General features: G+C 69.9%; 48 protein-coding genes and 1 pseudogene (2 of these 49 cut by a window edge). 26 read left to right on the forward strand and 23 right to left on the reverse strand.

Translation table 11 applies throughout. The features are described 5' to 3' along the window. Together J9611_RS02905 and galK are read right to left on the reverse strand one after the other, a co-directional pair. On the reverse strand, positions 1–985 hold the 5' portion of the coding sequence (locus J9611_RS02905; protein WP_211877582.1) for an acetyl-CoA C-acetyltransferase. 254 nt of this gene lie to the left of the window's left edge; 985 of the gene's 1,239 nt are visible here — the first part of the coding sequence; its start codon is at positions 983–985; the stop codon falls past the left edge of the window. Between the two features lie 42 nt (positions 986–1,027). Next, positions 1,028–2,182 carry a galactokinase gene (gene galK / locus J9611_RS02910; protein WP_211877659.1) on the reverse strand — a complete coding sequence of 385 codons (1,155 nt, stop codon included), beginning with the start codon at positions 2,180–2,182 and terminating at the stop codon, positions 1,028–1,030. A 126-nt stretch (positions 2,183–2,308) separates the two neighbouring features. Here galK and J9611_RS02915 point away from each other — a divergent pair, with 126 nt between their 5' ends. From J9611_RS02915 to J9611_RS02930, 4 genes are all read left to right on the forward strand, one after another. Next, on the forward strand, positions 2,309–3,259 hold the full coding sequence (locus J9611_RS02915) for an aldose 1-epimerase family protein (protein WP_211877585.1): 951 nt from the start codon (positions 2,309–2,311) through the stop codon (positions 3,257–3,259). Between the two features lie 101 nt (positions 3,260–3,360). Continuing rightward, complete coding sequence (locus J9611_RS02920) at positions 3,361–4,689, forward strand: AI-2E family transporter (protein ID WP_211877587.1); 1,329 nt, start codon at positions 3,361–3,363, stop codon at positions 4,687–4,689. A 21-nt stretch (positions 4,690–4,710) separates the two neighbouring features. Then, positions 4,711–5,949 carry a threonine ammonia-lyase gene (ilvA, locus tag J9611_RS02925; RefSeq protein ID WP_211877588.1) on the forward strand — a complete coding sequence of 413 codons (1,239 nt, stop codon included), beginning with the start codon at positions 4,711–4,713 and terminating at the stop codon, positions 5,947–5,949. Positions 5,950–5,953: 4 nt separating this feature from the next. Further along, entirely contained in the window at positions 5,954–6,574 is a 621-nt protein-coding gene (locus tag J9611_RS02930; protein ID WP_211877589.1) for a rhomboid family intramembrane serine protease, read from the forward strand. 246 nt (positions 6,575–6,820) lie between these two features. Here J9611_RS02930 and greA read toward each other — a convergent pair whose 3' ends face one another. Together greA and J9611_RS02940 are read right to left on the reverse strand one after the other, a co-directional pair. After that, positions 6,821–7,315: a transcription elongation factor GreA gene (greA, locus tag J9611_RS02935; RefSeq protein ID WP_211877591.1), complete on the reverse strand. Its 495-nt coding sequence runs from the start codon at positions 7,313–7,315 to the stop codon at positions 6,821–6,823. A 191-nt stretch (positions 7,316–7,506) separates the two neighbouring features. Beyond that, complete coding sequence (locus J9611_RS02940) at positions 7,507–7,965, reverse strand: DUF4307 domain-containing protein (protein ID WP_211877592.1); 459 nt, start codon at positions 7,963–7,965, stop codon at positions 7,507–7,509. Positions 7,966–8,050: 85 nt separating this feature from the next. On the opposite strand from J9611_RS02940, the gene mca reads away from it, so the two are divergent. The 3 genes from mca to J9611_RS02955 are packed head-to-tail and all read left to right on the forward strand — an operon-like array spanning position 8,051 to position 11,586. Further along, positions 8,051–8,956, forward strand: coding sequence for a mycothiol conjugate amidase Mca (gene mca / locus J9611_RS02945; protein ID WP_211877593.1), 906 nt, complete (start codon positions 8,051–8,053; stop codon positions 8,954–8,956). Positions 8,957–9,008: 52 nt separating this feature from the next. After that, the gene (locus tag J9611_RS02950; RefSeq protein WP_211877594.1) at positions 9,009–9,344 is read left to right on the forward strand and encodes a hypothetical protein; all 336 of its coding nucleotides are present in this window, start codon (positions 9,009–9,011) and stop codon (positions 9,342–9,344) included. Then, positions 9,322–11,586, forward strand: a complete 2,265-nt coding sequence (locus tag J9611_RS02955; RefSeq protein WP_211877595.1) for a thioredoxin domain-containing protein — start codon at positions 9,322–9,324, stop codon at positions 11,584–11,586. The genes J9611_RS02950 and J9611_RS02955 overlap by 23 nt, the downstream gene beginning before the upstream one ends. A gap of 55 nt (positions 11,587–11,641) precedes the next feature. Here J9611_RS02955 and trhA read toward each other — a convergent pair whose 3' ends face one another. Then, on the reverse strand, positions 11,642–12,283 hold the full coding sequence (gene trhA, locus J9611_RS02960) for a PAQR family membrane homeostasis protein TrhA (RefSeq protein WP_307857003.1): 642 nt from the start codon (positions 12,281–12,283) through the stop codon (positions 11,642–11,644). A gap of 257 nt (positions 12,284–12,540) precedes the next feature. Between trhA and J9611_RS02965 the strand changes: the two genes are divergently transcribed. Both J9611_RS02965 and phoH2 read left to right on the forward strand, forming a co-directional pair. Beyond that, complete coding sequence (locus tag J9611_RS02965; RefSeq protein ID WP_211877661.1) at positions 12,541–13,302, forward strand: isoprenyl transferase; 762 nt, start codon at positions 12,541–12,543, stop codon at positions 13,300–13,302. A gap of 259 nt (positions 13,303–13,561) precedes the next feature. After that, positions 13,562–15,004 carry an RNA 5'-3' helicase PhoH2 gene (phoH2, locus tag J9611_RS02970; protein ID WP_211877598.1) on the forward strand — a complete coding sequence of 481 codons (1,443 nt, stop codon included), beginning with the start codon at positions 13,562–13,564 and terminating at the stop codon, positions 15,002–15,004. A gap of 309 nt (positions 15,005–15,313) precedes the next feature. On the opposite strand, the gene J9611_RS02975 is transcribed toward phoH2, so the two are convergent. Further along, the gene (locus J9611_RS02975; protein ID WP_211877600.1) at positions 15,314–16,099 is read right to left on the reverse strand and encodes a hypothetical protein; all 786 of its coding nucleotides are present in this window, start codon (positions 16,097–16,099) and stop codon (positions 15,314–15,316) included. A 58-nt stretch (positions 16,100–16,157) separates the two neighbouring features. Here J9611_RS02975 and J9611_RS02980 point away from each other — a divergent pair, with 58 nt between their 5' ends. From J9611_RS02980 to J9611_RS02990, 3 genes are all read left to right on the forward strand, one after another. After that, positions 16,158–16,721: a prepilin peptidase gene (locus J9611_RS02980; protein WP_211877601.1), complete on the forward strand. Its 564-nt coding sequence runs from the start codon at positions 16,158–16,160 to the stop codon at positions 16,719–16,721. Between the two features lie 277 nt (positions 16,722–16,998). Beyond that, positions 16,999–17,592, forward strand: coding sequence for an META domain-containing protein (locus J9611_RS02985; RefSeq protein WP_211877602.1), 594 nt, complete (start codon positions 16,999–17,001; stop codon positions 17,590–17,592). Between the two features lie 62 nt (positions 17,593–17,654). Continuing rightward, complete coding sequence (locus tag J9611_RS02990; protein WP_211877603.1) at positions 17,655–18,125, forward strand: NUDIX hydrolase; 471 nt, start codon at positions 17,655–17,657, stop codon at positions 18,123–18,125. An 85-nt stretch (positions 18,126–18,210) separates the two neighbouring features. Here the strand turns inward: J9611_RS02990 and J9611_RS02995 are convergent, their stop codons facing one another. The 5 genes from J9611_RS02995 to J9611_RS03015 form a co-directional block, all read right to left on the reverse strand. Beyond that, positions 18,211–19,911, reverse strand: coding sequence for an MDR family MFS transporter (locus J9611_RS02995; protein ID WP_211877604.1), 1,701 nt, complete (start codon positions 19,909–19,911; stop codon positions 18,211–18,213). Beyond that, positions 19,908–20,576, reverse strand: coding sequence for a TetR/AcrR family transcriptional regulator (locus J9611_RS03000; RefSeq protein ID WP_211877605.1), 669 nt, complete (start codon positions 20,574–20,576; stop codon positions 19,908–19,910). The genes J9611_RS02995 and J9611_RS03000 overlap by 4 nt, the downstream gene beginning before the upstream one ends. A 179-nt stretch (positions 20,577–20,755) precedes the next feature. After that, positions 20,756–22,192: a class II fumarate hydratase gene (locus J9611_RS03005; RefSeq protein WP_211877607.1), complete on the reverse strand. Its 1,437-nt coding sequence runs from the start codon at positions 22,190–22,192 to the stop codon at positions 20,756–20,758. Between the two features lie 73 nt (positions 22,193–22,265). Next, positions 22,266–22,880 (reverse strand): carbonic anhydrase, encoded by a 615-nt coding sequence (locus J9611_RS03010; RefSeq protein ID WP_211877609.1) that lies wholly within the window; start codon positions 22,878–22,880, stop codon positions 22,266–22,268. Between the two features lie 4 nt (positions 22,881–22,884). After that, entirely contained in the window at positions 22,885–23,610 is a 726-nt protein-coding gene (locus J9611_RS03015) for a DUF4245 domain-containing protein (protein ID WP_372447750.1), read from the reverse strand. A gap of 208 nt (positions 23,611–23,818) precedes the next feature. On the opposite strand from J9611_RS03015, the gene glpX reads away from it, so the two are divergent. Beyond that, positions 23,819–24,841, forward strand: a complete 1,023-nt coding sequence (gene glpX, locus J9611_RS03020; RefSeq protein WP_211877663.1) for a class II fructose-bisphosphatase — start codon at positions 23,819–23,821, stop codon at positions 24,839–24,841. Here the strand turns inward: glpX and J9611_RS03025 are convergent. The 6 genes and pseudogenes from J9611_RS03025 to J9611_RS21705 form a co-directional block, all read right to left on the reverse strand. After that, positions 24,838–25,845, reverse strand: a complete 1,008-nt coding sequence (locus J9611_RS03025; protein WP_211877611.1) for an endonuclease domain-containing protein — start codon at positions 25,843–25,845, stop codon at positions 24,838–24,840. The two genes, glpX and J9611_RS03025, sit on opposite strands and share 4 nt — an antisense overlap. A 145-nt stretch (positions 25,846–25,990) precedes the next feature. Then, positions 25,991–26,950 carry a lipid II:glycine glycyltransferase FemX gene (locus tag J9611_RS03030; protein ID WP_211877613.1) on the reverse strand — a complete coding sequence of 320 codons (960 nt, stop codon included), beginning with the start codon at positions 26,948–26,950 and terminating at the stop codon, positions 25,991–25,993. A gap of 3 nt (positions 26,951–26,953) precedes the next feature. Next, positions 26,954–28,249: a mannose-6-phosphate isomerase, class I gene (gene manA, locus J9611_RS03035; protein WP_211877614.1), complete on the reverse strand. Its 1,296-nt coding sequence runs from the start codon at positions 28,247–28,249 to the stop codon at positions 26,954–26,956. A gap of 51 nt (positions 28,250–28,300) precedes the next feature. Further along, positions 28,301–29,935, reverse strand: coding sequence for an LCP family protein (locus J9611_RS03040; protein ID WP_211877615.1), 1,635 nt, complete (start codon positions 29,933–29,935; stop codon positions 28,301–28,303). Between the two features lie 10 nt (positions 29,936–29,945). Then, a complete protein-coding gene (gene purE, locus J9611_RS22455) occupies positions 29,946–30,560 on the reverse strand; it encodes a 5-(carboxyamino)imidazole ribonucleotide mutase (protein WP_211877616.1) in 615 nt (204 codons plus the stop codon). Continuing rightward, a pseudogene (locus J9611_RS21705) lies at positions 30,557–31,706 on the reverse strand (5-(carboxyamino)imidazole ribonucleotide synthase). Before J9611_RS21705 ends, purE begins: the two are co-directional and overlap by 4 nt. Before the next feature lie 539 nt (positions 31,707–32,245). Between J9611_RS21705 and J9611_RS03055 the strand changes: the two are divergent. Then, a complete protein-coding gene (locus J9611_RS03055) occupies positions 32,246–32,809 on the forward strand; it encodes a GtrA family protein (RefSeq protein WP_211877617.1) in 564 nt (187 codons plus the stop codon). Positions 32,810–32,911: 102 nt separating this feature from the next. On the opposite strand, the gene J9611_RS03060 is transcribed toward J9611_RS03055, so the two are convergent. After that, positions 32,912–33,637, reverse strand: a complete 726-nt coding sequence (locus J9611_RS03060) for a TIGR03089 family protein (RefSeq protein ID WP_211877618.1) — start codon at positions 33,635–33,637, stop codon at positions 32,912–32,914. A 352-nt stretch (positions 33,638–33,989) separates the two neighbouring features. On the opposite strand from J9611_RS03060, the gene J9611_RS03065 reads away from it, so the two are divergent. From J9611_RS03065 to J9611_RS03075, 3 genes are read left to right on the forward strand one after another with little or no spacing between them, the layout of a single operon-like run. Further along, entirely contained in the window at positions 33,990–34,523 is a 534-nt protein-coding gene (locus J9611_RS03065; RefSeq protein WP_211877619.1) for a WhiB family transcriptional regulator, read from the forward strand. Continuing rightward, positions 34,523–37,933, forward strand: coding sequence for a glycosyltransferase (locus J9611_RS03070; protein WP_307857004.1), 3,411 nt, complete (start codon positions 34,523–34,525; stop codon positions 37,931–37,933). The genes J9611_RS03065 and J9611_RS03070 overlap by 1 nt, the downstream gene beginning before the upstream one ends. Then, a complete protein-coding gene (locus J9611_RS03075; RefSeq protein ID WP_246527291.1) occupies positions 37,926–39,638 on the forward strand; it encodes a DUF5719 family protein in 1,713 nt (570 codons plus the stop codon). The genes J9611_RS03070 and J9611_RS03075 overlap by 8 nt, the downstream gene beginning before the upstream one ends. Before the next feature lie 6 nt (positions 39,639–39,644). Here J9611_RS03075 and J9611_RS03080 read toward each other — a convergent pair whose 3' ends face one another. Continuing rightward, a complete protein-coding gene (locus J9611_RS03080; RefSeq protein WP_211877622.1) occupies positions 39,645–40,172 on the reverse strand; it encodes a metallopeptidase family protein in 528 nt (175 codons plus the stop codon). A 189-nt stretch (positions 40,173–40,361) separates the two neighbouring features. Here J9611_RS03080 and J9611_RS03085 point away from each other — a divergent pair, with 189 nt between their 5' ends. From J9611_RS03085 to J9611_RS03105, 5 genes are all read left to right on the forward strand, one after another. Then, complete coding sequence (locus tag J9611_RS03085) at positions 40,362–40,751, forward strand: DUF3499 domain-containing protein (protein ID WP_211877623.1); 390 nt, start codon at positions 40,362–40,364, stop codon at positions 40,749–40,751. Positions 40,752–40,835: 84 nt separating this feature from the next. Next, positions 40,836–41,030: a Trm112 family protein gene (locus tag J9611_RS03090; RefSeq protein WP_211877625.1), complete on the forward strand. Its 195-nt coding sequence runs from the start codon at positions 40,836–40,838 to the stop codon at positions 41,028–41,030. A 42-nt stretch (positions 41,031–41,072) separates the two neighbouring features. After that, positions 41,073–42,551: an adenosylhomocysteinase gene (ahcY, locus tag J9611_RS03095; protein WP_211877626.1), complete on the forward strand. Its 1,479-nt coding sequence runs from the start codon at positions 41,073–41,075 to the stop codon at positions 42,549–42,551. Between the two features lie 177 nt (positions 42,552–42,728). Continuing rightward, positions 42,729–43,958 (forward strand): L,D-transpeptidase, encoded by a 1,230-nt coding sequence (locus tag J9611_RS03100; protein WP_211877627.1) that lies wholly within the window; start codon positions 42,729–42,731, stop codon positions 43,956–43,958. Positions 43,959–44,115: 157 nt separating this feature from the next. Next, positions 44,116–45,465, forward strand: a complete 1,350-nt coding sequence (locus J9611_RS03105; protein WP_211877628.1) for a TIGR01906 family membrane protein — start codon at positions 44,116–44,118, stop codon at positions 45,463–45,465. A 236-nt stretch (positions 45,466–45,701) separates the two neighbouring features. On the opposite strand, the gene J9611_RS03110 is transcribed toward J9611_RS03105, so the two are convergent. Next, positions 45,702–47,429, reverse strand: a complete 1,728-nt coding sequence (locus tag J9611_RS03110; RefSeq protein ID WP_211877631.1) for a dolichyl-phosphate-mannose--protein mannosyltransferase — start codon at positions 47,427–47,429, stop codon at positions 45,702–45,704. Positions 47,430–47,475: 46 nt separating this feature from the next. Here J9611_RS03110 and rsmI point away from each other — a divergent pair, with 46 nt between their 5' ends. Together rsmI and J9611_RS03120 are read left to right on the forward strand one after the other, a co-directional pair. Beyond that, positions 47,476–48,393, forward strand: a complete 918-nt coding sequence (gene rsmI, locus J9611_RS03115) for a 16S rRNA (cytidine(1402)-2'-O)-methyltransferase (protein ID WP_211877632.1) — start codon at positions 47,476–47,478, stop codon at positions 48,391–48,393. A gap of 214 nt (positions 48,394–48,607) precedes the next feature. Continuing rightward, positions 48,608–50,107, forward strand: coding sequence for an NAD-dependent succinate-semialdehyde dehydrogenase (locus tag J9611_RS03120; RefSeq protein ID WP_211877633.1), 1,500 nt, complete (start codon positions 48,608–48,610; stop codon positions 50,105–50,107). A gap of 6 nt (positions 50,108–50,113) precedes the next feature. Here the strand turns inward: J9611_RS03120 and J9611_RS03125 are convergent, their stop codons facing one another. Genes J9611_RS03125 through J9611_RS03135 form a run of 3 tightly spaced genes read right to left on the reverse strand, consistent with a single transcriptional unit; the run spans position 50,114 to position 55,291 of the window. Next, on the reverse strand, positions 50,114–52,684 hold the full coding sequence (locus J9611_RS03125) for a transglutaminase TgpA family protein (RefSeq protein ID WP_211877634.1): 2,571 nt from the start codon (positions 52,682–52,684) through the stop codon (positions 50,114–50,116). Next, positions 52,681–54,141 carry a DUF58 domain-containing protein gene (locus tag J9611_RS03130; RefSeq protein WP_211877635.1) on the reverse strand — a complete coding sequence of 487 codons (1,461 nt, stop codon included), beginning with the start codon at positions 54,139–54,141 and terminating at the stop codon, positions 52,681–52,683. The genes J9611_RS03125 and J9611_RS03130 overlap by 4 nt, the downstream gene beginning before the upstream one ends. A 13-nt stretch (positions 54,142–54,154) precedes the next feature. Further along, a complete protein-coding gene (locus tag J9611_RS03135) occupies positions 54,155–55,291 on the reverse strand; it encodes an AAA family ATPase (RefSeq protein WP_211877636.1) in 1,137 nt (378 codons plus the stop codon). 226 nt (positions 55,292–55,517) lie between these two features. Here J9611_RS03135 and J9611_RS03140 point away from each other — a divergent pair, with 226 nt between their 5' ends. Together J9611_RS03140 and J9611_RS03145 are read left to right on the forward strand one after the other, a co-directional pair. Continuing rightward, on the forward strand, positions 55,518–56,405 hold the full coding sequence (locus J9611_RS03140; protein WP_211877637.1) for a TatD family hydrolase: 888 nt from the start codon (positions 55,518–55,520) through the stop codon (positions 56,403–56,405). Positions 56,406–56,710: 305 nt separating this feature from the next. Then, positions 56,711–57,671, forward strand: partial view of a resuscitation-promoting factor gene (locus J9611_RS03145; protein ID WP_211877638.1) — the 5' portion only. 191 nt of this gene lie beyond the right edge of the window; 961 of the gene's 1,152 nt are visible here — the first part of the coding sequence; it begins with the start codon at positions 56,711–56,713; its stop codon lies off the right edge, out of view.

Raw genomic sequence — 57,671 nt, forward strand, 5'->3', positions numbered from 1 at the left:
TGTCCCCGATGCCCAGCCCCGCGTGTTTCAGCGCCTGCCGGGTCGCCTCCACGGGGCCCAGGCCCATCAGTTCCGGGGACAGGGCGCTGGCTCCGGTGGCCACGATCCGTGCCAGCGGCTCCAGCCTCAGTTCACGGGCCCGCGCGTCGCTCATGACGACGACGGCGGCGGCGCCGTCGTTCAGCGGGCAGGCATTGCCGGCTGTCACGGTGCCTTCTGTGCGGAACACCGGCTGCAGGGCAGCGACCGCCTCGATCGTCACCCCGGCCCGCGGGGAATCGTCCCGGTCGACGACGGTGCCGTCCTTCCGCGTGTACGGCGTGATTTCGCGGGCGAAGAACCCGGAGGCGATGGCACCCTCGGCGCGGTTCTGGCTCAGCACGGCCCAGGCGTCCTGCTCCGCACGGCTGATGCCGTAGCTCGTGGCGACGTTTTCCGCAGTCTGGCCCATCGCGGTGTAGATGTCCGGCAGCAGCCCCTCCAGCCGCGGATCGGTCCAGCGCGGGTTGGCCGCGGCCCTGGCCGCGGTGCGCTTCCCGGCCGCGTCGAAGAGCGGATTGTGGGTGCCGGCGTCGGTCTCCCCGGCACCGGCCCAGTCCCGGTAGCGGGACACCGCCTCCACCCCGGCCGCGACGAATGCCTGGCCTTCCCCGGCCTTGACGGCGTGGAAGGCCATCCGGAGGGTCTGCAGGCTCGAGGCGCAGAACCGGTTGATCGTGGCGGCGGGAACGTTGTCCAGCCCGGCCAGGACGCCGACCACCCGGGCCATGTTGGACCCGGCCTCGCCGCTCGGTTCCGCGCAGCCCAGGTACAGGTCGTCCAGGCCCCGGCCGGGGCCCGCCGCCGCGTCGAAGGAGGGAAGCTTGGCGAGTGCGGCCTTCACCATCGCCGCGGCGAGGTCATCGGGCCGCTCGTCCTTGAGCGAACCCTTGAACGCCCGTCCGATGGGGCCCCGCGCAGTGGAAACTATGACGGCTTCTGGCATGTGCCCAGCCTACGCTCCGGCTCAGCCGGCAGGGCGGCTCGGCTAGGCCAGCCGGGTGGCTCCGCCCGCGGGGCGCACGCTGAAGATCTCCGGCGCGGCGTAGCTGGCCCGTGCGAAGCCGCGTTCGACGGCGGCGCGGACGGCCGGTTCGGAGCCCGCTGGGGTCAGCGCGATCGCCGAGCCGCCGAAGCCGCACCCGGTCATGCGGGCACCGATCGCGCCGCCGGAGCGGGCGGCGTCCACCGCAAGGTCCAATTCGGCGCAGGAGATCTCGAAATCGTCCCGCATCGAGGCATGGGAGGCATCGAGCAGCGTTCCGATTGCCTGCGGGCCGGCGTTCTCGAGCAGTTCCACCGTCTGCAGCACGCGGTCGTTTTCCGTGACGACGTGGCGGACCCTGCGGAACGTCTCCGGGTCCAGGAGCCCGCTGGCCTCCTCGAGGTCCTCGAACCCGACGTCGCGCAGGGCCTTCACGCCGAGCACCTCGGCGCCGAGTTCGCAGGATTCCCGCCGCGCGGCGTAGCCGCCCTCGGCATGGGAATGCGACACCCTGGTGTCGATCACCAGCAGCACCAGCCCGGCGGCTTCGGCGTCGAACGGCACCAGCCGGACCCCCTGGTCCCGGCAGTCGAGGAAGACGGCGTGCCCGGCCGTGGCCCGCAGCGAGGCGGACTGGTCCATGATGCCGGTCGGGGCGCCGACGAAATCATTCTCCGCGTGCCGGGTGGCCAGTACCATATCCTTAACGTCCATCCCGGCGGCCGTGAGGGCGTTCAGGGCGGTGATCACGGCGCATTCGATGGCATGCGAGGAGGCCAGGCCGGCGCCCCGGGGCACGTCGGAGTCCAGCAGCAGGTCCAGGCCGGGGATGGCGAGGCCGCGCTGCTGCAGCGCCCAGATGACACCCAGCGGATACTTGGTCCAGCCCCGGGCGGCCGCGCGGTCCAGGGAGCCGGCGTCCGCCGTCGTCAATCCCTGGTTGCCGAAGGTGGACAGCATCCTGAGCGTGGAATCCGGCCGGAGCCGGACGGCGACCCGGGCCGTCCTGTCGATGGCGAACGGCAGTACGAAACCCTCGTTGTAGTCTGTGTGCTCCCCGATCAGGTTGACGCGGCCGGGCGCCTGCCAGATGCCGTCGGGGGCCGCGCCGAAAACGCCCTCGAACCGGGACGCAAGTTCCTTGCTGCCGAGGATCATGCGGTGCCTTCCCACTGCTGTGCCTTCTTACTGCTGTGCCGTCCCATGGGGGGGGTGCCTTCCCAGGGACGTGGCGGATACTCCAGTTTATCGGCCGCCCTGTGCCACGGCCTGTACCGTGGTGCCATGGAGCTGAGCGAATCCCCTGGCGGTCCCGATACTCCGGTGCGGCGCTGCGCCTCCGGCAGGCAGTACGAGCTGCGGCGCGGTGACGCCCTCGCCGTCGTCACCGAACTGGCCGCCGGCCTCCGGCTGTACAGCCGGGGCGGCACGCAGCTGACCGAGAGCTACGGCGACGCCGAGATTCCGCCCGGCGCCGCCGGGATCACGCTGGCGCCCTGGGCCAACCGCGTCGAAGACGGGGTCTGGTACCTGGACGGCAGGAAGCAGCAGCTGGACATCACCGAGGTCCCGCGCAACAACGCCAGCCACGGGCTGCTGCGCAACGCCTCCTACGGGCTCGTGGACGAATCCGCGTTTTCCGTGACCCTGGAGGCGGCCATCTTCCCGCAGCACGGCTACCCCTTCCTGCTGCGGCACCGGGTCCGCTACGAACTGGCCGCGGACCTGGGCCTGGCCGTCCGGCAGACCCTCATCAACGACTCCGGCGCACGGGCGCCGTTCGTCCTCGGCTCCCACCCCTATCTCCGGCTGGGCGAGGTGCCCAGCGGGGAGCTGACCGTGACGGTGGGCGCCCGCACCCGGCTCGTGACGGACGGGCGGCTCATCCCGCGCAGCACGGAACCGGTCGGCGGGGACTTCGACCTGCGCGGCGGCCGGCAGGCTGCCGGACTGGAGATCGACTCCGCCTACACGGACCTGGAGTTCGACGGCGGGGTGGCCCGCCACACGCTCCGGGCACCGGACGGGCGGAGCGTGAGCCTCTGGCAGGACGGGAGCTGCGGCTACGTCCACGTCTTCGTGACCACGAAGTTCCCGGGCCGGGCGTTGGCGGTGGCCATCGAGCCCATGACCGGGCCGGCGAATGCCTTCAACAGCGGGGAGGGCCTCCGCTGGCTGGCGCCGGGGGAGCAGTTCAGCATGAACTGGGGCATCAGCGCGTCGCTGGCGGTCTGAGCCAGGAGGCCAGGACCTGCCCGGGGAGGCGGTTTCCCGCGCGCTTCGCAGCCGGTTTCCGCGCGTTTCGCATTCGGGGCCCGCTGGGGAATCATGGGGCTATGACGCCAGCTGAGGACGCCGCCCCACGAACCCGCTTCGATTCCGCCACCCCGGTAACCGCCCGGGGCGGCGATGGGATGCCATCCCGCCGGGCACTGACGGACCGTGAGCTCGACCAGGAGATTCCCTACGGCGTCCGGATCGCGGCGTCATGGGCCTGGCGGATCGGGCTCATCCTCCTCGTGACCGGCGCACTCGTCTGGCTGCTGGGCAAGGTGAGTTTCCTCATCATCCCCGTCATGGTCGCCGCCCTGCTTGCAGGACTCCTGAGCCCCGTGGCGGGGTGGCTGGCCCGGCACCGGGTGCCGAAGGGTCTCGCCGTCGCGATCACTGTCCTTGGTTTCATCGGCGTGATCGCCGGCGCCCTGGCGCTCGTGGGCCGGCAGCTCGTGTCCGGCTTCGGCGAACTCTGGTCCCAGGCGCTCGTCGGGATCCAGCAGATCCAGGACTGGCTGTCCGACGGCCCGCTGCATCTGACGGCGACCCAGATCGACCAGTACGTCAAAGACGCCACCGCGGCGCTGCAGAACAACAGCAGCAGCATCCTGAGCGGGGCGCTGAACTTCGGCAGCACCGCCGGCCATTTCGCCGCCGGGCTCGTCCTGTCGCTCTTCATCCTCATCTTCTTCCTGCTCGAGGGGAACCGGATCTGGGGCTTCCTGGTCCGGCTGCTGCCCCGGAAGGCGAGGCCCGCGACCTACGGGGCCGGCCGCCGGGGATGGTCCTCGATGGTCAGCTACGTGCGGGTCCAGATGTTCGTGGCGTTCGTCGACGCCGTCGGCATCGGGACGGGCGCCGCCATCATCGGCGTGCCGCTGGCGCTCCCGCTGGGGGTGCTGGTGTTCCTTGGCTCCTTCATTCCGATCGTGGGCGCGCTCGTCACGGGCGCCGTCGCCGTGCTGCTGGCCCTCGTGGCCAACGGGCCCGTCAACGCGCTGATCATGCTGGGCATCGTGCTGGCCGTCCAGCAGCTGGAAAGCCACATCCTGCAGCCCCTCGTGATGGGCAAGGCCGTGGCCCTGCATCCGGTGGCGGTCATCCTGTCAGTGGCGGCCGGATCTTACCTCGCGGGAATCCCCGGCGCGCTCTTCTCCGTGCCGATCCTCGCCGTAGCAAATACGTCAATTCGCTACATTGCCGGCAGATCATGGGAACATGATGAAGTGCTGGCAACCGCGATTCCCCAGGGCATCCCTGCAACTGACGAGGCCGGCGCGGGCAACACCATCCAGGACGCCCACCTGCCGGGCGGCACGCCCGGCCGCCACGGCGCGCCCCACAACACCGGTGTTCCGGGCAGCGATGCCGGACGGGACGCCGGAGCCTGACCCGAAGAAGGAGACTAGTTCGTGAATACCCTTGAGAGCCTGCCCGTCACGCTGGACGATGTCCTGGAGGCGCAGAAGCTGCTCGACGGGATTATTACGCGGACGCCGGTCGAGTCCTCGCGGGCCCTCGGCGCCATGGTGGGCGGCGAGGTGTTCCTCAAATGCGAAAACCTCCAGCGCGCCGGCTCCTTCAAGGTCCGCGGCGCCTACGTGCGGATGGCCAAGCTCTCCGCCGAGGAGAAGAAGCGCGGCGTCGTCGCTGCCTCGGCCGGAAACCATGCCCAGGGCGTGGCGGTGGCCGCGAAGAGCCTGGGCATCAAGGCCCGCATCTACATGCCGCTGGGCGTCGCCCTGCCCAAGCTCGCCGCCACCCGCAGCCATGGCGCCGAGGTCGTGCTGCACGGACACAACGTCGACGAGGCCCTCGCGGAGGCAAAGCGCTACGCCGATGAAACCGGCGCGGTGTTCGTCCACCCCTTCGACGACGTCGACATCGTGGCCGGCCAGGGCACCGTCGGACTCGAAATCCTGGAGCAGGTCCCGAACGTTGACACCATCCTGATGGGCGTCGGCGGCGGCGGCCTGCTGGCCGGCGTCGCCGCGGCCGTCAAGGCCCGCGCGAAGGAACTCGGCCGCGAAATCCGCATCATCGGCGTCCAGGCCGAAAACGCGGCCGCCTACCCGCCCTCACTGGCCGCCGACGCCCTGGTCCCGCTCAAGCGCGTCTCCACGATGGCCGACGGCATCGCCGTGGGCCGCCCGGGCCAGCTGCCCTTCAGCATCATCCGCGAACTCGTCGACGACGTCGTCACCGTCAGCGAGGACGCCCTGGCCCGGGCGCTGATCTTCCTGCTGGAGCGCGCCAAGATGGTCGTCGAGCCTGCCGGGGCCGTGGGCGTCGCGGCGCTGATGGAAGGCAAGATCGAAAACCCCGGAACCGTCGCGGTGGTCCTCTCCGGCGGCAACATCGACCCGATGCTGATGCTCAAGGTCATCCAGCGCGGCCTCTCCGCCGCGGGCCGCTACATGACCGTGCGGATGATGCTGGACGACCGCCCCGGCTCGCTGGCCACGATCGCGCGCATCATCGCCGAAAACGACGCCAACGTCACCGGGCTGGACCACACGCGCGTCGGCGGCTCCATCAGCATGGGCGACGTCTCCATCACGGTCAACCTGGAGACCAAGGGCCACGAACACTGCGAGCAGGTCCTCGCGGCGCTCCGGGCCGAGGGCTTCCAGCCGATCGTGGTGCACTGACGCCATGGCACTGGACGCGTTCAGGGGGGAACGGCGCGGCGCAGGCGATACGCCTGCCGCCCGCGCCCGCCGGGGCCTGCTGGTGGTGGGCTCGTTCGTGGTGCTGCTGTACCTGATCGAGATCATCAACACGCTCATGTTCCATTCCCTGAACCGCACGTTCGGCCTGCGCCCGCGCAGCCTGGACGGGATCCTGGACATCCTGACGTTCCCGCTGCTGCACGCCAACCTGGCCCATCTGCTCTCCAACACGCTGCCGCTGATCATCTTCGGATTCCTGGTGTTCCTGTCCGGGCTGCGGGTATTCGTCACCGCGCTGGCCTCCAGCTGGCTGGGCTCCGGTGCCGTGGTGTGGCTGATCGGCCTCAACGTCACCGTGGGCGCGTCCGGGCTCGTCTTCGGGCTCTTCGCGTTCCTGCTGGTGCGCGGCTTCATCAACCGAAACTGGTGGCAGATCCTGCTCTCCGTGGTGCTGTTCATGGCCTACGGCAGCATCCTGTTCGGCGTCCTGCCGAGCGTGGCAAGCTTCGTGTCCTGGCAGGCGCACCTCGGCGGAGCGATCGGCGGCGTCGCGGCGGCGCTCCTCCTGGGCGCCGGCCGGGAGGGCCGGCTGCGCACCCGCTAGAATCCCGGCCCGCCGCAGGTATGAGGCCCGGCTTGGCCGGGCAGGCCGCCGTCCGGGGGGACTTTGGAGCCGATCCGGGCACCTGGGCGGCTAAACGACGGCGTGTCCGCGCCAAAGTGCCCCCGGACCGCGCCCCCGGACCGCGCCGCGGGCCCGCGCGAGGCTGCCGGAAACAACAAACGACGCCGGCCCTCCCGCTGCGGGGGAGGGCCGGCGTCGTGGTAACCGGTGCGCTGAATCCGGGTCTTAGCCGGCGTACGGCTTGGCCGAGATGATCTCGACGGTGATGACCTTGCCGTTGGGGGCGGTGTAGCTGAGCGACTCGCCCTCCTTGTGGCCCACGATGGCTGCGCCAAGGGGGGATTTTTCGCTGAAGACGTCGAGGTCCGAGTCTCCGGCGATTTCACGGGAGCCGAGCAGGAACGTCTCTTCGTCGCCGGCGATCCTGGCCACCACGAGCATGCCGGGCTCGACGATTCCGTCGTCGGCCGGGGATTCGCCCACGTGCGCATCCCGGAGCAGCGCGGTGAGCTGGCGGATGCGGGCTTCGATCTTGCCCTGCTCCTCCTTGGCCGCGTGGTAGCCGCCGTTCTCCTTGAGGTCGCCTTCCTGGCGCGCAGCCTCGATCTTCTGGACGATATCCGCCCGGCCAGGGCCGGAAAGGTGGTCCAGCTCTGCCTTCAGGCGGTCAAAAGCTTCCTGGGTAAGCCAAGCTGCAGTTGCGCTGTTGGTGGTAGACACGGACTTCTCCTTTTTGTGGTCAAACAAGCAAAGACCCCGCCACGGTGGCCACTTTTCAGACTCAGTAACCAGCTCAGCGGGGGAAACGTATTGGTCCATTGTAGTCAATCCTGTGGATAAACCAAAGGTTGCAGCGGCGTGGGTCACCCCGCGTTATTCCGCGTTATCCCGTGTACACCGCACGCCGCGGACTATTGTGCGTTGCCCGGGACCCAGCAGCCGTCGACGACGCCGGTCACGGCCTGTGACTCGGTGCGCACCAGCGCCCGGTGCACTGTGGTCCGGCCGCCGTCCTCGCCGGCGCCGGCGGCGTTGGGCCCCACATCCACCACTTTCCAGCCGACGACGGCAAACTTGGCATCGAGGGCCTTGACCGCGCATTTAGCATCCGTTGCGGGGTCCTTGGTGACCTGGAAGTCGATTTCCGCGAGCGTGGCGTCGGGGGTGCTGTAGCCGATGTCCTTGAAGCTGACCGCGGCGGTGGCGGACGACGTCGAGATCCACGCCATGAATCCGATGCCGGCCGCGAGGGCAGCGATCAGGATGCTGCGTTTGGCAGTGCTGGTTAGCGCACGCTTCTGGCCACCGTAACGATTGGCTAGGCTGGTAGAGGCCGGCTCGGGCGCGGCAGACTGATCCTCGGAACTCACCAACCCAGTTTAGTGTGGATCCGGCGGGGAAATTTCCGCGCTCCCGCCGAACGAAACCTGCAGAAGAAAGAGGAGCCGTCCCAAGATGACAGCGTCCCCCAGCCCGTCAGCGCCGCTCCGGCTGCTGTCTGTCCATGCGCATCCCGACGACGAATCCAGCAAGGGCGCCGCCACGATGGCCCTGTACGCGGCCGCGGGCGTGGACGTCCTGGTGGCGACCTGCACCGATGGCTCGCGCGGGGACATCCAGAACCCGGCGATGGCGGGCCAGCCGCACCCTGCGCGTGACATGGCAGGCGCCCGCCGGCTGGAGATGAACCGGGCGGCCCGGATCCTCGGGGTCCGCCAGCGCTGGCTGGGCTTCGTGGATTCCGGGCTGCCGGAAGGCGATCCCCTGCCGCCCCTGCCGGCCGGCTCCTTCGCGGTGCAACCGCTGGAACGGGCGGCTGCACCGCTGGTCAGGCTGGTCCGCGAGTTCCGGCCGCAGGTGATCGTCAGCTACGACGAGAACGGCGGCTACCCGCATCCGGACCACATCATGGCGCACCGGGTGGCGGTCGAGGCCTTCGAAGCCGCCGGGGATCCCGCCCGGTACCCGGGAACCGGCGGGCCGTGGGAGCCCGCCAAGCTCTACTACGACCGTGCCTTCAGCCCGGACCGCTTCCGCGCCCTCCACCTCGCCCTGACGGAAGCCGGCCTGCAGTCCCCGTATGCCGAACGTCTCGCAGCGTGGCTTGAGGCCGACGCGGAAGGCCACACCCCGCCGGCACCCTCGCACCCCACCACCACCCAGATTGAGTGCGGGGACTTCTTTGAAGCCCGCGACGACGCGCTCCGGGCGCACCGCACCCAGGTGGACCCGGAGGGCTTCTTCTTCGCGGTGTCCGCGGCGATGCAGCGCCGGATCTGGCCGTGGGAAGACTACTTCCTCGCCCAGTCCCGGATCCCCGCCGAGCTGCCCGAAACGGACCTCTTCGCCGGGCTAAGATAGAGGCAGCCCAGTAGACGAAGCCCCGCCGCCAGATCCCACAGAAGGTTCCCCAGTGCATTCCTTGCTCCTCGCCCTGACCACAGCCCCGGCGCCGGCCCCGTCGCCGGCGCTGCGTCCGGGACTTTCCCAGGACCAGGTCACCCCCGGCCTGCTGGGCTTCCTGCTGACCGCCTTCATCGTGGTGCTGACCGCGCTGCTGATCGTGGACATGGTGCGGCGCATCCGCCGGGTGCGCTACCGTGCGCAGGTGGAGGAAGAAGGCGCTGCTGCCGAAGCGGTGACGGACGACGCCGGCCAGGACCCGCCGGCCGCCGGCGCCCCGGGTGCTGCCAACGCCGCCGATTTCCGGCCGGAAACGAACGGTCATGCAGGGCCCGGAAACCGCTGACGGCGGCCCGCCCCGGTCCTTCCCCCAGGCCGCCAACGCCCTGGGCGGAGAACCGTCTGCCTACCTCCGGCAGCACGCGGGCAATCCCGTCCACTGGCGCCCTTTCGGTGACGAGGCCTTCGCCTTCGCCGCCGCCCGGGACGTCCCGGTGTTCCTCTCGATCGGCTACGCGGCCTGCCACTGGTGCCACGTCATGGCCCATGAATCCTTTGAGGACCAGGCCACCGCGGATTTCCTGAACGCGAACTTCGTGGCGATCAAGGTGGACCGCGAAGAGCGCCCCGACGTCGACGCCGTCTACATGGCGGCCACCCAGGCGATCAGCGGCGAAGGCGGCTGGCCGATGTCCGTCTTCCTCCTGCCGGACGGCAGGGCCTTCCACGCCGGCACCTATTATCCGCCCCGGCCGATGCCGGGCCGGCCCTCGTTCCGCCAGGTCCTCGAGGCCGTCCATGACGCCTGGCTGGACCGCCGGGACGGCGTCGAAGAGAACGCCGGGACGCTGGCCCGCGGCCTCGCCGGGTCACAGCTTGGCTCGGCCGTCCGGCTCGACGGGCCGCCGGAGCCCGTGGACGCCGCGCTGCTCCCGGAAGCCGTGCGCGTGCTGGCCCGGACGGAAGACCCGGAGCACGGCGGCTTTGGCGCTGCGCCGAAGTTCCCGCCCTCCGCGGTCCTGGAGTTCCTGATCCGGCATGCCGCCGCGGCTCCAAAGGCTGCGCCTTCGGAAAGCCCGGCGCCGGAATCGTCGGCGGCGGAATCGTCGGCGGCGGAAACCGCGGCGGCGGCCCGGGACATGGCGGCGCGCACGCTCGCCGCGATGTCCCGGTCGGCACTGTTCGACCAGCTCGACGGCGGCTTCGCCCGCTACTCGGTGACGCAGGACTGGTCCGTTCCGCACTTCGAGAAAATGCTCTACGACAATGCCCAGTTGCTCCGCGTCTACGTGCACTGGGTCCGGCTCGGCGGCACGGAGCACTACCCCGCAGCGGAGGCCGCGGAGGTCGCCGCGCGCACGGCCGGCTGGCTCCTGTCCTCGCTGGGGCTTGTGACCCACACAGGGGACGCCGCCGGGGACGCCGCCGGGGAGGGCCACGACGCCGGCGTCGAAGCCCTGGCCTCGTCCCTGGATGCCGACACGGTGCTGGACGGCGTGCACACCGAGGGTGGCACCTATGTCTGGACCCGGGCGGAGCTGACCGGGCTGCTGGGCCCGGAGGACGGGGCGGCCGTGGCGCAGCTGATGAACGTCCACGCCCGCGGGAGCGTCTCGGCGGACGGTTCCCCGCTGCACCCAGGACGGGCGTCCCGCGCTGGGGAGACCGCCTTGTGGCAGCGGGTCCGGCCGCTGCTGCTGGAGGCCCGGAACCGCCGGCCGCAGCCGGCCCGCGATGACAAGGTCGTGGCCGGCTGGAACGGGCTCGCCGTCGCGGCGCTGGCCGAGGCCGGGGCCGTGCTGGACCGCCCGGAGCTGCTCGCCGCGGCCGAACGGATCGCGGCGTACCTGGAGCGCGTGCACTGGAAGCCAGCCTCCGGTGGCGGGGCCGGCACGCTCGTGCGGGTGTCCCACGCCGGGGCATCCCGGGGGATCGGGGGCCTGCTGGAGGACTACGCGTTCTGCGCCGAAGGCCTGCTCGCCCTTTATGGCGCCTCCGGCCGGACGCGCTGGTATCGGCTCGCCGAGGCCATACTGCAGGCCGCCTGCGTGCGGTTCGTGGCCGACGGAGCCCTGAGGGACACCGCCGGGGAGTCCGAGCAGGTCTTCAACGCCCAGGGCCGGCGTGCGGCGCTGGACCCCTTCGACAACGCCACACCCAGCGGCGCGGCGGCCTTCGCGGGCGCGCTGCTGGCCTACTCGGCACTCTCCGGCTCCAGCGGACACCGCGCCCTGGCCGGCAACATCCTGTTCCTGCTGCCGCCGCTGGCCACCCGGGCGCCCCGGGTGGCCGGCTGGCTGCTCGCGACGGCGCAGGCCGCGCTGGCCGGCCCGGTGGAGGCCGCCGTCGTCGGTCCGGACACACCGCAGCGGGCCGCACTGCACCGGGAGCTGCTGCTCTCGCCCAGCCCCGGGCTGGTGGTTGCGCCGGGCGAGGGGGCCGCCGGGCAGACGGTGCCTTTGCTGCGTGGCCGGCAGGCGGCCCCGGACGGCGCGCCGCAGGTTTTCCTCTGCCGCGGCATGGTCTGTGAGCTCCCGGTGGGTTCGGTCGCGGCGGTGCGCGAACGCCTGGCCGCCATGTCCCGCTGACCCTTCGTGCCGGACCCGGGAAGCCCCAGCCCAGCCCGGTTCAGCCCACCTCAGTTCAGCCCAGGACGGCGATGGCAATCGCGATGAAATGGGCGGCAAAGGCGAACACCGTGAACGCATGGAACAGTTCGTGGAAGCCGAAGTGCTCGAAGCTGAAATTCGGCTTCTTCAGGGCATAGAAGACGGCGCCCGCGATATAGAGGGCACCGCCCACGCAGATCAGCACCGCCGACGCGACGCTGGCGGCGAAGAAATCCGGCAGGTAGAACAGCGAGCCGCAGCCCAGGGCGATGTAGATCGGCACATACAGCCAGCGGGGCGCGTGCGTCCACAGCAGCCGGAACAGCACGCCCAGGATGGCCCCCGACCAGATGATCCACAGCAGCACCACCGCCTTGGGCCGGTCCAGCAGGGCCCAGGCCAGCGGCGTGTAGCTGCCGGCGATGACCAGCATGATGTTGGTGTGGTCGAGCCGCTTCAGCACAATCTTCACCCCCGGGGACCAGTTCCCCCGGTGGTAGACGGCACTCACCCCGAAGAGCAGCACCCCCGTGAAGGCATAGACCGCGGAGGCGGCCTTCAGCTCGGGCGTGGGGGCCAGGATCACCAGGGCCAGGCCGGCGGCCAGGGCGAAAGGCGCCGCGACGGTGTGGATCCAGCCGCGCCATTTCGGTTTGATCATCAGGAGTTCGGCAATCCGGACCGCAGCACCGTCCACAGCACCGTTTCCGCGGTCCGTGTGCCGGTCAGCGTGCCGGTCAGTGTGCCGTTCCGGCAGGGGCTCACGGCTGTTGCTTTGCATGCCGCCATACTAACTTGCGCGGCAGTAAGTTACCGGTGAGTAGCCAGTGTCCGGGTGGAAAGGGGCGCAGCCGTGCACGCCGCCCCGCCTTCCGGAAGGTAGCCTAGGATCTGCACTGAGTCGTACTTCAAGGAAGCCAGGTGAATCTCCGGATGGAACTGCCCGGGTTCCTTTATGGCTTCTACGAGGGCAGGATCCAGCGCTCGCTGGACCCCGGACGCATCCCCAGACACATCGGCGTCATGGTGGACGGGAACCGGCGCTGGGCCCGCCAGTTCAACGCCCCCACAAGCCAGGGGCACCAGGCCGGTGCCGACAAAATCCACGAGTTCCTCGGCTGGTGCCAGGAACTCGGCGTCAAGGTCGTCACGCTCTACATGCTCTCCACGGACAACATGAACCGCTCCGGCGAGGAGCTGGACCTGCTGATGGGGATCATTGCCAACACCCTGGACCGGCTGGACGACGACGCCGACATTTCCGTCCATGCCATGGGCGCCCCGGAACTGCTGCCCGACTACCTTGCAGAGCGGCTCAACCACCTGACGGCCCGCACCCCCGTCCGCGAGAAGATCCACGTCAACGTCGCCGTCGGCTATGGCGGCCGCCGCGAGATTGTCGACGCCGTCCGCGAACTGCTGCACGACGCCGTCGCCCGCGGGGAGGACATCGGGAAACTGGCCGACGGGCTCACCGTGGACGACATCTCGCGGTTCCTGTACACACGGGGCCAGCCCGATCCGGACCTGGTCATCCGCACCTCGGGGGAGCAGCGGCTTTCCGGGTTCCTCATGTGGCAGAGCGCGTACAGCGAGTTCTACTTCTGTGAGGCCCTCTGGCCAGCGTTCCGCAAGGTGGATTTCCTCCGGGCCCTGCGGGACTACGCCGGACGGCAGCGGCGCTTCGGCACCTGACCTCCGCCCCGCAGGGGCATCCGGCCTCCGTTCATCACGAGTTAACGTGCCGGTAACGAGAATCGCCGGAAAATGACCGCGACAACACCGCGTCGGAGATCTACGTTTGATTCATTGGAAGGCAAACCGCCGGCCAATCGGGGAGGCCAGTACATGGAGCGGATTTTCGCACCGGGTGCATGGGGGCCGCGTCCGGCCTCCGGGCCGAGCCGCCTCACCCATAACAATTCCGGGCATGCGCCCCGGGGCTGGAGTCGATGTGGCTACTTCTGAACAACTTCCCGACGTCGTTTCGGATCAGGGACGGAAAGCTACCTCTCGCGCCAAGCGAGCCATCCCTCAGGCCGGTGCAGCGGATTCTGACGCTGTCGCCGGCCGTGCTGTTTCCGGGGAAGGAACGGCACGCGGGGAAACGGCCCGGAGCTTCGTGATCGACACGTCGGTACTGCTCTCGGACCCGCGCGCGCTGCTGCGCTTCGCCGAGCACGAGGTCATCCTGCCGATCGTCGTCATCACCGAGCTCGAGGGCAAGCGCCACGATCCGGAGCTCGGCTACTTCGCCCGCAAGGCGCTCCGGCTCCTCGACGACCTGCGGGTGGAGCACGGCGGGCTGGACCGGCCCATCCCGCTGGGCCACGACGGCGGCACGCTGGTCGTGGAGCTCAACCACGTTTCCGCCGAGGTGCTCCCGGCGGGCTTCCGCGGCGGGGACAACGACAGCCGGATCCTCGCCGTCGCCAAGAACCTGGCGAACGAGGGCCGGGACGTGACCGTGGTGTCCAAGGACCTGCCGATGCGCGTGAAGGCCTCGGCCATGGGTCTGCTGGCCGACGAATACCGCAACGAGCTCGTCAAGGATTCGGGCTGGACCGGCGTCGCCGAAGTCGATGCGAGCGAAGAGGAGGTTTCCGCCCTGTACGGGCACGAGCCGGTCTTCATCCCGCAGGCGGCGGAGATGCCGACCAACACCGGACTGGTCCTGTTGTCCGGCCGCGGCTCGGCCCTGGGCCGGGTGGGGGCGGACAAGCAGGTGCGCCTGGTGAAGGGGGACCGGGACGTCTTCGGGCTGCACGGGCGCTCGGCCGAACAGCGGCTTGCGCTCGACCTGCTGATGGATCCGGCCGTGGGCATCGTCTCCCTCGGCGGCCGGGCCGGCACCGGCAAGTCCGCGCTGGCCCTGTGCGCAGGCCTCGAGGCCGTCCTGGAGCGCCGGGAGCACCGGAAGGTGATCGTGTTCCGTCCGCTCTACGCCGTGGGCGGCCAGGAGCTGGGCTACCTGCCGGGGTCCGAGGCGGAGAAGATGAACCCGTGGGCGCAGGCCGTCTTTGACACCCTCGGTGCGCTCGTCAGCCAGGAAGTGGTGGAGGAGGTGATGGACCGCGGCATGCTGGAAGTCATGCCGCTGACCCACATCCGCGGCCGTTCGCTGCATGACGCGTTCGTGATCGTGGACGAGGCACAGTCGCTCGAGAAGAACGTGCTGCTGACCGTGATGAGCCGGATCGGGCAGAACTCCAAGATCGTGCTGACCCACGACGTCGCCCAGCGCGACAACCTGCGGGTGGGCCGGCACGACGGCATTGCCGCCGTCGTCGAGACGCTCAAGGGACACCCGCTCTTCGGCCACATCACGCTCACCCGCTCGGAGCGCTCGCCGATCGCGGCTTTGGTGACGGAGCTGCTGGAGGGGGCGGAGGTCTAAGGTCCCGGTCTGAGGCCGTGGTCGGGTTTGCCGGGCCACGGCCCTTCGCCGTCGCTTGGACACGCCGCATGGAACCCGCTTCGGTCGCTGGGCGACCTCCGGGGTCCCATGCGCCGCGATGCGCTCCTTTGCGAAGAACCGCGACCCGGCGTGTGGGGGTCTTCAGGCTCCGCGATTACGAGTGGCGCATGCCACTTCCGTGCCCGGCTGTTCGGTTCTAAAGGTTTCTTGTTAGAACCGGTGATAATAACAATATTTTGTAAGAACCGAGTAGCCGGGGAGTTAGTCGCCTGCGCCGTCGTCTGCCGGTCACACGCCCGGGGACACGTCCCAGCTGATGTGCCGGCGCACGTCGGTGAGGTTCATGGATTCGGCGAGGAACAGGTCATCGAGCATGTACTCGTCCACGGCCAGGATCCGGAGCCAGTGGCCGTAGCCGGCGGACGCGTCCTCCAGCCAGCGGCTCGCCACGCACACCCCGGTGCCGGCGTCGATCCTCAGCAGGGTGCGTCCCGGGCGGCACAGCGGCGCGCCGGGGTCGCCGGGGCGGTAGCCGGAGTTGGGGATGACGGTGGTTTCCAGGGCCGGCCTGCCCTCATGGTCCACCTCGGCGAGTGGGCCCAGTTCCACGGCGTTGGAGTTCGGGAATTCGAGCGGGACCGGGGCGTTTCCTGCCAGCTCCACCGGGTCCAGGGCGGCGGCGAAACGGCCGTTGCCGAAGCCCGGTTCACCGTAGGCGGCCTCCGGGCGCCGGCGGACCAGGCCGCGGAGCCACGATGTCCTGGTGGACTGGACGTAGAAGCCGTCCCGGGAGTCGTTGATGCCTGTGGTGCTGTGGAGGACCAGTCCGTCCGCCGTCTCCAGCCGCAGCGCTCCGGGGCGCCGCAGCCAGGCCCGGACGAGGTCGGGTCCCGCCGCAGGGCCGGAGGAAGGGTCCGGGGCAGCGGCGGCGGCGGGCCGGTCCAGGTATTCGAACCGCAGCGACTGCCACTTCCAGGGCGAGGAACGGCACAGGTTCCGGAACGCTGAGGCCTGTTCCGCCGGGCCTGCGGGGGTGCGCGGCTCACGCCGGTTCCTGCTGTCCCATGCTGACATATCCACAGTTTACGCGCGGGGAAAGCCGTGGCCGGGGAATGTCCAGTAGCATCCGAGGGTGATCCAACGACTCGGCGAACTCTGGGCAGCCAATGCCGTGGCCTTCTGGCTGGTGCTGGCAGCCTGCGCCTATTTTGCGCTCATGGCCACGCGGCTGACCGTCATCGACATCCGCCACCATCTGCTGCCGAACCGGATCGTCTTCCCGTCCTACGCCGTTGCGGGGGTCCTCCTGCTGGGCGCCGCCGCCAGCGTCGTGGTGGCCGGCGGCCCGGGCCCTGCGGCCGCTTCCGACGTCGGTGCCGGGCTGTTCGGGGTGCCCGGACTGCGCATCCTGGCCGGAGGAGCGGTACTGTGGCTGTTCTACTTCCTCCTGCGGGCCGCCTATCCGCCGGGGATGGGCTTCGGTGACGTGAAGCTCGCCGGCGTGCTGGGGATGTATCTGGGGTTCCTGGGCTGGCCGCACGTCTTCGCCGGAACCTTTGCCGCGTTCCTGTTCGGCGGCCTCTGGAGCGTGGCCCTGCTGGCCGTGCGGCGCGGCACCCTGAAATCGAGCATTCCCTTCGGGCCCTTCATGCTGGCCGGCACCGCCGCCGCCATGATCCTGCTGCCGGTGTCCTGACGCCCCGGTACCCGCCGGGACATGCCCTGCCTTGCCCGCGGCCACTGGACATATGCCCCAAGCGTCCAATTCCTGGGTGCAGGACTGGACATGTCCCCCTGCCGGACTTCGTGGTCCCGGGACATGCCCTGCCTTGCCCGCGGCCGGTTCCCCATGCACACTGGGCTTCGAGGCGCGCCGGGCGCATCAGGGCGAAGTGGCCGCAGCCGGAACACAAGCAGGACGGGGACGCATGAGGGGACGACGGGGACCGCGCCCACCCGGAAGGCGTGGCAAGATGCGCCAGGTTCTGGCGCTTCCCTTGCTGGCGGCGGTCGTTGGCGGCTGCGGCGGGATGCCGGGTGCGCCGGCTCCGGGCCCGCCGGAACCCGTGCCGACTCAAAAAGTGCCATCGGCCATCCCGGGCGGCCCGTCCGGCCCGTCCGCCCCTGACTCGCCGGCGGGCTCCCCGTCCCCGGACGGCTCGGCGCCCCCGACGCCGGTATTGCCGCCCCCCTATTGCGAAGGTGGCCCGCTGGACTGCAGAATCTACCGCTCCATCGGCGGGCGGGACTCCTCGGGCGAGCTCGGCTGGCTGAACAAGCAGCCGCTCGTGGTGTCGAGCGTGTTCGTCAACGGAACGTGGACGATTGGCGTCAAGACCCCGTGCAACCAGCTGGGTGTCGAGGTGGAAGTGCGGGCCGGCCAGCTGATCCCGGGCCGGACTATCGCGACGGCCATGGCCTGCCTCGGCCCCGAAAGTGGCTACGAGGAATGGGCCACGCAGCTGTTCAGGCAACCGGTCACCCTGACACGGGACGGACGCGATCTCGTCCTTCGCAACAGCCACGGGACGGTGGAATTCGAGGACGCCGGCCCAAACCTGCTCTAGCCTCCGCCGCCAGGCGGCCGGCGGGCGCCCGCCGGCCGGACCTGTTTGGCTAGGCTGACGGTATGGCGACCCCCGACTTCATCCTCAAGCTCCGCGAAAAGATCGGCCACGAGACCCTCTGGATCCCGGCGGTGCGGGGGGTGGTGTTCGACGACGACGGCAGGGTGCTGCTCGGCCAACGCGCGGACAACGGGCAGTGGGGGCTCATCAGCGGAATCCTGGAACCCGGCGAAGAGCCCGCACCAGGGCTGCTGCGGGAGATTCTTGAGGAGACCGGCGTCGTGGCGGACACTGAACGGCTCGTGTCGGTTGACGCGGTGGGTCCCACGAGCTATCCGAACGGGGACGTCTGCCATTTCCTGACCCTTGCCTTCAGGTGCCGCCATGTGTCGGGCCAGGCACGGGTCAACGACGACGAATCCCTGGCCGTGGGCTGGTTCCGGCGTGAGCACATACCGGCGCTGATGCCGGGGCACCTGGAAGCCATCCGCCAGGCAGCCGAGCCGCACGCCGTCGTCCGATACCGGCGCTGACGCCGCCGGCTCCACGGCAGGGCGCCGCACCCCCAAAGAATGCGGCGGCCTACACGGCGGAGGAGCGCCCGGCGGGCGCTGGCGGTCAGCCGCGCAGGCGCGTGAGCCCGTCGTCGTTCTTCAGCGCGGCGTCCCCCGCGTCTCCCGGCGCGCTGGCGGCGTGCCCGGCGTGGTGCCGTGCGGCGAGGCGCTCGGCTTCGAGGCGTTCGGCTTCCTCGCCGCCCACGGCTTCGCCCCGGGCCACCATGCCGGCGGTGTCGGAGAGCGGGATCTGTTTCAGGGTCAGCGCCAGGATCAGCGCGATCGCCAGGAACGGCACCACATACCAGAACACCGGGGCCAGCGACTCGGCGTAGGCGGTGACAATCGCGTCCTTGAGCTGGGCCGGCAGCTGGGCAAGCGCCCGCGGATCCAGCGTCCGGGTGGACTGCGCGGCCTCGGCGGCCGACGCCCCGGCGCCGGTGAAGGCATTCCCCAGGGACTCGGACAGGCGGGTCGTGAAGATGGAGCCGAAGACCGCCACGCCCAGCGCTGCTCCGACCTCGCGGAAGTAGTTGTTGGTGCTGGTCGCCGTGCCGATCTGGTCTGCCGGCACCGAGTTCTGGACCACCAGGACGATCACCTGCATGATCAGGCCGAGCCCGGAGCCGAAAAAGAACAGCTGCAGGCAGATGACCCAGATCGGCGTGGCCGCGGTGAGGGTGGTCAGCCACAGCATGGCGGCCACCGTCAGGGCGGACCCCAGGATCGGGAACATCCTGTACCTGCCGGTCTTGGAGATCCGGATCCCGGAGTAGATGGCCGTGCCCATCAGGCCCACCATCATGGGCAGCATCAGCAGCCCGGACTCGGCGGCCGACGTGCCGGAGGACATCTGCAGGAAGGTCGGCACGAAGGCGATGGCGGCAAACATGCCCAGGCCCAGGGTGAAGCCGATCGCCGTGGAGTTCACGAAGATCCGGTTCTTGAACAGGCTCAGCGGAATGATGGGGTCCTCGGCCCTGCGCTCCACGAGCACGAAGGCGGCGGCGGCCAGCACCATCCCGGCGCCGAAGGCCCAGGTCAGCGGCGAATCCCAGCCTTCGTCCTTCTTGCCGCCGAAGTCGGTGAAGAAGATCAGGCACGCGGTGGCCGCGGACAGCAGCAGCACCCCGAGGATGTCGATGCGCTTCGCCGCCTTCTTGTTCGGCAGCGTGAGGGTGAACCAGGCGGTCAGGAACGCGGCGATGCCGATGGGGATGTTGATGTAGAAGGCCCATTCCCACGTCAGGTGGTCCACGAAGAACCCGCCCAGCAGCGGCCCGGCGACGGCGGAGAGGCCGAAGATGGCGCCCAGCGGCCCCATGTACTTGCCGCGGTCCTTGGCCGGGACAATGTCCGCGATGATGGCCTGGGACAGGATCATCAGGCCGCCGCCGCCCAGGCCCTGGATGGCGCGGAAGGTGACGAAGCCCCAGAAATCGGTGGCGAACGCGCAGCCGACCGAAGCGAGCGTGAACAGTGCGATGGCCACGAGGAACAGGTTCCGGCGGCCCAGCACGTCGCCGAATTTGCCGTAGATGGGCATCACGATGGTGGTGGCCAGCAGGTACGCCGTGGTGATCCAGGCCTGGTGCTCCACGCCGCCGAGCTTGCCGACGATGGTGGGCATGGCGGTGGACACGATGGTCTGGTCCAGGCTGGAGAGAAGCATCCCCGCGATCAGGGCGGAGAAGATGATCCAGATGCGTTTCTGGGTCAGCAGCAGCGGTGCGGCTGCTGCCGGCGGACTGACGGCGGTGCTCATTGGGGTCCTTCGGGGGAGGGCGGGAGGGAAGGGGTGAAAGGCTGGGAAAAAAGGGTGCGGGCCGCGGCGATGTTCTCCAGCAGCAGGTCCCGGTACGGGCGGGTGTTGCCTGCGGAGAAATAGGCCATGCTGGACTTGCGGGCGATCCCGCCGACCAGCGCCACGGCCATCCGGACCACCGGATGGTCCGGGGGGACGCCTTCCCGGGCCGCCAGCAGGCGGGAAAAGTCGGCCTCGCGTTCCTCGGACACGCCGATGACCCTGAGCATGAGCTGCGGTTCCTTCTGGATGACCCGGATCAGCTGGCGGGTTTCCTCCTCGGAGGAGCTCATCCTCTCGGACATCCGCAGCATCAGGGTCACGAGGTCCTGGAAGAGCGTGGCGGAGATTTCTCCGGGCGGGGAAGCGGCGCCGCGGAGGAAGTCCTCGACGACGTCGGCCGGGAACGCGTCGTCGGCGTGGCCGATGATGGCGTCTTCCTTGGACGGGAAGTAGTTGAAGAAGGTCCGCCGGGAAATCCCGGCCCGTTCGCAGACCTCTTCCACGGTATAGCCGTTGAGTCCCCGCTCGGCGGTCAGGGACCGGGCGACGGCGGTGATCGCCGTCCGCGTGGCGGCGCGCTTCCGCCCGCGGAGACCACCCTCAATAATTGCACTGTTGCTCACAGAGTGAAGTTTTGCACTATTTGTAGCTGAGTGCAATATTTAGCGCGAACGGACACTTCAGCACCCAACCCGAGCGCGAACGGACACTTCAGCCCGTGCCGGCCCCGAACTGCCTTAACGCCAGCGGCCGCCCGCCTTCACGGGGAAGGTGGGCGGCCGCCGTCGTACGTCGGGGGAGACTACGCCTTGTGCGGGGGACGGGTCATGGACATGACGTCCAGGGCGGTGTCCAGCTGCTCTTCGGTCAGTTCGCCGCGCTCGAGGAAGCCCATGGCCACGACGGTCTCGCGGATGGTCAGGCCCTCGGCCACGGCCTTCTTGGCGATCTTGGCGGCGTTCTCGTAGCCGATGAACTTGTTCAGCGGCGTGACGATGGACGGCGAGGCCTCGGCGAGGAAGCGTGCGCGCTCGACGTTGGCGGTGATGCCGTCGATCATCTTGTCCGCCATGACGCGGCTGGTGTTGGCCAGCAGGCGCACGGACTCGAGCAGGTTGGCGGCCATCACGGGGATGCCGACGTTCAGCTCGAACGCGCCGTTGGTGCCGGACCAGGCGATGGCGGTGTCGTTGCCGATGACCTGGGCGCAGACCATGATGGAGGCTTCGCAGATGACCGGGTTGACCTTGCCGGGCATGATCGAGGAACCGGGCTGCAGGTCCGGGATCGAGATCTCGCCGAGGCCGGTGTTGGGGCCGGAGCCCATCCAGCGCAGGTCGTTGTTGATCTTCATGAAGGAGATCGCGATGTTGCGCAGCTGGCTGGAGGCCTCGATCAGGCCGTCACGGTTGGCCTGGGCCTCGAAGTGGTCGCGGGCCTCGGTCAGCGGCAGGCCGGTGTCGGCCGCGAGCAGCTCGATCACGCGTTCCGGGAAGCCGGCCGGGGTGTTGATGCCGGTGCCCACGGCGGTGCCGCCGAGCGGAACCTCGGCAACGCGGGGGAGGGAGGCGTTGATGCGCTCGATGCCGTAGCGGACCTGCGCGGCGTAGCCGCCGAACTCCTGGCCCAGGGTCACGGGGGTGGCATCCATGAGGTGCGTGCGGCCGGACTTCACGACGTCCTTGAACTCGACGGCCTTGCGGCTGAGCGAATCGGCCAGGTAGCCGAGGGCCGGAATCAGGTCATTGATCAGCGCGGACGTGGCGGCGACGTGGACCGAGGTCGGGAAGACGTCGTTGGAGGACTGCGAGGCGTTGACGTGGTCGTTCGGGTGGACCACCTTGTCGCTGCCGGCGGCCTTGAGGGCGCGGGAGGCCAGCTCGGCGAGGACCTCGTTGGTGTTCATGTTCGAGGACGTGCCGGAGCCGGTCTGGAAGACATCGATGGGGAAGTCGCCGTCGTACTTGCCGGCGGCAACCTCATCGGCGGCGGCGGCAATCGCCTGGGCGATCTCGTCGTCGAGCACTCCCAGTTCCGCGTTGGCCTGGGCGGCGGCCTTCTTGACGCGCGCGAGGGCCTCGATGTGGGCGCGTTCCAGGGTCTTGCCGGAGATCGGGAAGTTTTCCACCGCACGCTGCGTCTGGGCGCGGTACAGGGCGTTCACGGGGACGCGTACTTCGCCCATCGTGTCGTGTTCAATGCGGAATTCGTCGGCGTTCAACGTTTCTATGGAAGTCATGGGGCTAGCATATTGGCGGGAGGCGCGTCACCGAAAACCGTGAACGCCCCGCTGCGGCCTCCCTGCCGGGGCCCTAGAGCTCGCCGATGCCGGAAACGACGTCGGCCCGGCCGTCAGCGAGGCTGTAGGCGAGCCCGATCACCGCGGCCCGGCCGCTCCCGACGGCGTCCGAGATCACCCGCGAACTGTCCACGAGCCGCTGCGAGGTCTGCTTGACGTTTTCGACCACCATGTCGTTGATGTCGTCCTGATTGTTACGCAGCGAGGTCAGCACGGACGGGGTGATCCGTTCGACCAGGCTGCGCATGAAGCCGACCGGCATCTGCCCGGTTTCGACCGCTGTCTTGGTGGCGGTGACGGCGCCGCAGCTGTCATGGCCCAGCACCACGATCAGCGGAACGCCCAGCACGCTGACGCTGTATTCGAGCGAGCCGAGCACGGCGTCGTCGATCACCTGGCCGGCCGTGCGGACAACGAACGCGTCCCCCAGGCCCAGGTCGAAGATGATTTCGGCGGCGAGCCGGGAATCGGAGCAGCCGAAGATCACGGCGAAGGGGTGCTGGTTCTCCACGAGCGAGGACCGGCGGGAGGCGTCCTGGTTGGGGTGGGAGGAGGCGCCGGCAACGAAACGCTCGTTGCCTTCGCGCAGGCGGCGCCAGGCAAGGGCGGGAGTCAGGTAAGTGGCCACGGCCTTACTTTACGGTGCCGGGGCGGTGGAGGGTGAAACTGTTTCCTGCGGCAGGTTTCCCGGGTGACGCGGCGGGCGCGGGCGCCGCGTCAAGTGACTTCACGACGGCGGCGGCGAGCACGGTGAACTCGTCCAGCTGCGCCGTCCCGGTCAGGATGACGGTGCTGCCGCCGTGGACGAGCACCATGGACTTCTCGCCCTTGCCGGTGTCGCGGAGTTCCCACTCCAGGCCGCCTGCGGTCCTGGTTCCGGTCACGGCTGCGTTCTTCGTCTGCTGCAGCAGCCAGGTGGGATTGGACTGCCGCGTCTGCACGAGCCCGATGAAGGACTCCCTGGGCGTGAGGTAGCCGACCTCCCAGGTGGGGACTCCGCTGCCCGATCCGGACTCCCAGCGGGCGTAGTTCGGCCGGAATGTGTCCCCGGTCTCCGGCGCCGCCGGTGTGAATCCCGCCACATCCGCGGCATGCTGCGCCACGGCGCCGACGTTGATGTCCGGCCGGTAGCCGCCGGTCTTCGGTGCCGGGTTCAGGAGGACGACGGGCAGGAACACGGCGATGCTCACGGCCAGCGCAACGATCATGCCGATCACCGAGGCGTTGGCGCGTTTCGCCGCCGCGGCGCGGAGGACGGGCTTGACGGGCGCCTGCGGAGCCGCGCCGGAGCCCTCCGGTGCGGCTCCGCCGGACGGGGGGGCTGGGGCGGCGGGGGACGTGTCCTGCAATTCACTCACCCTTCTATAGTCGCCCATCCGGAGCCGATCTCACATTCGGCATGGACGGCCGGCCCGGAAGGTGTGCTGCTTCACGGACGAGTCATTCAATGACCTGTGATGCTGCCCCGACTATGATCAGTATCAGACGAATCACCGCCACGGATTGATACTGCCGTGCGGGTTCAACGATCCACTCGAAGAAGAGGTTCACGTGACACCAGCGACCATGCCCCAGCAGTACTCCACGCTTTCCCCGTCGCTCGCCGTCGGGATCGACGAGCCTGACCGTAACCTTGCCCTGGAACTGGTCCGCGTCACGGAAGCGGCAGCCATTGCCGGCGGCCACTGGGTCGGCTTCGGGGACAAGAACAAGGCCGACGGCGCCGCCGTCGACGCCATGCGCTCCTTCCTCCAGACCGTGCACTTCAACGGCGTCGTGGTCATCGGTGAGGGCGAGAAGGACGAAGCGCCGATGCTCTTCAACGGCGAGCGTGTCGGCGACGGCACGGGCCCCGAGTGCGACGTCGCCGTCGACCCGATCGACGGAACCCGCCTGACAGCCCTCGGCATCAACAACGCCCTGGCCGTCCTGGCAGTTGCCGAGCGCGGCACCATGTTCGACCCCTCCGCCGTGTTCTACATGGAGAAGCTCGTGACCGGCCCGGAAGCGGCCGACATGGTCGACCTGCGCCTGCCGGTCAAGCAGAACCTGCACCTCATCGCCAAGGCCAAGGGCGTCAAGGTCAACCAGCTCAACGTCATGATCCTGGACCGCGACCGCCACCGCCCGCTCGTGGAGGAAATCCGCGAAGCCGGTGCCCGCACCAAGTTCATCATGGACGGCGACGTCGCCGGCGCCATCGCGGCAGCGCGCGCCGGCACCGGAGTGGACGCCCTCATGGGTATCGGCGGAACCCCGGAAGGCATCGTCGCGGCCTGCGCCATCAAGTCCCTCGGCGGCGTCATCCAGGGCCGGCTGTGGCCCACGAGCGATGAGGAGAAGCAGAAGGCGATCGACGCCGGCCACGACCTGGACCGTGTGCTGTCCACCAACGACCTCGTCTCCAGCGACAACTGCTACTTCGCCGCCACCGGCATCACCGACGGCGACCTGCTCAAGGGCGTGCGCTACTCGAAGGACAAGGTCCTCACGCAGTCCATCGTGATGCGCTCCAAGTCCGGCACCATCCGCTTCGTGGACGGCGAGCACCAGGCCAGCAAGTGGGAAGGCTACGCCCGCAAGAGCTAGCACCCTTCCGCGCTCCGCTCAGCGCGAACGTACACGTGGGGCCCCGGATCCAGCCGATCCGGGGCCCCACGTGTACGTTCGGCCGGGTTCTGCCGGCCGAGCGCGGCCCGGACCTTCTCGACGACGAACGGCCGGTCGCCGTCGAGGTCTTCCTTGGAGACCCTGATTTCCCTCCAGCCGAGGCTTTCGGTCACCGCCTGGCGCCGGATGTCGAGCCGGTACTGCCGGGGATCCCCGTGGTGTGCACCGTCGTACTGCAGGGCAATCAGGTGTTCCGGATAGGCCGCATCGGGCCAGACGGCGGGCTGGCCCCAACCGTTGCGGACGACATGGTTCAGCACCGGCTCGCCCAGGCCGGCCCGGCACAGGATCAGGCGCATGCGGGTTTCCTGCGGCGAGTCGGAACCGACCCGGATGTCCTGCAGCGCCACCCGGGCGGTCCGGAGTCCTCGCATCCCCGGATGCGCGGCGACCATCCGCTGAAGGTCTGCGACGGTGGCCAGGGCAACGCGGGGCACCGGGAAATCCGGTCCGTGTTCGACGACGATCGAGTCCCCGGCCGCGACCAGTTCATCCGGCGTCAGCAGGGCCGCAAGGTCCAGCCAGGTCCGGGCCGGGGAGGTGACGCGCAGGCCGTCGACGACCGTGACCGCCCCGGGCCGGAAGGTCAGGCGGTGGCCGACGACGTTGTGCCGCCGCGGTTTGCTGCTCTCCCGATCCCGCGCCACGTGGATCCGCCAGTCCTCCTGCATCCACGACGGGAGGCCCATGGCCCAGACCCGGCCGCCGGAGTGGTGGGTAATGGTCGAATCGTCGTCGAGCGCGGTGAAGGCCCGCAGGTTCGCGGTGGGCCCGCCGCTGCTCTCCGCGGGGATCCTGATGCCGCGGGAGGGGATGAAGACGTCGGGCCGGCGCGTTCGTTTCCGCGATACGCCGAGGCTGTCGGCAGCGCGGACGGTGAACGACCCGGCCAGGAGTTCAGGCGGCAATGGCAGGCGCGGCATGCTTCAGTGTGCCCGGTCCGGGCCCCGCGGATCCGGTTATCCACAGGCTTGGCTTTCCCGGCTGCGCGAACGGACACTTGAGGCCCTAAATCGTCGGTTTTCCGGGCGCCAAGTGCCCGTTCGCGCGAGGGGGGTAGGAGGCGGCTTACTTCCGGACTTTGCCGAGCAGCGTCCGGGCGGCCTGGGCAGCGCGCCGGGCGAGCTGGTAGGCGCCGTACCGGAGCTTCTTCACGGGCAGGTCCCAGGTCCCGGGGTAGGCGATTTCCCGTCCGCCGAACGATTTCTTGAACGCCGTGAAACCGGCCCATTTGTGCCCGGGCTGATCCGCCGGTGCCACCCCCCACAGGTCCACGTACTTGATGCCCTTCTCCTTGGCATCCGCCATGAGCGTCACGAGGAGCGGAATGCCCGCGCTGAGCTTCCGGTGCGAGTCGTCCAGGGCCGCATGGGCGTAGGTGCGGGTATCGGCCGAGTCATAGGCCAGGGCGGCAGCAATCGGTGCACCCTCCAGTTCGGCGATGAACAGCGTGGCGGCCCCCGCGGGCATCAGGGACCTGGCGACCTGGCTCAGATACTCGTCGCTCTGGGGTTTGAAGCCGTTCCGTGCCGCCGTCAGATGCAGGAAATCCAGCAGCACGCGGATGTCCTCCGGATCCTGCGAGGTCCGGAACGTCACATCCTTCTTGTGGATGTTCCGGTACAGGTTGCGGTTGACCGGCTTCATGTCCGCCAGGACGTCCTTGAAATCCCGGTCCAGGTCCACGATCCAGCTGAGCTCGGGCTGCTGGTTCGCCGGGGCGGGCACCAGGCCGCGGCGGCGCAGCACGGCGCCGGCGTCGGCCGCCCCGAAGCCGGCGCTGACGGGCTCGACCCGGACAAACACCGCCCCGCACCCGCGGGCCAGATCCGCCAGGGCCGCCAGCGCGGCGTCGAACGCGGCCAGGGTTTCGGCCACCGGCCCGTAGGGCGCGTACAGCAGCTTTCCGGCCGGGTTGCTCTCCTCGACGGCGAGGAAGCGCCAGCCGGGCCCGGCCTGTTCGTGGACGGTGCGGCCCAGGGCGCGCTGGAAGTCGGCCCACGCGGGGCCCTGCAGGAAATAGTCCACGGTTCAGGCTTCCAGGGCGGTGGTGACGGCGAAGGCGAGGGCGGTCCCGGCAGCGCCGGCGACGGCGTGCACGTTGACAGGGGCCTCGGCCGCGGGCAGGAAGGCGCTCGCCCCGCGGCCCAGGTGCAGGTCGCCCTTGGGCGAATCGAGGAGGACGGATCCGGCGACCACGAGGATGACGGCGGCTCCGGACTGCGCCAGCGGGACGGGCCCGGCGCCGGGCTCCAGTTCGATCCGCTGCAACTGGAACTCCCGGAACGGGGGGCGGAAGAGTTCCTGGCCCAGCAGTGTGGTCTCGGCGGCCAGCGTCGGCACCCCGACGGCTTCGAAGGCGACGGTCCTGAGCAGCTCCGGCACGTCCACGAACTTCGGGGTCAGGCCGCCCCGGAGCACGTTGTCCGAGGACGCCATGACCTCGATCCCGAGGCCGTTCAGGTAGGCGTGCACATTGCCCGCCGGCAGGTACACGGCCTCGCCGGGGGCCAGCGAGATCCGGTTCAGCAGCAGGGAGATCAGCACGCCCGGGTCGCCGGGGTACCGTCCGTTGAGGTTGGTCACGGTGGACAGCTCCGCCACGTACCGCCCCATGGGCGCGCCGGAGATCAGGGCCGCGGCCACCATGGCGGTGGCGTGGGAGACGTCCTCGCCGCCGGCGATGATGCGCTCGAAGGCGGACCTGAGGGCCGCCGGCTCGTCGGGCCCGGCGAGGTCGTCCAGCAGCCGGACCAGCAGCGGCGGAAGCTCCAGGCCTGCGAGGTCAAAACAGGCGCCCAGGTGCAGGAAGACCGCGCGGGATTCGGCGGCGGGCCGGAAGCCGCACAGCGCCTCGAACGGGGTCAGCGCGAGGATCATCTCCGGCTTGTGGTTGTCGTCCTTGTAGTTGCGCCCGGCGGCGGAGTGTTCGACGCCGGCGGCCTCCTCCCGGGCGAAGCCTTTCCGCGCCTGTTCCAGCGTCGGGTGCACCTGCAGGGACAGCGGCCGCTCGGCGGCGAGGACCTTGACCAGGAACGGCAGGCGGGGACCGAACTCGGCGATGCTCGCGCGGCCCAGATGATGCTCCGGGTCGGCGGCGATCAGCTCATCGAGGGCCAGCCGTCCGCCGTCGCCCGCTCCGCCGTCGCCCGCTCCGCCGAAGTCCCCTGCAGCGGCAGGCGCCAGTGCCACGGAGGGCGAATCCGGGTGTGCTCCGATCCACAGCTCGGCCTCGGGCCCGCCGGACGCGGGCCTGCCCAGCAGCCCGGCGATGGCCGTCGTGGACCCCCAGGCATAGGGCCGGAGGACGTTCTCGAGTTCGTACACGGGCGGGCGTCCTTCTCTTGTCAATGAAGCCTCATCGGCGGGGGCCGATTCCTAGAGCGGCGCGCACTGGCCGTTGGTGGCGACCAGGTCGCGGATCGACTGTTCGTCCCCGTCGCGCTTGAACTGGTTGAGCATTTCCTCGGTGATCGGCTCGCCGTCGGGCGTGGTGGTCACCGGGGTGAAGTCCGACGGCGGCGGCGTCGCGGGCTTGGTGAGCGGGGCGGCCCCTGCCGCGGAGAGCGGTCCGGCCGCGGTGCCCGGCCGGCGGACGGTGTCGTCCGCGGCGCCTGCCGAGGAGGCGGCCGCGAGGAGCTGGTCGACCCGCTGGTGGATCCGGTCGAAGTCCGGGACCGTGGAGAAGGAGGCATCGAAGTCCGGCGGGCCGATCGTCAGCCGGCTCATGTCCTGGCCCTTGGCCTTCATGGCCAGGTCCACGAAACTGCCGAGCTGCCCGGCGGAGATGTTCGAGTCGACCACCTTGGTGCCGGCCTTGGCGATGTCCTCGAACTTGGACAGCAGGGTTGCGGGATCCAGCTGCTTCAGCATCGCCTGCTGGACACACTGCTGCCGCTGGATCCGGGCATAATCATCCACGAACTCCCGCGAACGGCCGTACCAGAGGGCATGGTAGCCATCCAGCTTCTGGTCGCCCGCGGGGATCCAGCCGGTGGGCATGCCGTGGATGCCGTTGGCCTCATCGATCATGTCCCCGCTCAGGGGGACCCAGCCGCCGGCCTTGATGCGGATGCCGCCCATCGCATCGATCAGCCTGGAGAAGCCCTCCATGTCCACGAGCACGTAGGCCTGGACCTTGATGCCCAGCGTTCCGGACACGGCCTCGAGCGTGGCCTGCGCGCCCGGGTCCTCGACGCCGGGGTACAGGTCCTGGTGCTTATTGGTGACTTCGGTGTTGATGGCGTTGATGAGGCATTCGTCGCCGCAGTCATAGCCGTCCGGGTACAGCTTGCGCATCGGCGAGCCCTCGCTGAACTGCGCGTTCTGCAGATTCCGGGGCACCGAGATGATGGCGGTCTTGCCGGTCTTGGCGTCGACACTGATCACGGAGAGGCTGTCCGGACGGCGGCCCGTGCGGTCCGCCCCGGCGTCGCCGCCCATCATCAGGAAGTTGTACCGGCCCTCGGAGGGCTCGATGGCGGGGCCGTTGGAGAAGATGCTGCCGATGGCGTCGCGGCCGACGTTGAGCAGGTAGGCCGCGTAGCCCAGCGAGCCGCTGCTGAGGACCATGGCCAGGACAAGGGCCGCGACGACGGCGGGCCGCACGCGGGGCGCGAGCAGCACCGGCCGGATCAGGCGGAGCGTGTTGATGAACAGCGCGGCCCAGCCGAGGGCCAGCGCCGCGAGGCCGAGGACCAGCAGGAGCGAGGCCAGGGGATGGGTCAGCAGGCTGATCAGCGTGGAGCGGCTGAGCAGCAGGAGCAGGACCGCCGCGATGGCCAGGGCCCAGACCGTGAAGGTGACCCGCAGCGCGGACCTTCCCAGCCGGCGGTTGCCCGCGACCGTCTGGGCGCTGCCCGGGACCAGCAGCGTCATCAGGATCAGGACGAACGCCCGCTTGGCCAGGACCGGGGCGGCAGCGCCCGAGGGGTAACGGACCGGGTCCGTCAGGGCCTGCTTGGGCAGCGGCTGCTGGCTGTCCTGCCGCGAAGGCGCGTAACTGTTGGTCATGTGGTGATCCTTAACGGCTGCCCCGCGTGGCGGCGTTGTCATCGGAGAAAACTTCGCCCACCTTGTGCCGCAGTGCCGCACCCTTGCGCGTGGCGACGTCGTTGAGTTCCCGGGCAAAGTCCAGCAGCTCGGCCCGGAGCCTGGCCGCGAGGTCGTCGGTTCCGGCGGCAAGCACCCGCACTGCCAGCAGCCCGGCGTTCCGCGCGCCGCCGATGGAGACGGTGGCGACGGGCACGCCGGCGGGCATCTGCACGATGGACAGCAGCGAGTCCATGCCGTCGAGGGTCTTCAGCGGCACGGGCACGCCGATCACCGGCAGCGGGGTGACGGAGGCGAGCATGCCCGGAAGGTGGGCGGCCCCGCCCGCGCCGGCGATGATGACGCGCAGGCCGCGCTCGTGGGCGGTCTGCCCGTAGCGGATCATCTCGGTGGGCATCCGGTGGGCGGAGACGACGTCGGCCTCGAACGGGATGCCGAATTCCGCCAGCGCCTCGGCGGCGGCTTCCATGACGGGCCAGTCCGAGTCCGAGCCCATGACGAGGCCCACGATCGGGGCGGCGCTGCCGGAGTCCGGCCCTGCGGACTCCTGTGCTGCGGACTCCCCTGCGGGGGTGCTGGTGCTCATGCGGTCTCCTCGGAGGTTCCTGGTGCGGCGACGGAGGGGGGTGCGTCCGTTCCGGATGATGTCGGCCACGGTGGTGGCGCGCTGCCGGACGGAGTCGACGTCGGCGGCGGCGGCGCCCACAAGGTTGACGTGGCCGATCTTCCGGCCGGGCCGCACGGCCTTGCCGTAGCAGTGGACCTTCGCCGCGGGGTCGCTGGCGAGGGCGGCGGGGTAGGCGGAAAACAGGTCCTGGTTGTCCCCGCCCAGGAAGTTCTTCATCACGACGACGGGGCCGAGGAGGTCCGTGGCGCCGAGGGGCAGGTTCAGGATGGCGCGCAGGTGCTGCTCAAACTGGCTGGTGACCGAGCCGTCCTGGGTCCAGTGTCCGGTGTTGTGCGGGCGCATGGCGAGCTCGTTGATCAGGAAGCCGGCGCCCACGCCCGGAGTCTCGAACAGTTCCACGGCCATGACGCCGGTCACGCCGAGCTCGTTGGCGATCCTGATGGCGGCGTTTTCGGCTGCCGCGGCCACCTCAACGGGGATGTCCAGGGCAGGGGCGATGACTTCGTCGCAGACGCCGTCGACCTGGATGGTGTGCACCACCGGCCACGCCCGGGACTCGCCGTCCGGGGTCCGTGCGACCAGGGCAGAGAGTTCGCGGCTGAACTCCACCTTGGCTTCGGCCAGCAGGGGGGACATGGCGTCGAACCACGCCGAGGCTTCCGCGGCGTCCTGGGCCGAGGCGACGATCCGCACGCCCTTGCCGTCGTAGCCGCCGCGGGGCATCTTCAGGACCACGGGCCAGCCGGTGTCCTCGCCGAAGGCGATCAGCTCCGATACGTCGGCCACCGGGGCCCACCGCGGGTTGGGCAGCTCCAGCCTGTCGATGGCCGCGCGCATCACCAGCTTGTCCTGGGCATTGACCAGGGCATCCGGGCCCGGGTGGACGTTGACGCCGGCCTCGAGCAGGGCGCGGAGGTGCTCCGTGGGGACGTGCTCGTGATCGAAAGTCAGCACATCCAGGCCGCGGGAGAACTCGAGCAGGTGGGCCAGGTCCGTATAGTCGCCGACCGGCGCGTTGGCCACGGCGGAGGCGGCAGAGACGTCGTCAGCCTCGGCAAGGACACGGAGCTCGAAGCCCAGGGCTGTGGCGGCAGGGGCCATCATGCGGGCAAGCTGGCCGCCGCCAACAATACCGATTACAGGAAAAGTCACATGTCCCAGCCTACCGAAAACCTCGCGGTTTCCCGGCTTTTGCCCGGCCCGCCCCCGGAACCGGCGGCCGCCGGAGGGCACCCGGACTGCCCCGGACGGCTGCCGGACCGCCCCGGAGGGCCTCGATTTGCCTCGGACAGCTGCCGGACCGTCCCGGACGGCTGCCGGACCGCCCCGGACGGCCTCGATTTACCGGAGATGGCCGGTATGCCACCCCACTTGGCGGCCATTTGCGTCATCTCGGCGTCTTTGGAGGCCTGCGACGCGGCTTGTGAACCCTTGGCAGGCCGTCCCCCGTGCCCGGACGGCCTCGATTTGCCGGAGATGGCCGGTATGCCACCCCGCTTGGCGGCCATTTGCGTCATCTCGGCGGGGCGGGAGGGCGGGCGCCTCCGGGCGGCTCCCGGGGGCCCCGTGGGCGGCCTCCCGGGAATCGGCGCTAAAATAGTCAATTGGCCCACCGGCCGACAGTTCCAAGGCCACGGAGGGTCATGATTAATACACTTACTGAACGCATGCGCGGACTTGCCTCGCTTTTCTGGCGGGAAGTGGCCAAGTTCGGCGCCGTCGGCGGTATCGCGTTCATCATTGACAACGGGCTCACCTTTTACCTGATGCACGGACCCATGATCGACAGCAACGCCAAGGCCCGCTTTGTCGGGGCCAGCGTCGCCACCATCTTCTCCTGGATCGCGAACCGCTTCTGGACGTTCCGCCACCGCCGGCAGGACAACGTGGTCCGCGAGTTCCTGATGTTCATCCTCATCAACGGGATCGGTATCGGCATCTCGACCGGGCTGACCGCCGCGGCCCAGTACGGCCTTAACATCGCGGACAAGAACGTGCTGTTCCTTGCGGGCGTCTTTGGCATCCTTGTGGCAACGGTGGTGCGGTTCTTCGCCTACCGCTTCCTGGTCTTCAACAAGGAACTCGACGACGAACCGGAGTTCTCCCACGACCACGAGCTCATCGACCGGCATCCGCATACCCAGCCCGGCGTTACGGTCCCGAAGCAGTCCGTCCCGGATCCGGAAGTGCCCGACCTGAAGTCCTAGGCGGCCTGGACAGGGCCCCGCCAGGCCCGCCCGGAAGGCCGGGCCCGCCCGGAAGGCCGGGCCCGCCCGGAAGGCCGGCCCAAGGGGCTGGTCTTCCGGCTTTCAGCGGGGTGACGGCGGCACTGCGTGACCGTGGACGCGTTCGTCGGCGAGCAGTTTTTCGGTCACCTCGACGTCGGGATGCACCAGCACCACCGAACCGCCGCTCTTCCAGGCTCCAAGCGCCTGCGCCAGGACGTCTTCCAGGCCGCGGCCGGCCGGAACCAGCAGCCGCGGGCCGCCGTCGTGGACTGCCGCGAAGCCGTCCAGGAGTTCCCCGTGCGTGTGCACCGCACCTGCGGCGGTCAGCACCGCGCGCCTGGCCGCCTCCGGGTCCACGTGCGGCATGAAGACGTCGCCGTGCGAGCGCACCTCGGCGGCATAGTCCACGACGCCGGAGGGCAGCTCGCCCTGCCACCGCATGGCCAGCGCGGGCAGGGCGACCGCGAGGACGGCGTCGAAGCCGCCCTCCGCCGTGCCGGGGCCGGGGTTTGCGGTGGCCAGCAGTTCCGCCGCGGCGTCGTCGAAGACCACCTCCATCCCGAGCTGCCAGGCGGCCAGAGCCAGGATCACCGACTTCCAATGGGCCGGCAGATCCAGCCGCAGGCGGGTTCCCGGCTCGGCGTCGAGTTCGTCCTGGAGCAGGTTGCTCGTCTTTGCCACCCAGTTGTCCAGCACCCGGCCCGAAAGCTCGACGCGTTCGGCGTCCGGTCCGTACCAGGTGAGCCTGGGGGAGGTGGACTGGCCGGAACGCAGGGTCGTCATCAGTTCAATTGCCGGGATGCTCATCCCTTCATCTTGCCACGGCCCCTCCCGGCATGATGTGTGCCACAGACCCGCCTCGGCGCCTGGGGTCCCGGTGGAGTGCCGCGAGCTAAAATTCCCCGGAAATTCACCGAAAAAACGCCGAAAATGGTCAGCATCCTGATGATTCGGCACCGTCTGTGGCACGGGGCCGAAAAAATCCCGGGCGTGGCGTGCCCCCGCTTTGTGTCGCCGGTGATTATTATCCCCGCCGCGGCTTGACTCCCGGATACTTACACACGTGTAATTAGTTATCGAAGGCCAAGGCGCATCAACCGGACCACAATTCAGTGTCCGGGTCTCAGTCAAAGGCTGCAAAATCAGAGAGGGAACGCCAATGGGGCTAGCAGAGCGTATCCATGAAGAGGCCGTCGTTGCTGGGCAGGCCACGGCGAAATACCGTTCACGCGGCGTGCCGACCGACTGGTATGTGGATCCGGCCGATCCGGACGCAGCAGACCGCTACAACGAACACACCAGGGATTCCCTGCAGGAGGCGGCCACCGCCTTCCTTGCGGCGCACGACGAACTGGTGTCCGGGCCGGACGAGGACAATGACCCGCTCGACCCGCCGCTGGAACTCCACGCCGTCAGCACCGCGCAGCCGGTCTGGATCGGCTTGCCTTCCCACCAGGATTTCGACGACGACGGCGAGCTCGGCTGGCAGACCGACGCGCTCTGCGCCCAGACCGACCCGGAGGCCTTCTTCCCCGAAAAGGGCGGCTCGACCCGCGACGCCAAGAGGGTCTGCGGAGCCTGCAACGTGCGTTCACAGTGCCTCGAATATGCCTTGTCCAACGACGAGCGTTTCGGAATCTGGGGCGGCCTCTCCGAGCGCGAGCGCCGACGGCTGAGGAAGCGAGCGATCTAATTCTTCAGGAAGTACGGGTCACCGCCGTCGTGGTCTCCCACGACGGCGGTGACTTTCTCCCCAGGACCCTTGCAGCGCTGGCGGGCCAGACCCGGCCCGCGGATTCTTTCATCGGGGTCGATACGGGTTCCCGGGACCACTCGGCCGCCCTCCTCCAGCAGGCATTCGGCACCGCCAGCGTCGCTGTCTTCGAGGACGCCAAGTCCGGCATGGGCGGCGCCGTCGAGGCCGGCCTGCGTTCCCTGTCGCCCTGGCCGGCGGACAGCAGCGCGCCCGGTGCGCCGGGTCCGGAATGGATCTGGCTGCTGCACGACGACGCTGCACCGGCGCCCGAGGCCCTCGCCGAGCTTCTCCATGCCGTGGAGCGGGCACCGTCCGTCACCGTGGCCGGCTGCAAGCAGCTGGACTGGCACGCCGGGCGGCGGCTGATCGACGTCGGCCTGTCCACGAGCCGCTGGGCCGAGCGCCTGACGCTGATCGACGCCGACGAACTGGACCAGGGGCAGTACGACGGCCGCAGCGACACCTTCGCCGTCAACTCCGCCGGCATGCTGATCCGCCGCGATGTCTGGGAGGATCTCCGGGGCTTCGACCCGGCACTTCCGGGAAGCGGCGACGACATCGACTTCTGCTGGCGCAACCGGCTGGCCGGGCACCGCGTGGTAGTGGTCCCCAGCGCGAAAATGTTCCATGTTTCCCAGCGCCCCCACGCCCTGGGCAACGCGGCAGCGGCGCGCAAGGCCCAGGTCCATCTGCGGCTCAAACATGCGGCCGGCTGGAAGGTCCCGCTGCACGCTGCCGGCGCGCTCCTGGGGAGCCTGTTCAAACTCGTCCTCAGCATCGCTGTCAAGGATCCGGGCCATGGGTTCTCCCAGCTGCTCGCGACCTTCGCCGCTCTGGGCCGGCCCGCCGCCGTGGTCCGCGGACGGCGCAACGCGGCCCGCACCCGCCGCATCCGGCGTTCCGTTATCCAGGGGCTGCAGACGCCGCGCCGTGAGGTCTGGTCCCACCGGCGCTCCCTGATGGAGGCCCTGGGCGCCGATGACCGAAGCGCGCCGTCCGGGCACGACCCGCTGGCCGAACAGCCCAGTGGAGACTCTGCCGACGACTTCGCCGCCCTGACCACCTCCGAGCGAGGCTGGGCAGGAAGCGGCGCGCTGCTCGCGGTGCTCATCGCCGCGGCAGCCTCCCTCACCGGGCTGCTCAGCCTGTTCCGGGCCGAGGCCGTCTCCGGCGGCGCCCTGATTCCCGTCTCCGCCAGGCTCGCCGACATCTGGAACCATGCCTCCGGCTGGTGGATCGCCCTCGGCGCCGGCCTTCCGGGCCGCGGCGACCCCTTCGGCTACGTCCTCTGGCTCCTGGGCGTGCTCGGCGCCGGCGACGCCAACGGTGCGCTCATCTGGCTCCTGATCCTTGCCATGCCGCTGTCCGCCCTTGGCGCCTGGTTCGCCGCCGGTGCCCTGACGCAGCGGCGCCGGCTCCGGCTGGCCGCCGCCCTCGTCTGGGCCGCCGCGCCGGCCCTGCAGATGGCGCTCAACCAGGGCCGCCTCGGCGCCCTCCTGGCCCACGTGATGATGCCCCTGCTCGTGCTGGCGCTCCTGCGGGCCACCGGCACGGCCGCGGGCCGCGGCCATTATGCCGTTCCGGCCCCGGGGGAGCGGCGCCTCACGCAGGCGCCTGCCGCCAGGCCCGGCATCAACGGGACGCCCTCGTGGACCGCTGCGGCCGCCGCGGGCCTCGTGCTCGCCGTGGTCACCGCCGCCGCCCCCTCGCTGCTGGTGCCCGCAGTGATCGTGGTGGCACTGTGCGGGGTCCTGCTGGGCCGCCGCGGCCGCACCGTCTGGTGGGCGCTGCTGCCGAGCCTTGCCCTGTTCGTGCCGTTCGTTTTCTCCGTCATCGACCGCCCCCGGGCCGTGCTGGCGGACCCGGGAATGCCGCTGGGCTTTGACGCGGCACCGCTCTGGCAGCAGGCGCTGGGCCAGCCACTGAACTTTGCGGCCGACGGCGGCCTCACCGGCCTGGCTGTTTTTGCCGGTTCGGCGGCCGGTTCAGTCACGGCAGTTCCGTGGGCGCTGCTGCTGGCCCTGCTCTGCGGGGTGCCGGTGCTGCTGCTGGCACTTGCCGCCATGTTCCTGCCCGGCCGCCCGGTACCGGGACGGTCATCCCGGGTGGCACGCTGCCTGTGGGGCGCGGCGCTCCTCATGCTGGCCGGAGGCTGGCTCGCCGGCCACGTCGCCACCGGTGCCGGGACCGATGTCCTGGTCACCCCGTTCACCGGACCGGCTGTGTCCGCCGCGGCGTTTGCGTTGCTGGGAGCCGCCCTGATCGGGGCCGAAGGATTGCTCGACTCGGCCGGACGGGCCGCCGGGGCGGCCCTGGCCCGCAAGGTCCTGATCCGCACCACCGCCGCCGCCGCCATGGTCCTCCTGTTTGCCGGCCCGCTGGCAGGCCTGACCGTCTGGGCCGCGCAGAACCTGCTGCAGCCCGCCGCGGCATCGTCCGCCGGCACCGCGGCCTCCGCAGCGGGCACCGGCGGCCTCGGCACGCCCCGGCTCGTCCAGCCGGCCAAGGCCCGCACGCTCCCGGCCACCGCCATCGACCGCGGCGACGGGCCGGAACAGGCCAGGACCCTCGTGATCTCGGCCGGCGGGAACGGCAGCTACCAGGGCTCGGTGATGCGGGGAGCCGGCACCACCCTGGACGCCCTGTCAACGATCGCCGCGGCCCGCAACATCATGGGCGAGCCGGGGCAGGAACGGGTCCGGGACGATGATGCCGCCGCCGGATCCGTCCGCAGCATCGTGGCCATGATCGTCGCGGGACAGGGCGTGGACCCGCGGGCCGACCTCGAGCGGCTCGGCGTCGGTTTCGTGGTCCTGCGGGCCTCGGATACCTCTGCCCAGCTGACGGCCAGCAGTATGGACGCCGTCCCGGGGCTGGTCGCCGTCGGCCGGACCGACGTCGGCTGGCTCTGGCGGATCAGTCCGCTGAACCAGCCGGTGATCCAGGCCTCCGACGTCGCACACCGCGTGCGGATCGTCGACGGCGCCGGGGCCGCCATCGGCCTGCTCCCCTCCGAGGCAATCGGGGCCGCGGCCGACGTGCCGGGCGGCCCCGAGGGCCGGCTGGTGGTCCTCGCCGAGCGCGCCGATCCGGGCTGGAGCGCCTGGCTTGACGGCCGGCGCCTGACCGCCACGACGTCGGGATGGGCGCAGGCGTTCACGCTGCCCGCCGGGGGCGGCAAACTCAGCATCCGCTACGAGGCGCACTGGGCCCTCTGGGCCGGGATGGCGCAGGCCGTCGTGATCGGCCTGACCATCCTGCTCGCCATTCCCATGCCGGCCCGCCGGCCCAACGCGGGCCTGTCCAGGGACGAAGGCTCCCTGCGTAAGGAACACCAACATGCTTGAGGATGAAAACCCGCCACGCCGGACAGAACCGCCACGCCGGACAGAACCGCCACGCCGGACAGACCCGCCACGCCGGACAGAACCGCCACGCCGGACAGAACCGCCACGCCGGACAGGATCGCGGCGGCGCGGGACGGCGGCAGGAATCCTCTCCGCCCTGGTCCTCGTCGCCGCCGGCGGCGGACTGGCCTACGCGGCGTCGCTGTCACCCCAGAACCCTGCGAGCAGGCAGCTCGAGCCGCCCCTGGCGGCCGTTCCCGCCGGCAGCAGCACCGGCGTCTGCCCGGGCCCGGCGCGACTGCTCGAAGGCACCCCCGTGGGCACCGATCCGCAGTTCGGCCCGGAGTCCGCCAGCGCAAAGACCTCGGTGAACGCAATCGTGCTCGGCTCCCGTGCGGGGGTCCTTCCCGGCAGCCGGCTGGCGCCGCTCACGGGCAGCCCCCTGGTGGAGCTCGCCCCGGCGGCCGCAGCCGCCGTTCCCGCCGCGCCCCCCGCCCCCGCGGCGGGGCCGCCGGTGCTGCTGGCGGGCGTGGTGTCCCAGCGCGAGGTCGACGCCGTGAGCGTCCTGCGCGCCGACGCGCAGGAGAACCTGCAGGCGGCAGCCGGCGCCGTGCTGAACTACACCGCCGGCGACGGAGACCTCAGGGGCTCGGCGGCCGCGGCCTGCCAGCAGCCCGCCAACGATCTCTGGCTGGCCGGAGCGAACACGGCCCTGGGCCGCACTGCGGTCCTCAACCTCAGCAATGCCTCCGGCACCCCGGCCACGGTCAGCCTGGATCTCTTCGGCGCCAAGGGCCCGATCCAGGCTCCCGGGAGCCGTGGCCTCCTGGTGGGGCCGGGCAGCACCCGATCCGTTATCCTGGCGGGGCTGGCTCCGGGGCAGGAACGGCTCAGCGTCCGGGTGCGCAGCGCCGGCGGGCCGGTGGCCGCCGTCATCCAGCAAAGCGTGCTCCGCGGGCTCACGCCGGGAGGCATCGATTTCATCGCCCCGGGCACGGCCCCGGCCACCCGCCAGGTGGTCACCGGCGTCGACATCCAGGACCCCGCCGGCCTCGCGGCGCTGACCGCCAAGCCCGGCTTCGCCGATGCCGGACCGGCCCTGCAGCTCACCGTGCCCGGACCGGCCGACGCTGTCGTGCAAATCAAGCTGTACGGCCGCGACGGGCAGAAGGCTCTTCCGGGCGGCGGGGTGGTCACGGCAAAGTCCGGTGCCGTCACGGAAGTCTCGCTGGCCGGCGTGCCGGCCGGCCCGTATACCGTCTCCGCCAGTTCGGATGTCTCCTTCACCGCCGCCGCGCGCGTCACCAGGGGACTCAAATCCGAGGACGCGTCCGACGTCGCGTTCCCGGCCGCCGCCGCCAGGCTCGGCAGCCAGCACGTGATTCCGGTGCCCCGGACGGGGGACCGGTACCTGGTGTTCGGGGCACCGGACGGCAGGGCCAGGATCTCCTATACGCCGGTCACCGCGGACGGGAAGATCCGGACCGGCGCCGCCGCGGACATCGCCGGCGGCACCACCGCATCGATCAAGGTCCCCGCCGAGGTGGAGGGGTCACCGCTCGTGGGCTACCTCGTGTCCGCCGCGGGCGAGGCCGCGTACGGCGCCGTGCTGCTGGAGCAGGACGGCGGGCAGGATATTTCAACCATCGCCGTCGCCCCCGGGGCCACGGGCCAGGAACAGGTCCCGGTCACGCTCGGATATTAGGGCATATCAGTACCGGCGGCGGTAGACCGGATCCAGTGTTTCGGGCGGCACGCCGAGCATCTCGGCCGTGTGCTCCACGACGACGTCGTGCACCAGGTCCTGGAGTTCCTCCCGGCTGCCGCACGCCTGTTCGACGACCCGGCGGTACAGGGTGATGACCGGGCCTTCCGCCGGCGTGGCGGGCGTGTGCGCGCCCATCGGCGCGGGGGTGCGGTCCGCGACAAGCCTCTCCAGGCCCGGGGGGATTTCCTCCACGGCAAAGCGGACGCCATCCAGGGTCTTGCCCCAGATGTCGTGGAGCCGCTGGGCGGAGTCCAGGACCAGGTCGTCGAAGAGATCGGAGCGGGTCCGGTAGCCGGGCAGGGTGGGCAGCATGAGTTCGCCGCGGAGTCCCCGGCCATGCCTGTTCCTGCGGCGTTGACGGAAACTCTTCCCCTTGAGGGCCTGCCCTGGGGCGGAACCGGCGGCGGCGCGTCCGGCATCGGGTTCAGCCAACCGGACCGTGAAACCTGGATCTGGGTGCGATGACTGCATATCTCGACTCTAAACCCGGCGGATGATTTACGCGATACGGTCCGGGCCGCGACCCGCCGTCGAACGCCCGCCGGCAGGGTCACGGCCTGTCCGGGCCGCGGCGGCCGGCGACTGTGTCCCCGTACCGGATCCCCGTACCGGCGTTTCAATGCGCCGTTCCGGCGGGTGGGGGGAGTAGTCTCTGATGTCGTGGGTGCAATTCGTCTCTGTTCAAGGTCAGCCTGCCGCAATTCAGCGGTAGCCACTTTGACGTACGTCTACGCCGACTCCACCGCCGTCCTGGGGCCCCTGGCAACGTACGCCGAGCCGCACTGCTACGACTTGTGCGGGCAGCATGCCGACTCCCTGACCGTCCCCCGCGGCTGGGAGGTGATGCGCCTGGCGATGCCGGCAACCCCGGCCGGTCCCGGTCCCGACGACCTGCTGGCCCTCGCCCACGCCGTCCGTGAGGCGGCCGCCCGTCCCGCAGCCGCGGAGCCGGCCAAGGGGCAGCGCACCCTGCACCCGGCGCTCGAAGCCCCGGCCGTTGCCGAGGGCACCCGCCGGGGGCATCTGCGCATCCTGCGCGAGCCTTCCTGAGCCGCGAACTGGCGGTAGGCTGGGAACTGCAAAATCCGTAAAGCCACCGGCGCCTGTCGCGGCGCCCACCAGGGAGCGTCCACCATGCCCAAGCTCAGCCCCGAACTGTTGTCTGTCCTGCGATGCCCCGTCACCGGATCGCCGCTGGTGCAGGACGGCGATGAACTCGTCACCACCTCCGCCGATGAGTCCGGGCAGAAGCTGCGCTACCGGATCGAGGACGGCATCCCCCTGCTGCTGCCGCGGCACGACGCCGCGCCCCTTCCCGCTTCCGACTAGGCACCCCACCGAGCTACCAGCCGGCTACTACAAAGGAGTCACATGACTTTCGATTACAAGATCGCGGACCTCTCCCTGGCCGAGGCGGGCCGCCATCAGATCCGCCTCGCCGAGCACGAGATGCCGGGACTCATGTCCCTGCGCGAGGAGTTCGGTGCCAGCCAGCCGCTGAAGGGCGCACGCATCGCCGGGTCCCTGCACATGACGGTCCAGACCGCGGTGCTGATTGAAACCCTCACCGCGCTTGGCGCCGAGGTCCGCTGGGCTTCCTGCAACATCTTCTCCACCCAGGACGAGGCCGCGGCGGCCGTCGTCGTCGGCACGGGAACGGTCGAAGACCCCCAGGGTGTGCCCGTGTTCGCCTGGAAGGGCGAGACGCTCGAGGAATACTGGTGGACGGCGCAGCAGATCCTGTCCTGGCCGGGCGCCGACGCCAACCCGGACCTCGGCCCGAACATGATCCTGGACGACGGCGGCGACGCGACCATGCTGGTGCACAAGGGCGTCGAATTCGAGGCCCTCGGCGCCGTCCCGGCCGCCGCTGCGGACGAGTCCGAGGAAGGCCGCATCTTCCTGGACGTGCTGCGCGCGTCCCTGCAGGCCGATCCGCAGAAGTGGACCCGCGTCGGCTCCCGGCTGCTCGGCGTCACCGAGGAAACCACCACGGGCGTGCACCGCCTCTACCAGCTGGCGGAGCAGGGCAGGCTTCTGTTCCCGGCGATCAACGTCAACGACTCGGTCACCAAGAGCAAGTTCGACAACAAGTACGGCATCCGCCACTCCCTGCCGGACGGCATCAACCGCGCCACGGACGTCCTGATGGGCGGCAAGGTCGCCGTCGTCTGCGGCTACGGCGACGTCGGCAAGGGCGCCGCCGAGGCGTTCCGCGGCCAGGGCTCCCGCGTGATCGTCACCGAAATCGACCCCATCTGCGCGCTGCAGGCAGCCATGGACGGCTACCAGGTCGCGAAGCTGGAATCCGTCCTCAGCAAGGGCCACATCTTCATCACCACCACGGGCAACAAGGACGTCATCATGGCCGAGCACATGGCCGGCATGCGGGACAAGGCCATCGTGGGCAACATCGGGCACTTCGACAACGAGATCGACATGGCCGGCCTGGCCCGGATCCCCGGCATCAGGAAGGTCGAGATCAAGCCCCAGGTCCACGAGTGGGTGCTCGACGCCGGGACCGCGGAAGAGCGCTCCATCATCGTGCTGTCCGAGGGCCGCCTGCTGAACCTGGGCAACGCCACCGGCCACCCCTCCTTCGTGATGAGCAACTCCTTCGCCAACCAGACCATCGCGCAGATCGAGCTGTTCACCAAGCGGGACCAGCCCGAGGGCGAGCGCGAGTACCAGAACCAGGTCTACGTGCTGCCGAAGATCCTGGACGAGAAGGTCGCGCGCCTGCACCTTGACGCCCTCGGCGTGGAACTGACCGAGCTGTCCAAGGACCAGGCCGGGTACCTGGACCTGGACGTCGCCGGCCCGTACAAGCCGTCGCACTACCGCTACTAAGAGGTAAGCGCCGCACGCTTCACGACGCGCGGCAGCGCCCTGGAACACCCCAGAGGGGCTCCGGACCACCATGGTCGGGGGCCCCTTCTTTGTAACCCGATCGTGGCGGAACGCGCCCGGGATTCCACGGTAAATCGCCTATGCTGGCAGGATGACGCGTGGAATGACCCTGGACCTGTGACGGCCCGGAAGCCCTGGGGCGCCGGCCGCAAGATCGCCTTCGTAGCGGCGGTCTGCGCCCTTGCCGCCGGCGGCGGCGCCTTCGCGGCGGCGGGCCCGGGACTGACTCGCGCCTCGATCGCTTCGGAAGCCTCTTCGCCGGAACGGACGACGCCGGGCCTTGCCGTCCCCGTCGTCGCGCCGGCGCAGCTCACCGTGTCACCGGCCGACGACGCCAAGCCGGTCAATCCCGCGGCCCCGGTTTCACTGAAAGTGCGCGACGGCCGGATCGAGCGGGTTGCCCTGACGAGCGATGCCGGCGATGCCGTGGACGGGACCCTGGACGCCGGCGGCACCGGCTGGACGGCCTCCGGGGCGCTGAAGTTCAACACGCGCTACAGCTACACCTACACGGTGGTTGACAGTGCCGGACGGAAAACCGCTAGCACCCGGACCTTCAACACCGTGTCCGCGGCGAACGAGGCGGACGCCGCGATCTACCCGCTGGACGGCATGAAGGTCGGCGTCGCACAGCCCCTGCAGATCACCTTCAGCGAACCGGTGCTGAACCGGGACGCCGTCGAGAAGGCCATCCGCATCACCTCAACCTCGGGCCAGGCCGGTGACTTCCACTGGTTCAGCAACAACATGGTCAGATACCGGCCGGAAAGCTTCTGGGCGGCGAACAGCACCATCACCATGGACCTGCAACTGTTCGGGGTTGACCTCGGCAACGGGCAGATCGGAAACTTCAATAAGAAAGTGACCGTCCACATCGGCGACAAGAAGGTGGCGGTTGCCGACGCCGCCGCGCACACCTTCTCCGTCAGCATCAACGACCAGCCGGCCGGCTCCTGGCCCGTCACGATGGGGGATCAGCGCTTCCCCTCCGCCCGGGGATACCTGGTCCTGATGGAAAAGCACCGGTACGACCACTTCGTTGCCGCCAGCATCGGCCTGAAGCCCGGAGACCCGGCCAACTACGGCGAACTGGACGTCGAGTACGCCACCCGCCTGACTCCCAGCGGCGAGTACATCCACCAGGCCCTGGACTCGGCCCTGCCCTACATCGGCAACACGAACGTCTCGCACGGCTGCATCGGCATGACGGCGGACCGGGCCGCCTGGGTCTTCAACAACATGACCAGCGGCGACGTCGTCCAGGTCATCAACACCGAGGGGGACTTCGCCAACTTCGATGACGGCTTCGGGGACTGGAACATCCCGTGGGCCCAGTACGCGAACTGAGCCGGCCCGTGCCGGCTGGATCGGATGCCGGCCGAATTGCCGCGGCCCCGGGGTGGCACCTCGTCCCGTCCGGCGCGCTGGCGGTAGGCTCAGGGTCAGATAAGCAGCGCTGCCCGGCACGCCAGGCAGCGCGGAAACCTACGGAAGCGAAACAGCAGTGACTGACGCAAGTCCCACCCCGCCGTACCGGCAGGATCCGCACCTGGAGCCGGCCGATGACTCCGATGAACCCGCCTTTGACTGGATGAAACCCGCCTCACCGGGCAAGAGTGCCGAAGCGGCGGCCGAGGCCGCGGACCAGGCGGCGCCGGAGAAGGACCTGCCGGCGGAATCCGAGACCGGGACCGCTTCCGCCGCCCCGGACCAGGCGGCGCCGGACGAGGCGGCTCGGGACGAGAACTTGCCGGCGGAATCCGAGACCAGGACGGCTTCCTCCGCCTTGTACCAGCAGGGACGCCGGGCTGACCGTACGGCTGAGGAAGACGCCGTCGGGCTTTCACACAGGGGGCGCGACGCCGTTTTCCATGAGCCGCTGCCGACCTCCGCCCTGCAGGTCCGCCCTCCGCAGGCCGACGTGGAACGCCGGAATGCCGAACGCGAGCTGGCGGCACGAGCCAAGCCCATCACCCCCCGGGTGATGCAGGTCCTGCTCGCCGTCTTCTACCCGGTCATCCTGCTGGTGCTGGCCGTCCGCGCCGTGACCAGCCCGCTGTTCCTCTGGGTTGAATACAACCGTCCAGGCTTCCCGGGCGACGGCTACGGCTTCAGCACGGACGACCGAATGACCTACGGCTCCTACGCGGTCGACTACCTCAGCAACTGGTCCGGTCCGCGCTACCTCGGCGAGCTCGTCAGCCGCAGCGGGGACAAGCTGTTCAAGGACGGCGAAGTCAGCCACATGGCGGACGTCAAGCTCGTCATCCTGTCAACCTTCGGCGCCGGCGCCCTGCTGATCCTGCTGAGCCTGGTTGCCGTGATCTACCTGCGGCGCCGGGGCGCCGGGGGAGTGCGGCGTGGCCTGTTCGCCGGTTCGATCGTCACGCTGGTCATCATCATCGGCCTCGGAGTGCTCGCCACCCTGGGCTGGGAGCAGTTCTTCACCGAATTCCACCGCGTCTTCTTCGCCAACGGCACCTGGACCTTCTCCCTGCAGGACACGCTGATCCGGCTGTTCCCGGGACAGTTCTGGGTGGATGCCGGGATCGTGATCGGGGCCCTGGTCCTGCTCGCATCCCTCGTCACCCTGATCCTCACATGGCCGACCCGCAAGCGCCGCGGCCTGCCCCGGGGCGGCCGCGGCAAGGAAAGCCGTGCGAAGAAGGACAAGGACAGGGACACGGACAAGAACTCGGACAAGGACTCGGACCCGGACAAGGACTCGGACGACGACGGCGTCGTGGCGGACGGGCCTTCGGTCCACGATGCCACGGAGGCTTCAACAAGTGTGGCTTCCGCAGATCCCTCCAGCCACACGGACCCGGCACGGGGACACTCCAGCGCACTCTGAGCTGCCTGCCCCCGTGGTCTTGATGCCCGCCCGGCCTCAACGGCCACCTGCCACGCCTGAGCGGACAGGGGCACGCACCGGCAGCCTGACCCCCGACGAACTCAACGAAAATGCCCACCGGACCAAGGACATGCCCCGCGCCGGGGCCGGCGGATGGACGGTTATGCCCGGTCCCGGGTGCGAGCACTGGACATGTCCTCCCGGGGAGCAGCCCGGCGCACCAGCGACCATGCCCGCTAGATCCAGGACGGCATCCACATCCTGAGCCGCCAGTCCTGGTAGCTGATAATCTCGGCGGTCCAGACCGGGTAGAAGAACGCGGAGAGCAGCACGGCCGAGACGACGAACAGCGTGACCAGGTACAGCCCCGAACGACGGCGCCAGGGCGGGTCCGTCCGGCGTCCCAGGATCAGCCCGAGGCAGTAGGCCAGGGCCAGCACCAGGAACGGCTCGAAGGACACGGCGTAGAAGAAGAACGTGGTGCGCTCGGGGTACATGAACCAGGGCAGGTAGCCTGCCGCGACCCCGGCGAGGACCGCGCCGGCGCGCCAGTCACGGCGGCCCGCCCACCAGAAAAGCAGGATGCCCAGGGCGACGGCCGCGCTCCACCAGATCAGCGGGTTGCCCACCGAGAGGATGGCCGTGGTGCAGTTGGCCGTGTCGCAGCCCGGCGTTCCCTGCCGGGGGGATTCGTAGAAGAAGGAGGTGGGCCGGCCCAGCACCAGCCAGCTCCAGGCGCTCGCCTCGTAGGGGTGCTCCGAGCTGAGCCCCTGGTGGAACTTGTAGGCTTCAAGGTGGTAGTGGGCCAGGGACCTGACGGCGTTGGGCAGCCAGCCCCATTCGGCCGAGGGATTGGCCTCGGCCCAGTGCCGGTAGTAGGCGTCCCTGGAACGGAACCAGCCGGTCCAGGTGGCGGCGTAGACGAGGGCGGCCACGGGGACGATGGCAAGGAAGGCCCCGAGGCCGTCCTTGAGGATGCCGCCGCTGATCCACCCGTGCACGCCGGCAATCCGTCGCGCGCTCAGGTCCCAGAAGACGGTCAGCAGACCGAACGCGGCGAGGAAGAACAGCCCGGACCACTTCGTGCCCACCGCCAGGCCCAGGCAGACGCCGGCCGCGAGGCGCCACCAGCGGATGCCCAGCCACGGTCCGGCGGCCAGCTGGAGCGGGGAAGGGCGGCCCGTGGCGGAGGCGGCCGCCTGGCGGCCGAGCCGTTCCGCGAGCCGGCGCCGGCCGTCGTCGCGGTCCATCAGCAGGGCCCCGAAGGCTGCCAGGAGCCAGAACATCAGGAAGATGTCCAGCAGGGAGGTCCGGGACATCACCAGATGATGGCCGTCCACCGCCAGGAGCACGCCGGCCACGGCCCCGAGGGTCAGCGAGCGGAAGAGTTTCTGGGCGATCAGCGCCAGCAGGAAAATGGACAGCGTCCCGGTCAGGGCGGCCCCGAACCGCCAGCCGAAGGGGTTGTCCGGGCCGAACACCCACATGCCCGCGGCGATCATCCACTTTCCGACCGGCGGGTGCACGACGTATTCGGGGGTGTCCAGCAGCACCCCCGGATTGCCGGCGGTAAAGGAGTCGTTGGCCTTCTCCGGCCAGTTCCGCTCGTAGCCGCTGACCAGGAACGAGTAGGCGTCCTTGACGTAATACGTCTCGTCAAAGACAAGCTTGCGGGGGGTGTCCAGCCGGACGAACCGGAGGACGCCGCCGAGCGCGGCGGTGATGGCGGGAATGAGCCAGAACCACAGCCGGAGCGACGGCGGATAGTCCCGCCAGCTCCGGATGCTGCCGATCAGGCGCTCGTTCAGCGCCCCTGGCGTAAACGCCTCCGAGGGGCGGCCGATCCAGCGGTGCCCCGCCAGGTTGCGTCCTGCGCGGGTTTTGCCGGTACCGGAGTCTGGCGGCGCCGATCCGGCGGAACCGGCCTCGAGCGTCCGCGTGGGGGTCTGCGTCACGTTGCCCATGCTACCTTTTACGGCTGTCCCCTCCGGCCGGCAGTAGGCTGGTCGTGTGGACCATGACCCGAGCACCGCCCCGAACTTTCTTTCCGACGACGCCGGCGCAGTCCCGGCGCCGGCCACCGTTCCGTCCGGCGGGCCCGGCAGGATTGTGCTCGCGGCGACCCCGATCGGCAACGTCGGTGACGCATCGTCCCGGCTCGTCGAGCTGCTCTCGACGGCGGACATCGTCGCCGCGGAGGACACCCGGCGGCTGCACCGGCTGGTCCAGACGCTCGGCATCACCGTGGCCGGCCGGATCATCAGCTACCACGAGCACAACGAGGAAGCCAAGACGGGCGAGCTGCTGGAGGCCGTCCGCTCGGGAAAGACCCTCGTCATGGTCACCGACGCCGGAATGCCGTCCGTCTCGGACCCCGGCTTCCGGCTCGTCGAGGGGGCGGTGGCCGCCGGGCTCACCGTCACCGCCGCCCCCGGGCCTTCCGCCGTGCTGACGGCCCTTGCGCTCTCCGGCCTGCCGACGGACCGCTTCTGCTTCGAGGGCTTCCTGCCCCGCAAGGCGGGCGAACGGGCCTCCCGGCTGGCGGACCTGGACGCCGAGCGGCGCACCATGGTGTTCTTCGAGGCACCCCACCGGCTCGAGCCCATGCTGCGGGCGCTGCGGGAACAATTCGGCGCCGAACGCCGCGCCGCCGTCTGCCGCGAACTGACCAAGACCTATGAAGAGGTCATCCGCGGTACCGTGCTCGAACTGCTCGAGTGGGCGGAGGGCAATGAGGTCCGCGGCGAAATCGCCGTCGTGGTGGGCGGTGCCCCGGAACGGGACCCCGGCAAGCCCGAAGACCATGTGGCGGCCGTCAACGGGCTCATCGCGCAGGGAATCCGGCTGAAGGAGGCCGTTGCCGCGGTCGCCGAGGATGCCAGGGTCAGCAAGCGGGAGCTCTACTCGGCTGTCCTCGCCGCCCGCTGACCGGACGGATGGAGCTTGTGCAGCTGCACAGCGTTAACCGTTGCGCGTAGTGCGGGAAGGCGTAGACACCCCGGAGAATCCGGCGGTACGGTGGCAGTAATCCAGCAGAATCCCGGCCGGGGCCCCTGAGGCCGCTTCGCCGGGATCCGGTTCCATTGGCCCGGTGCTGAACCCCGATCCCTATCCATACGAAACTGCTGACGAGGGAGTCATCGTGACTGTAACTGCCCAGCCCATTGTTACCGCGGAGCGTGAGAGCGCCCTGCTGGCCTCTGTTCCGACCGGCCTGCTGATCAACGGGCAGTGGCGTCCGGCCGCGTCCGGGAAGACGTTCGACGTCGAGGATCCCTCCACCGGCAAGGTCCTGCTGAGCATCGCGGACGCCGGACCCGAGGACGGCGCCGCGGCGCTGGACGCCGCCGCGGCCGCGCAGGATTCCTGGGCCAAGGTTCCGCCGCGGGAGCGCGGGGAGATCCTGCGCCGGGCGTTTGAGCTGGTGACCGAACGGGCGGAGGATTTCGCGCTGCTGATGACCCTGGAGATGGGCAAGCCGCTGGCCGAGGCCCGCGGTGAGGTCAGCTACGGCGCGGAGTTCCTGCGCTGGTTCTCCGAGGAAGCCGTCCGGGCGTTCGGCCGCTACTCGGTCTCCCCGGACGGGAAGACCCGGCTGCTGGTGACGAAGAAGCCGGTGGGCCCCTGCCTGCTGATCACGCCGTGGAACTTCCCGCTGGCGATGGCCACCCGGAAGGTCGCCCCGGCCGTCGCCGCGGGCTGCACCATGGTGCTCAAGTCCGCGAACCTGACCCCGCTGACCTCGCAGCTGTTCGCCGCCGTCATGATGGAGGCCGGCCTGCCCGCCGGCGTCCTGAACCTGATCCCCACGTCCACGGCCGGTGCCACCACGGGCCCGCTGATCAAGGACTCCCGGCTGCGCAAGCTCTCCTTCACCGGGTCCACCGAAGTCGGCCGCCGCCTGCTCTCCGACGCCTCCGAAACGGTGCTGCGGACCTCCATGGAGCTCGGCGGCAATGCCCCGTTCGTGGTGTTCGAGGACGCCGACGTCGACGCCGCCGTCGCCGGGGCGATGATCGCCAAGCTGCGCAACATGGGCGAGGCCTGCACCGCGGCCAACCGCTTCATCGTCCACGAATCCGTCGCCGACGAGTTCGCCGAAAAATTCGCCGCGAAGATGGCGGACATGACCACCGCCCGCGGCACCGAGGCCGGCTCCAAAGTCGGGCCGCTGATCGATGCCAAGAGCCGGGACAAGGTCCACGCGCTCGTGGCCGACGCGGTGTCCGCCGGTGCTGTCGCGGTGATCGGCGGCGCCGCCGTCGAGGGCCCCGGCTACTTCTACCAGCCCACCATCCTCACCGGCGTCACGGAGGGAACCCGGATCCTGTCCGAGGAGATCTTCGGACCCGTCGCGCCCATCATCACCTTCGCCTCCGAGGACGAGGCCGTGCGGCTGGCGAACAACACCGAATACGGCCTGGTGGCCTACGTCTTCACCAGGGACCTCAACCGCGGCATCCGGATGGGCGAGCGGCTCGAGACCGGCATGCTCGGCCTGAACGCCGGCGTCATCTCCAACGCGGCCGCACCGTTCGGCGGCGTCAAGCAGTCCGGCCTGGGACGCGAAGGCGGCCTGGAAGGCATCGAGGAATACCTGTACACCCAGTACATCGGCATCGCCGACCCCTACGCGGGCTAGGCCCGGCTAACTCCGGCGCACCCGGCGGACGGCGTCGCGGATCCTCAACCAGGAATCCGCGGCGCCGCGCCGGGTGCGCTTTGCCGTGTCCGAGACGGCACGGACGGCGGATCCGGCCGAACGCCGCCAGGCGGACAGGACCGACGGCGGCAGCCAGGCCGCGCGGAAACGCGCCCAGGGCGTCGCGTTGGCCGCCAGCGCGGCCTGCACCAGGGCGATCCGGGCGGCGGCGGACCCGGTGGCGCTGCCCGCACCGCCGTCGGGACGCGCACCGCCGTCGGGACGCGCACCGCCGTCGGGACCCGCACCACCGTCGGGACGCGCAGCCGTGGCGGGGACGGCGGCCGGGCGGCCGTATTCGTGGCGTTCAAAGTCCTCGGTCAGGGAGGCCACGGCCCGGTGTCCTGGCGCGTCGGTGCCGTCCGGTTCTCCGAGCGCCGCCGGGCCGCGCAGCCGCTCGGCGAAGTGCCGGGGCGTCTCGCTGGACCGGGGCGCCACTCCGTAATCCGCGGCCAGGTCCCGCAGCTCCGCCCAGGCCAGGACTGCCGCACGTGCCGCCGGGCCGTCACGGCCCGCGCTCCCGAGCCGGCGCCGCCGGCGGCCGCGGCGAGCCAACCGGGGCGAGGCCCCCAGCAGCCCCAGCAGGAGGAGCGCCACGGCGGTGTACAGTGCCGTCACCAGGGGGCTGCCGGCTGCCCCTGCTGCGCCGCCCGGGAGCGGCACGGGGACCGCGCCGGGCGCCGGCGCCGGGGTGGTCTTCTCCTTGGGAATCAGGCCGTCATTGAATTCGTTGGTGCTGGCGCCGCCGGACGTCGAGGGTCCGGTGGCGTAGGCCGGGACCAGGCCCCGGGACGGCGTCGGTTCGAAGGCGACCCAGCCGAGGCCCTGGAAGTACAGCTCCGGCCAGGCATGGGCATCACGGGAGTCGACCTCGAATTCGGGCAGCGGCCCCTGCCCGGCGATGGACACGGTGGCGCCGGTCGGCCGGCCCGGGGCGTAGCCGACGGCGATGCGGCTGGGGATTCCCTCAAGCCTGGCCATCACGGCCATGGCGGAAGCGAAATGGATGCAGTACCCGCTTTTCTGGGTGAGAAAGTCCGCCAGCACGGACAGGCCGTTGCCGTCGTAGCCGCCCTGCACCGGGGACTGCAGGGAATAGCCGAACTCGCCCGAGCGCAGGTACTGCTGGAGGGCCATCGCCTTCGCATACGGCGTGGCGTCACCGGCGGTCACGGAATCGGCCGTCTTCCGCACGATCTCCGGAACGTTGTCCGGCTGCCGGGTGAACTGGTCCGGTATCCCCTGCGCCGGGGCCGAGGACTGCGCCAGCAGCTCGGGCGTGAGCCGGGGGGTGACGGAGAGGACCACGTACTGCTGGTCGCGGGAATTGGTGTCGACTCCCTTGACGCTGAGCGTGGCCGGATCCCAGCTCCACCGGCCGGTGAGTCCGTTGACCGCTTCGGGGGCATACGGTGCGGGGAGGTAGGGGCTCGTGAACTGGCCCGTGTCGACGGCCGTGACCACCCGCAGTTCCGTCGCGGCCAGCTCCAGTCCGGAGTCCATCCTTCCGGTGCCCAGGCGCCGGGTGGACTGGCGGTCATCGGGCCCCCACAGGTCACCCTCGAAGCTGTCCACGGTCACGGACCGCAGATAGGGGGTGGTCGGCGCGTTCGTGGCATAGGTGATCCGGCCGGTGCCGGCGGAACTGCGCAGGCTGTTGCCCAGGCTGATCATGGGGTTGAGCCCGCTGGCCGCACCAAAGGGGTTCAGCCGCGAGCCCTGGGGGAAGGTTCCCTTGTCGAAGCCGGGAATGGCCAGCGGCAGCAGCAGCGTCAGGCCCAGTGCCACGGCGCCGGTCAGGGCGGCGCGCCTGAACTGGCCCGGATTCCGGGCGGTGTCGGCCCGGGTGCGGGGATCCGGGGAGAACCACTGGCTGCATCCGAGAACCAGCAGGTAGCCCACGGCCGCGCCGGCGAAGCCCAGGATCCCGACGCTCTGCGGTTTGATGATGGCCGGCACCACCAGGATGGCGACGATCCCGAGCCCGCTGGTGGCCGGCAAGGCCAGCGGGAAGGCCAGGACGTCCACGAGAATCACCATCAGCCCCAGGACCGCGCAAATCACCATGACGATTCCGGCGTTGGGGGCCACCGGGGAGCTTTCGGCCAGGACCGTTTCGCTGGCCCTGCGCAGGAACTTCCCGAGCTGGTCCATGGTGTCCGGCGAAGGAATGAACCCCGCCATGCTGTGGCGCCGGAAGAAGGTGAACGTCAGGACCAGGATGAGCGCGGCGCCGCCGCCGGCAGCCACCACCACGGTGCGGAGCCGCAGCGCCCGGAGCGCTGCTAGGGCAAAGGCGACGGCGATGACCGTGGTGAAAACGGGGGAGTACCACGCCCAGCCCCGCAACACTCCGTTGAGTCCAAGGGCCGCACCGGCGACGGCGACGGCGACGGCCAGGCCCGCCGCCCACGGCTGCGCGCCGGCCCCTTCATAGCTGGGCGGGAGGCCGGGGCCCGGCCGGTCCCGCGTGCCAGGCCCGGAAGCGCCGGTGCTGCGCTGCGCCGACAGGGTCATCGCCGGCCCCCTGTGCCGCGGCGGTCATCGGCGGCCGGGAACATCTGCGGGTAGTCCTCGTCGTCCCGGTCGAACGCCGACCACGCCGCAGGCAGCGCCGTCGAGGCGGAGACGGCCAGGGCCCGCCAGCCGCCGAGACGCAACGCCTCGAGGACCTCGCCGGACTCCTCGGCCCGGTCCGTGACCACGAGGGCAAAGGCATTCGCCCCGAAGCCGGCGGCGGGGGACAGGGCCTGGGCCTCGGCCAGCGAGAGTCGTCCCAGGATCGCCAGGAGGGGCCCGCGCAGCCGGTGGGCGGACAGCTTGTCCATGAGCCTGTCATCAAAAGGCTGCGGGCCGCCCTGCGCCGCGGCGGGGGCACCCCGCCGGAACCCTCCGTTGAGTTCCCTGCGGGGCAGGTGGGGGCCGGAGAGCTGGATCGCGGCCAGGCTCTCGGCCACGGACTGCAGCCCGGAGGCGCCGATGTACTCCTCGGCCTCGGGGTCGGGAGCCGACGCCGACTGCAGGAACGCCGGGGCGCCGGCGGTGTCGAGGAACCGCAGCGCGTAGTTGCGCTCCGAAAGATGCGTGCTGACCGAGACCGCCGCCGTCACGGCCCACTCGAACGCGTCGCTGGTGACCAGTTCGTGGCCGTCCGGAGCCCCGTCATGCACAGGAGCCCCGCCATGCGGATGTGCGCCATGCGGATGTGCGCCGCGGGAAAAAGCCGCGAGACGCTGGTCCAGGATGATGGTCGCTTCCGGGGTGGTGACCGATTCCTCCTGGCGGACCATGAGTGTTCCGTGGCGTGCCGTCGCGGCCCAGTGCACCCGGCGCATCGGGTCGCCGTGACGGTATTCGCGGGTCATGACGTCGTCGTCGCTGGGATTGGCGCGGATCCGCGTGGCCGTGACGCCATCGTTGCCCCGGGCGCCGGCGAGGCCGGTTGCGGGCAGTTCGACGGCGGCGGGCGTCACGGTGAGGATGTCGCCGTCGTCTATGGCGTGGCGGTGCAGGGACAGCCCGAAGGGGTCGCTGAATTCGGCCGTGACCGGCCCGATCAGGAACTGGCCGCGCTGCCGGGACCGTAAATGGTATTCGTAGCGGCTCGTGCCGCCCACGGCCGAGCGTGCCGGGAACCGGAAAGCGGGGGATTCCCCCAGCCTGGCCGGCAGATGCTCTTCCATGACTGCCTGGCCGGACCCGGCGCCGGTCCGGGCGACGGCGAGCCGGACCGTCGTCGCCGCCGCGGTGTCGACCGTGGCCGGGTTGAACTCCCGGTAGACCTGAAACCGCGGCTTAAGCACGCGCGTCCCGGCCAGTGACACCAGCGGCAGGAGGATCAGCAGGCCAGCCAGCGCCAGCAGGTCACGGCGTCCCATCACCTGCGCGCCCAGCAGGGACACGGCGCCCGCCGTGAGCAGGCCCCAGCCGCGCGTGCTGAAGATGTGCCGTGGGAACCGATCCATGAATGACATGGCGGAGCCGATCCTAGCGGCGGTTCGGCAACGGCGGGGGCTCCACCATGCCACGGCCGGCACGGCCGGCCGGGGGCGGCGCCGCCGCCTCGGGGCTGACCGGGATCCTGGCCAGGACGGACCGGATGACGCTTTGGGGCGTTTCGCCCGTGCTGACGGCTTTCCGGTCGAGGATGATCCGGTGGGCCAGGACGGCTTCGGCGACGCTGACGACGTCGTCCGGCAGGACAAAGTCCCGTCCCGCGAGGGCGGCGGTGGCCTTGGCGGCGCGCAGCAGCTGCAGCATGGACCGGGGACTCGCGCCCAGCCGGAGCATCCCGCTCTCGCGCGTGGCGCGCCCGAGGGATACCGTGTAGTCCTTGATCGGCTTGGACACGTAGACCTGCTGCACGGTGGCGATCATGGAGGCCACTTCCGCGGCGGTGACGACGGCGGTCACCCGGGTCAGCGGCGACGTTGCCTGATGGGTCTCGAGCATTTCCATCTCGGACTCCTTGTCGGGATACCCCATTGAGATCCGGGCCATGAAACGGTCCCGTTGCGCCTCCGGAAGCGGGTAGGTGCCCTCCATCTCGATGGGATTCTGCGTTGCCACCACCATGAAAGGCTCGTCCAGCCTGTAGGACTTGCCGTCAACGGTGACCTGGTGCTCCTCCATGCACTCCAGCAGGGCCGACTGGGTCTTGGCGGAGGCACGGTTGATTTCGTCGCCGATCACGATATTGGCAAACACGGCGCCGGGCCGGAACTGGAACGTCCTGGACGCCTGGTCATAGATGGACACGCCCGTGACATCGGAGGGCAGCAGATCCGGGGTGAACTGGATCCGGCTCACCGTACAGTCGATGCTGCGGGCCAGGGTCTTGGCCAGCAGCGTCTTGCCGACGCCGGGGACGTCTTCGAGCAGGAGGTGCCCCTGGGCCAGCAGCACCGTGAGGGCCAGCCTGGCGGCTTCGGCCTTGCCGTCGATCACCGTGTTAATGGCAGTGAGGATGCGCTCGCTGGCGCCGTGGAACGCCTGGGCGTCCATGGCGGCCGGCAGTTGTGGCACGGTCCGCAGTGCTGCTGCGGATTTTTCCACGGCGGGGCGGTCCGTGAAGTCCTGGCCCCTGCGGAAGACTTCGTCTACGGAGGTGCGGTGGTAGTCCATCGGCAACCTTTCAGCCCTGGTGGGTCCCGGGACGGATCGGCGCCGTCTGCCGGGCCCCTCATCGGGTGTTCGCCTGTGTTCCTAACAGACTACTAACACAACTGCCGGGGCTGACAGAGAGTTCCGCGTAATTCTCGGGCCGGCCGCCGGACGGGAGGCCCGCCGGGCCGGAGGCCCGCCGGGCCGCCGCGGCCGGGTCAGGAACGGGCGGGAATAAGGTAGGAGGATGGACATCCCCGTTACCCCCCTCCCGTTCCGCGCGCCCGGCACCGACGGCACCGGGCGCCACGGCTATCCGCCGGCGCCCGCCCCCCTGCCCGTTCCCGTCATGGACAACCACACGCATCTGGATTTCCCCGGAGCGGAGCCCACGGTCGGCATCAAGGCTGCCCTCGACGCCGCCGAGGCCGTGGGAGTCCGGGGTGCCGTGCAGGTGGGGTGCGACCTGAAATCCTCCAGGTTCACCGTCCAGGCCGTCGATCTGGACCCGCGGCTGCTGGGCGCCGTCGCGATTCATCCCAACGATGCGCCGGAATACGCGGCGCGCGGGGAACTGGAGGACGCTTTGACGGAGATCGAGGCACTGGCCTCGCACCCGCGGATCCGGGCCATCGGGGAAACCGGCCTGGATTTTTTCCGGACTGAGGGGGAGGGGCTGGCGCACCAGCGGTATTCCTTCCGCCGCCATATCGATATTGCCAAGCGGCTCGGACTGACCCTGCAGATCCATGACCGGGATGCCCACGACGACGTGGTGCAGGTGCTGCGCGAGGAGGGGGCTCCCGAGCGGGTCGTATTCCACTGCTTCTCGGGCGGGGAGGAGCTGGCCAGGACCTGCAACCAGGAGGGCTGGTACATGTCCTTCGCCGGAACCCTGACGTTCAAGAACGCCTCCGATCTCCGCTCCGCGCTGGCGATCGCCGTGCCGGAGCGGATCCTCGTCGAGACCGACGCCCCGTTCCTCACGCCGCATCCGCACCGCGGACGTCCGAACGCGAGTTACATGGTCCCGTACACGGTCCGGGCCATGGCGGACTTGACCGGAGCGGAGCTCTCCGCACTGTGTGCCCAAATCGCTGGAAATACGGTGCAGGCATACGGATCCTGGGACTGAAAAACGCGGTCTGCGGGCACTTGAAGGCCATACCGGGTATGCACAAATCCTTGGCGCTTTATAACGCTACGGTTACAGTGGACAACTAATAGCCGGGGTCGGGGAAGGCCTTCGGATAATTTCACTCCAGCAGGGCGCGCATCGTGGCAGACAAACCACATGCGCGCTCTCGTTTGTGAGTGTGGCAGTGCACGCACCTGCCGCGAACAGCCGGACCCGTTCCGGAGCTGCCCTGGGGGCGTTCGCGACTGGCGGTTCCGTGCGCTTTTCCCCGTGCCCGGACGGTCCAAGAGATAAGGGCAATCGTGGTCAAGTTCTTCACATCGGACGGCAAGTTCAGCTTTGTCAAGGTCGGCGGCCAGTTCGTAGTGCTGGTGGCACTCGTGCTCGGCCTCGTGGCCTTCGTCGGCAACAACAAGACAGTCACCCTCAACGTCGACGGGAAAGTGAGCTCCGTCCAGACCTTCGGCGGCACCGTCGGCCAGGTGGTCAAGGGTGCCAAGGTTGAACTGCAGCCCGCCGACAGGGTTTCGCCTGCGGCAGACTCCCATGTGCAGGACGGGTCCGTCATCAACGTCAACCTCGCCAAGGCCGTCAAGGTCAGCCTGGACGGCGCGGAGCGGACCATCAACACCACCTCGCCCAACGTCGAGGCCCTCGTGACGGAACTCGGCGTGGCCAGCGCCTCGGAAGTGTCCGTCCCGAAGGACGCCCAGCTGTCCGTGTCCGGTTCCTTTGTTGCCATCTCCACGCCAAAGACCGTCAGCATCGTCGCGGACGGCAAGGCCACCACGGCCACCACGACGGCGGCCACCGTGTCCCAGGTGCTTGCTGACGCCGGCATCTCGCTGGGAGCGGGCGACCGCACCTCGCAGCCCGGCAATGCCCCGGTGGTCGGCGACATGGTCATCAAGGTTTCCCGCGTCGACGCCAGCCAGACGGCCGGCGCCACCGAGGCGGTCCCCTTTGAAACCCTCACCACCGAAAGCGCCGATCTGATCAAGGGCGAAAAGACCGTCACCCAGGCCGGTGTGGCCGGCACCACGAACAAGAGTTTCAAGCTGGTCCTGGTGGACGGCCGCGAAGCGTCCCGGACCCTGGTCTCAGAGACCGTCACCGTCCAGCCGGTCACCGAGAAGGTCACGGTCGGCACCAAGGAGAAGCCCAAGCCTGCGGCCGAAGCCAACACCGGCGCTGCAGCCCCGGGGATGATGAACGAAGCCATGTGGGACAAGATCGCCCAGTGCGAGTCCACCGGCAACTGGT

Source organism: Pseudarthrobacter albicanus, from assembly GCF_018224015.1.
Taxonomy (GTDB): domain Bacteria; phylum Actinomycetota; class Actinomycetes; order Actinomycetales; family Micrococcaceae; genus Arthrobacter; species Arthrobacter albicanus.

What these genes read in the sequence shown, in the direction of transcription:
- purE (WP_211877616.1), bottom strand. Translation starts at nt 30,560, where the DNA reads ATGAGCACCAGCACCCCCGCAGGGGAGTCCGCAGCACAGGAGTCCGCA.
- J9611_RS03140 (WP_211877637.1), top strand. Translation starts at nt 55,518, where the DNA reads ATGGACATCCCCGTTACCCCCCTCCCGTTCCGCGCGCCCGGCACCGAC.
- J9611_RS03060 (WP_211877618.1), bottom strand. Translation starts at nt 33,637, where the DNA reads ATGAGCATCCCGGCAATTGAACTGATGACGACCCTGCGTTCCGGCCAG.
- ahcY (WP_211877626.1), top strand. Translation starts at nt 41,073, where the DNA reads ATGACTTTCGATTACAAGATCGCGGACCTCTCCCTGGCCGAGGCGGGC.
- J9611_RS02995 (WP_211877604.1), bottom strand. Translation starts at nt 19,911, where the DNA reads ATGAGCACCGCCGTCAGTCCGCCGGCAGCAGCCGCACCGCTGCTGCTG.
- J9611_RS02975 (WP_211877600.1), bottom strand. Translation starts at nt 16,099, where the DNA reads ATGTCAGCATGGGACAGCAGGAACCGGCGTGAGCCGCGCACCCCCGCA.
- J9611_RS03055 (WP_211877617.1), top strand. Translation starts at nt 32,246, where the DNA reads ATGATTAATACACTTACTGAACGCATGCGCGGACTTGCCTCGCTTTTC.
- J9611_RS02985 (WP_211877602.1), top strand. Translation starts at nt 16,999, where the DNA reads ATGCGCCAGGTTCTGGCGCTTCCCTTGCTGGCGGCGGTCGTTGGCGGC.
- J9611_RS03040 (WP_211877615.1), bottom strand. Translation starts at nt 29,935, where the DNA reads ATGACCAACAGTTACGCGCCTTCGCGGCAGGACAGCCAGCAGCCGCTG.
- J9611_RS02920 (WP_211877587.1), top strand. Translation starts at nt 3,361, where the DNA reads ATGACGCCAGCTGAGGACGCCGCCCCACGAACCCGCTTCGATTCCGCC.
- J9611_RS03135 (WP_211877636.1), bottom strand. Translation starts at nt 55,291, where the DNA reads ATGGACTACCACCGCACCTCCGTAGACGAAGTCTTCCGCAGGGGCCAG.
- J9611_RS03125 (WP_211877634.1), bottom strand. Translation starts at nt 52,684, where the DNA reads ATGACCCTGTCGGCGCAGCGCAGCACCGGCGCTTCCGGGCCTGGCACG.
- J9611_RS03090 (WP_211877625.1), top strand. Translation starts at nt 40,836, where the DNA reads ATGCCCAAGCTCAGCCCCGAACTGTTGTCTGTCCTGCGATGCCCCGTC.
- J9611_RS02955 (WP_211877595.1), top strand. Translation starts at nt 9,322, where the DNA reads ATGCAGGGCCCGGAAACCGCTGACGGCGGCCCGCCCCGGTCCTTCCCC.
- galK (WP_211877659.1), bottom strand. Translation starts at nt 2,182, where the DNA reads ATGATCCTCGGCAGCAAGGAACTTGCGTCCCGGTTCGAGGGCGTTTTC.
- glpX (WP_211877663.1), top strand. Translation starts at nt 23,819, where the DNA reads ATGCCCCAGCAGTACTCCACGCTTTCCCCGTCGCTCGCCGTCGGGATC.
- J9611_RS03065 (WP_211877619.1), top strand. Translation starts at nt 33,990, where the DNA reads ATGGGGCTAGCAGAGCGTATCCATGAAGAGGCCGTCGTTGCTGGGCAG.
- J9611_RS02930 (WP_211877589.1), top strand. Translation starts at nt 5,954, where the DNA reads ATGGCACTGGACGCGTTCAGGGGGGAACGGCGCGGCGCAGGCGATACG.
- J9611_RS02965 (WP_211877661.1), top strand. Translation starts at nt 12,541, where the DNA reads ATGGAACTGCCCGGGTTCCTTTATGGCTTCTACGAGGGCAGGATCCAG.
- mca (WP_211877593.1), top strand. Translation starts at nt 8,051, where the DNA reads ATGACAGCGTCCCCCAGCCCGTCAGCGCCGCTCCGGCTGCTGTCTGTC.
- J9611_RS03075 (WP_246527291.1), top strand. Translation starts at nt 37,926, where the DNA reads ATGCTTGAGGATGAAAACCCGCCACGCCGGACAGAACCGCCACGCCGG.
- J9611_RS03110 (WP_211877631.1), bottom strand. Translation starts at nt 47,429, where the DNA reads ATGGGCAACGTGACGCAGACCCCCACGCGGACGCTCGAGGCCGGTTCC.
- J9611_RS02915 (WP_211877585.1), top strand. Translation starts at nt 2,309, where the DNA reads ATGGAGCTGAGCGAATCCCCTGGCGGTCCCGATACTCCGGTGCGGCGC.
- J9611_RS03080 (WP_211877622.1), bottom strand. Translation starts at nt 40,172, where the DNA reads ATGCAGTCATCGCACCCAGATCCAGGTTTCACGGTCCGGTTGGCTGAA.
- J9611_RS03025 (WP_211877611.1), bottom strand. Translation starts at nt 25,845, where the DNA reads ATGCCGCGCCTGCCATTGCCGCCTGAACTCCTGGCCGGGTCGTTCACC.
- J9611_RS02990 (WP_211877603.1), top strand. Translation starts at nt 17,655, where the DNA reads ATGGCGACCCCCGACTTCATCCTCAAGCTCCGCGAAAAGATCGGCCAC.
- J9611_RS03130 (WP_211877635.1), bottom strand. Translation starts at nt 54,141, where the DNA reads ATGTCATTCATGGATCGGTTCCCACGGCACATCTTCAGCACGCGCGGC.
- J9611_RS03005 (WP_211877607.1), bottom strand. Translation starts at nt 22,192, where the DNA reads ATGACTTCCATAGAAACGTTGAACGCCGACGAATTCCGCATTGAACAC.